Origin of the sequence: Streptacidiphilus sp. MAP5-3 (assembly GCF_041262505.1) — a bacterium.
GTDB lineage: Bacteria > Actinomycetota > Actinomycetes > Streptomycetales > Streptomycetaceae > Streptacidiphilus.
In genome coordinates this window covers 1-57,671 of the sequence record NZ_JBGCCL010000023.1, presented here as the reverse complement: position 1 = coordinate 57,671, position 57,671 = coordinate 1, and the positions used below count along the sequence as shown (strand labels likewise).

The following is a 57,671-nucleotide window of genomic DNA, read 5'->3' as shown; positions in this document are numbered from 1 at the left end:
CCACCGCCGCCTCGACGACCTTGGCCTCGACCTCGGGCGAGGTCGTGTACGCCGCGGCGGTCATCGCGCCCTGGGTGCGGACGGTCTCGCGCAGCAGCTCCACGCCGGCGTCGGCGGAGTCCACCGCGATGGCGAAGGCCACCGGCCCGAAGCACTCGCTGGGCAGGGCGTCCTTGGCCGCGTCCAGCGTGACCAGGGCGGGGGTGCGAATCACCGCGTCCGGGAACTCCGGGCTGACCACCGCGCGCGGCGCCAGCGCCAGCTCGCCGTACTCGCCCTTCTCGGCCCGCTCGATCCGCTGCCGGACGCCCGGGTTGACGATGGCCCCGAGCAGCTGCGCGGCCTTCGCGTCGTCGCCCAGCAGCTTGCCCAGCGCGTCGGCCAGGTCGGCGACGACCTCGGCGAAGGACTTGCTGCCCTGGTCGGTCTGGATCCCGCCGCGCGGGATCAGCAGGTTCTGCGGCGTGGTGCACATCTGGCCGCTGTAGAGGGAGAGGCTGAACGCCAGGTTGCCCAGCGCGTTGGCGTAGTCGTCGGTCGACTCGATCAGGACGGTGTTGACGCCGGCCTTCTCGGTGTAGACGAGCGCCTGGCGGGCGTTCTCCTCCAGCCAGTCGCCGAAGGCGGTCGAGCCCGTGTAGTCGATGATCGCGACCTCGGGCCGGGTCGCCAGCGTCTTGGCGAGACCCTCACCGGGCTGCTCCGGCGCGAGCTGGACCAGGTCCGCGTCGAATCCGGCCTCGGCGAGCACGTCCCGGGCGATCTCCACGGTCAGCGCCAGCGGCAGCACGGCACGGGGGTGCGGCTTGACGACGACGGGGTTGCCGGTCGCCAGGGACGCGAAGAAGCCCGGGAAGCCGTTCCAGGTCGGGAAGGTGTTGCAGCCGATGAGCAGGGCGACGCCGCGCGGGCGGACGAGGAACTCCTTCTCCATCGTCAGCGGGTCGCGCTTGCCCTGCGGCTTGGTCCAGTTGGCCTTGGCCGGGATCCGGGTCTGCTCCGCGTAGGCGCAGGCGACCGCCTCAAGACCGCGGTCCTGCGCGTGCGGCCCACCGGCCTGGAAGGCCATGCCGAAGGCCTGCCCGGTGGTGTGCTGGACGGCGAAGCCGAACTCGACCGAGCGCGCGTTGATCCGCGCCAGGATCTCCAGACAGACGGCGGCGCGCAGCAGCGGGGTCGCCTGCGCCCACGCCGGCTGGGCGGCGGTGGCGGCGGCGATCAGCGCGTCGGCGCTGCGGTAGCCGTAGGCGATGTTCAGCGCCTCCCCGAACGGTGAGGTCTCGCCTCCGGCGTCGGCGTCCGGGCCGACCAGTTCGCCTCCCGCGGCGGCCAGGCGGGTGGTGCCCTTCAGCGCGGCGAAGGCGGCTCCACCGACGGCGAGGGCGTCCTCACCGTACGCCTTCGGGAACTCCGGGTAGGGCGTCCAGTAGTCCCGCTCGGCGAGGGCGCTCACCGCGCGCTCCAGGGTCTCCTGATGACGGTCGATCAGCGGGTGGTCCGTGGTTGCGGACATGGCAACGCACTCCTCGTGGGTCCGGGCGACTCTGCCAGCACCTACGGTAACCGAATGATCGGTCGGGAGGAACGGTCACTTTTGAGCGGTGGGGAGGTGGCAACCTCCAGGGGCGCGAGGCTCTGCTGATATGCGGCTCCGCCGCGCGGGCGCGACGCGTCACCAACACTCCCGCAGGTGGTTGCACTACCCAGGGGCGCGAGGAACGGCGCGAGAAACCACTGACGCGCGGGTGGCCCTGCTCGTTCGGTGCTCTACCTACGTGGGTGGCTTGTCGCGCCGTTCCCCGCGCCCCCAGCGTGCTGCAACTTCCCGCCGCGCGCGCCGCTCAGCTGGGCAACTTCCCCAGGATGCGATCCAGAGCATCGAGCTCTTCCGGCGGCAACGCCGCAAGCTCGCGCGGCGGGGTCTCGAGTATCTCCGTCGCCTGCCGCGCGGCCACCCGCCCGCTCGCGGTCAGCTCCACCACCCGGCAGCGCCGATCCGCGGGATCAGCACTGCGGGCGACCAGCCCGCGCCGCTCCAGGTCGTCGACGACCACCGTGGTGAACGGCTTGTCCGTCAGCAGTACGCCCGCCAGCGCGCTCATCCGCATCGGGCCGCCCGCCAGGGCACGCAGCGCCTTGGCCCGGCTGAAGCTCATGCCCAGCGCGTCAGCGACCCGCTGTCGCCGGTCGTCCGACTCCAGGACCAGCCGCCGCATCACCGCGTAGACCCGTTCCGCGCTCACTTCACACTCACCGTGCCCCCAACGCGCTCCGTCCTCGCCGGGGCGAAGACCCGTTCCGCCGTTCCGCGTGCCCACTTGCCCGTCGTGGCCAGGCCCAGGACCAGGACCGCGACGGCGCAGCCCAGGATGATCCACCAACCGATGTGACTGGCCTCGGCGAAGCCGGTCTTGAACGGCTGGACGACCGCCGAGGTCACCGCGGAGCCGATCACCGCGACGCCCAGCGCCGAGCCCACCTGTCGGCTCGTCGAGGCTACCGCCGCCGCGACGCCCGCCTGGGTACGCGGCATACCGGAGACCGCCGTGTTGGTGATCGGCGCGTTCAGCATCCCGAAGCCGATCCCGAAGAGCAGGTAGGACAGCAGCAGCACCCACAGCGGCGTGCTCGCGTGCAGGTCGAGCAGCAGCAGCGCGCTCGCGGCCATGGCGACGCCCGCGACGATCAGCGGCAGCCGGGGCCCGCGCGAGCCGACCACGCGACCGCTGACCGGCGCGAAGACGACCGTGGCGGCGGCCATCGGCAGCGTGCAGAGGCCCGCGACCAGCGCGCTGTAGCCGCGAACGTCCTGCAGGAACAGGGTGTTGAGGAAGAGGAAGCCGCCGAGCGCCGCGAAGCCGCAGACGGCGATGACCGTCGCGCCCGCGAACGGCGCGCTGCGGAAGAAGCGCAGCTCGATCAGCGGTTCCTCACGGTGCGTCTCGACGACCAGCAGCGCCACCAGCGCTGCCGCCGCCAGGACGAAGCAGGCGAGCGACTGTGCCGAGCCCCAGCCCGCCTTGGGGCCCTCGATGATGCCGTAGGTCAGCGAGCCCAGCAGCACGATGACGGCCAACTGCCCCCACGGGTCCACCCGGCGCGCCCGCGGCGCCTTGGACTCGGGGATGAAGACTCCGGCCAGGACCATCGCCGCCAGGCCGACCGGGATGTTGATCCAGAAGATCGACTGCCACCCCACCGTGCCGACCAGCAGACCGCCGACGACCGGGCCGAGCGCCATGCTGAAGCCGACCGTCGCGCCCCAGACGCCTATCGCGCGGGCGCGCTCCTTGGCGTCGATGAAGGTGTTGGTGATGATCGACATCGCCACCGGGTTGAGCATCGAGCCGCCGACCGCCTGCAGCATGCGCGCGGCGATCAGCCAGCTCAGGCTGGGCGCGAGGCTGCACGCCAGCGATCCCAGGGTGAACAGGACCAGCCCCGTCTGGAAGACCCGTCGCCGACCGAGCCGGTCGCCCGTGGAGCCGGCCAGCATCAACAGGCTCGCCAGCACGACCACATAGGCGTCCACGACCCACTGCAGACCGGACACGTCGGAGTTCAGGTCCCGCGCGATGGACGGCAGTGCGACGTTCACGATCGTGCTGTCGAGCCCGACGATGAACAGGCTCATGCAACAAATGGCCAGGACCAGGAGTCGTCGTCTCGACGAGAGTTCCACTGTGTCCATCCCTCGCCCCCGGAAGTGGTAGCTGAAGCAGTATCAGAAGTAGTTGTACGTCTATAACAGTTATAGCACCACAATCATCCGGCGGCCCTACCCTGGTTCCGTGATCGCCATCTCCCCGATGCGGGCCGAGCACGCGGACGCGGTGCTCGCCGCCTACCGCCAGGGCATCGAGACCGGGAACGCCACCTTCGAGACCGAGGTGCCGACCTGGGAGGCCTTCGACCGCGGCCGGCTCCCCGCCCACCGCCTGGTCGCTCTCGACGACGGTGGCCCGGAGGCCGCCGCGACCGTCCTCGGCTGGGCCGCGACCAGCGCAGTCTCCTCCCGCCCCGCCTACGCCGGCGTGCTGGAAGTCGGCATCTACGTCGGTGCCGACGCGCGCGGACGCGGTGTCGGCCGGGCACTGCTGGACGCGCTGATCGCGTCCACCGAGGCGGCCGGTGTCTGGACGCTGCAGGCCGGGATCTTCCCGGAGAACACCGCCAGTCTGGCGCTCCACACCACCGCGGGCTTCCGCGTGGTCGGCACCCGCGAGCGGATCGGCCGCACCCCGCAGGGCCGCTGGCGTGATGTGACCATGCTGGAGCGACGGAGCAAGCAGGTGATGTGATACTCGACCCCATGGTCGAGACCTCCCGCCCCACGCGCCGAGACAGCTACACGGTCGACACGTTGCTCGCCGTCACCGTCGGCGTCTTCAACGAGCGTGGCTACGACGGCACGTCGATGGAGGACCTGTCGCGGGCGGCCGGGATCTCCAAGTCCTCGATCTACCACCACGTCAAGGGCAAGGAGGAGCTGCTCCGGCTGGCCGTGGGCCGCGCCCTGGACGGCCTCTTCGCCATCCTCGACGAGCCCGAGGCCCGGAGCGGCACGGCGATCTCGCGCCTGGAGCACGTGGTGCACCGCACCACCGAGGTGCTGCTGGCCGAACTCCCGTACGTCACACTGCTGCTGCGGGTGCGCGGCAACACCGCCGCCGAGCAGTGGGCACTGCAGCGCCGCCGCGAGTTCGACCACCGGGTGGCCGAGTTGGTGGCCGAGGCGGTCGCCGAGGGCCAACTGCGCGCGGACGTGGAGCCGAGGCTGGCCACCCGCCTGCTCTTCGGCATGATCAACTCGCTGGTCGAGTGGTACCGCCCGGACGCGGACGACCGTGCCGCCGCCCGCGTGGTGGACGCCGTCACCGAGCTCGCCTTCCACGGCCTGCGCGCGCCCTGAGGCCGAACGTCCAGCCGGCCTGCGGCTCTCGGGCTACTTGTCCAGCTCAGGCATGACCGGTATCCGGTCCGTCTCCTCGAAGACCAGCAGCGTCTGGGTGCCCAGCACGCCCGGGATCGACTGGATCCGATTGAGCACCAGCTCGCGCAGCGCCCGGTTGTCGACCGTGTGCACCAGCATCAGCACGTCGAACTCCCCGCCCACCAGCGCGATGTGCTCCACCCCCGGCAGCTCAAGCAGCGCACTGCGCACGCTCCGCCAGGAGTTCTGCACCACCTTCAGCGTGACGTAGGCGGACGCGCCCTGACCTGCGCGTTCGTGGTCGACCCTGGCGGTGAAACCGCGGATCACCCCGTCCTGCACCATCCGCGCGATCCGCGCGTACGCGTTGGCCCGGGAGACGTGCACCCGCTCGGCGACCGAGCGGATCGAGGCACGCCCGTCCTGCTGCAACAGCCGCAGGATCGCCTTGTCGATCCGGTCCAGCGGACGCTGCTCCGCCCCCGTGGCCATCTGTTCAGCGGTCATGGCCCCCTGCCCTCCCATGGTGGACGACCTGATTCCAATGAAGCGCCGATGGAACCGTTTGTCCATCTCTGCGGCGCAAGAGTAGTCAGTTCGATCTCTCGACCGAACAATCGGTAGGGAGAGACGCCCTCTCCGCGGTCCTCCCGGTACCCCGAGTGGACCTCTGCTGCCCGCACCACCCCACCCTCACCGGGCCAACCCAGCGTCACCCCCAACCCCACCCCCTGGAGGTGCCGAGATGACCCTTCTCGACCAACCCTCGGGCGCGCCGCTCGGCTCTGTCTGGCCGCCCGACGCCCACGGCCCGCGCCGCGACCCGGCGCCACTGCTGCCCGATCCCGAGCCGTTCCGCATCCTCGGCACCGAGGCCGCGGCCAAGCTGGACCCGGAGCTGCTCCGGGACCTCTACCGCCGCCTGGTCGCGGGCCGCCGCTACAACCAGCAGGCCACCACCCTGACCAAGCAGGGCCGCCTCGCCGTCTACCCCGCCTCCACCGGCCAGGAGGCCTGCCAGATCGCCGCCGCGACCACGCTGCGCCCCACCGACTGGCTCTTCCCCAGCTACCGCGACACGCTCGCGGTCGTCTCGCGCGGCGTCCGCCCGCTCGATGCGCTGACCCTGCTGCGCGGCAACGCCCACAGCGGCTACGACCCGTACGAGCACAAGGTCGCCCCGCTCTCCACCCCGCTGGCCACCCAGGCACCGCACGCGGTCGGGCTCGCCCATGGGGCCCAGTTGCGCGGCGACGACGTGGTCGCGCTGACCATGGTCGGCGACGGCGGCACCAGCGAGGGAGACTTCCACGAGGCGCTCAACTTCGCGGGCGTGCTGAACGCGCCGGTGGTCTTCCTGGTGCAGAACAACGGCTATGCGATCTCCGTCCCGCTGGCCAAGCAGTCCGCCGCGCCGACGCTGGCGCACAAGGCCGTCGGCTACGGCATCAGCGGCCGTCTGGTCGACGGCAACGACGCGGCCGCGATGCACACCGTCCTCCGCGAAGCCGTCGAGCACGCCCGCTCCGGCCGCGGCCCGGTGCTGGTCGAGGCGGTCACCTACCGCCTGGAGGCGCACACCAACGCCGACGACGCGACCCGCTACCGCACCCCGGACGAGGTCTCCGCCTGGCAGGCCCGCGACCCGCTGGCGATGCTGGAGCAGCACCTGCGCGACCACGGCCTGATCGACGACGCGGGCGTCGCGGAGGCGACCGAGGCGGCCGAGGCCCTGGCCGCCGAGATGCGCGCCGAGTTCCACGCCGACCCGGAGCTGGACCCGATGTCCCTCTTCGCCCACGTCTACGCCGAACCCACCCCCCAACTGCGCGAACAGGCGGCCCTCCTGGCAGCGGAACTCGCCGCGGAGGCCGAAGCAGAATGACGACAGCCACGCTTGCCCAGGCGCTCAACACCGCGCTGCGCGACTCGCTGCGCGAGGACCCCGACGTGCACGTCCTCGGTGAGGACGTCGGCACGCTCGGCGGGGTCTTCCGGATCACCGACGGCCTGGCCGCCGAGTTCGGCGCACAGCGCTGCCTGGACACCCCGCTGGCCGAGGCCGGCATTCTCGGCACCGCCGTCGGCATGGCCATGTACGGCCTGCGGCCGGTCGTGGAGATGCAGTTCGACGCCTTCGCCTACCCGGCGTTCGAGCAACTCGTCTCGCACGTCGCCAAGATGCGCAACCGCACCGCCGGGAGGATGCCGCTGCCGATCACCATCCGGGTCCCCTACGGCGGCGGCATCGGCGGCGTCGAGCACCACAGCGACTCCAGCGAGGCGTACTACGCGCACACCCCCGGCCTGCACGTGGTCACCCCGGCGACGGTCGGCGACGCGTACGGGCTGCTGCGGGCGTCCATCGCCTCCGACGACCCGGTCGTCTTCCTGGAGCCGAAGCGGCTCTACTGGTCCAAGGACGAGTTCACCCCGCAGCCGGCCCCGCCGATCGGCCGCGCGATCGTCCGTCGCCAGGGCACCTCGGCGACGCTGCTGACCTACGGCCCGTCCGTGCCCATCTGCTTGGAGGCCGCCGAGGCGGCCAAGGCCGAGGGCTGGGACCTGTCCGTGGTCGACCTGCGCTCACTGGTCCCCTTCGACGACGAGACCGTCTGCGCGGCGGTCCGGGCGACCGGACGCGCGGTGGTCGTGCACGAGGCCTCCGGCTTCGGCGGCATGGGCGCGGAGATCGCGGCGCGCGTCATGGAGCGCTGCTTCCACCACCTGGCCGCGCCGGTGCTACGGGTCACGGGCTTCGACATCCCCTACCCGCCGCCGATGCTGGAACGGCACCACCTCCCCGGCGTCGACCGCATCCTCGACGCCGTGGCCCGACTCCAGTGGGAGCAGTGACGGCCATGGCCTCGGTACGCGAATTCGCCCTGCCCGACCTCGGCGAGGGCCTCACCTCCGGCGAGATCGTCCGCTGGCTGGTCGCGGTCGGCGACGTCATCGCCGTCGACCAGCCGATCGCGGAGGTGGAGACGGCCAAGGCGGTCGTTGAGGTGCCCTGCCCGTACGGCGGCGTGGTCACCACGCTGGCCGGGCCGGAGGGCACCGAAGTCCCGGTCGGCGCACCGCTGATCACCGTCGCGGTGAGCGAGTCGGCGACGGCCGGCGTGGCGTCCGGCACGTCCTCCGGCTCGCAGGACTCCGGCTCCGGCAACGTGCTGGTCGGCTACGGAACCAGCCACGCGACCGGTCCGCGCCGCAGGCGGGTTGCGCACCCCGGAGCAACAACCGCAGCGACAACCGCAGCGGCAACCGCCCCGGCGCAGCCGGTCGTTGTCGCAACGCCGGCCCCAACTCGTGAGGCCGGTGCGGTCGCCGTCATCTCCCCGCTCGTGCGTCGCTTCGCGCGGGAGAGCGGGGTGGACCTGGCCACCGTCGTTGGCACCGGCCGGGACGGGCTGATCATGCGCGGAGACGTCGAGAAAGCTGTGCAGGCGGCGAGTAGCGGTCCGCTCCAACCCTCCACCGCCGAGGGCGAGTTCGTCGCCTTCCGGGCCGCCACGCGGGTCGCGGCCGAACGCTTCACCCGCAGCCGGAGCGAGATCCCGGACGCCACCTGCTGGGTGGACGCGGATGCGACCGCGCTGCTGGAGGCCAAGGCCGCCGTCGGCGTCGGCGTGCTGCCGCTCTTCGCCCGGATCTGCGTGGCGGCGCTCGCCCAGTACCCGGCGCTGAACGCGAGCGTCGAGCTAGGCCCGGACGGCAGGCCCACCGGCGCGCGACGGCACGGCGCGGTCCACCTCGGCTTCGCCGCCTCGACCGATCGCGGCCTCGTCGTCCCGGTCGTCCGCGACGCGCAGCTGCGCTCCACGGCGGGCCTGGCCGAGGAGATGGCGCGGCTGACCGAGTCCGCGCGAGCCGGGACGCTCACACCCGCCGAGCTGACCGGCGGGACGTTCACCCTCAACAACTACGGCGTCTTCGGCGTGGACGGCTCGACGCCGATCATCAACCACCCCGAGGCGGCGATGCTCGGGGTGGGCCGGATCGCACGCAAGCCGTGGGTGGTCGGCGACGACGAGCTCGTGGTGCGCAGCGTGGTGCAGCTGTCGTTCACCTTCGACCACCGGGTCTGCGACGGCGCGACGGCGGGCGGCTTCCTCCGCTTCGTGGCCGACGCGGTCGAGTCCCCGGCCCGGCTGCTGCGCTTCGTCTGAGCGGACGGTACGACACATACGGCGGGCGGGCGGCAGGGAAGTTGTCCCAGCCGCCCGCCTGCGTCACCCACCAGTGCGCGTCAGCGACGCGGATGCACGAAGCGGAACAGGTCGCCGTCCGCGCCGTCGCGGGCGAAGCCGACGCGGGTCAGCACGGCCTGGGAGGCGGCGTTGGCGGGGTCGGTGTGGGCGACGACCAGGTCCACGCCGTCGTGGGCCAGCGCGTACGCGGTGACCAGGCGTGCGGCGGCACTGGCGAAGCCCTGGCCGCGCGCGGACGCCGCGAGGTCGTAGCCGATCTCCACCACACCGTCGAGCGGCGCACCGTGGAAGCCGCAGCCACCGATCGCCAAGCCGTCGGCGCGGCGGATCACCGCCCAGGCACCCCAGGCCTGCTGGTAGACGCCCGCGGCGTCCGCCTTGAGCAGCGCACCGCAGGCGTCCAGGGTTCCCCCGAACGGGCCGTCGTGGACCCAGGCGAAGCCGCCCTTGCCGCCGGACCGCAGGTCCGCCGCCGCAGGGATGGTGATCGGACGCAGCTCGACGCGGTCGTCGCGGAGCTGATGGGCCTGCTGGGCTTGGGTCTCGGCGGTGCTGTCGGTCATGTGAGCCTCTCCAACGATCCGGCCGTCGGGGCGGGATTCACCCGTCCGGGCTCATCATTGCCGATCAGCCCTGCTCGGGCACCTGATTTGGCCCGACGGAGTTTCCTGCGACGAGGATCTGGGCGTCGCGGTTCTGGGCTACCCGGTTCTGGGCTACCCGGTTCTGGGCGACGCGGTTTCGCATGACGACGTCCGCGCGTCCGTGCTCGGCGAAGAGCGCGGCCACCTTCTCCCGGTCGGACGGCTCGAACCGGCGGTAGGCGAGGGCGGCGTCGGCGTCCCAGTGCTCGAAGGGCCGCCAGAGCACCAGATCCGGGCCGACCGCGTCCCAACGCTCGTCGCGCAGGCCGGTCTTGGCGGTCTTGTGGGTCGCCGTCACCGGCATCCGGGACACGAAGCGGACGAAGCGCGGCGGCATCTTGGTCCCGAGGTCGGGCTGCGCGGCGAGGAACCGGGCGAACGCGGCGGCCAGCTGCTCCGGCCGCTGCTCCGGATCGACGGCGGCGCGCCCGGCCGCGTCCGGGCGCAGCTCGACGGCGGCCATCACCTGGTCCCCCGCCACCGGGTCCGGCACCGCGTAGACGGCGACGGCCGCGGCCGAGTCCCAGCGGGCCAGGATGTTCTCGATGTCGGCGACGGCCAGGTTCTCGCTGTCGACCCGCAGCCAGTCGGCGCTGCGGCCCGCGAAGTGGAGCCAACCGTCGGCGTCCCGGTGGAACAGGTCCCCGGTCCAGTACCAGCCGTTGCGGAGCCGGGCCGAGCCCGCCTCCTCGTTGCGCCAGTAACCCTCGAAGCCCGCACGGGCGTTGCGGTTGACCAGCTCGCCGATCGCCTCGTCGCCGTTGAGCAGCCGACCGGCCGCGTCGCGGCGGGACGGCGGGCACTCCGCGCCGGTCTCGGGGTCGACGACGGCGAGGTCGTCGTTCGGGCCTGAGCCCTTCCTGCCGACCGCTCCGGGCGGCGCGGCTGGATCCTGCTGCAGGTTGCAGCCGCCCTCGGAGGAGCCGTACCCCTCCACCAGGCGGCAGCCGAAGCGCTGCTCGAACCGCCGCGCGTCGACCGCGCCCGCCTCGGTGCCGAAGCCCAGCCGCAGCGGGTTCTCCCCGTCGTCGGCGCGCTCGTCGGTGGCCAGCACATAGGAGACCGCGCGACCCACATAGGTGAAGTAGCCCGCTCCGAACTCCCTTACGTCGTCCAGGAAGTGGGAGGCGGAGAAGCGGCGGCGCAGCGCGATCGCGCCGCCCGCCGTCAGCAGCGGCGCCCACAGGCCCATCAGCGCGTTGCCGTGGAAGAGCGGCATGCAGGCGTATCCGGTGTCGGCGTCGGTGAGCCCGTACTGCGCGCGCAGCTTGTCGCCCGCGCGGGCGATCCGGCCCTGGCTGCACATGACCGCCTTGGGCGCACCGGTCGAGCCGGAGGTGAAGGTCAGCAGCAGCCGGGTGTCGGGCGCGGGCAGCGAGCGCGGCGGCTCGGCGTCGGCGTAGGGGAGCAGCGTCGCCGCGAAGTCCGGACCGTCGACGACGAGGACGGGCGGGGCGGCACCGCCGCTGCCACCGGTGACGTGGCCGCCGTCAGTGCCGTGGCTCCCGCCAGTGACGTGGCCGCCGTCGGTGCCGTGGCTGCCGCCGAGGTCCAGCCCGGCCAGCAGCGGCAGCAGCCGCTGCTCGGTGACCAGCAGCGCGCAGTCGGTGTGCCGGATGTCGCGCAGCAGGTCCGGTCCGCGCCGGGTCGGGTTGATCCCGACCACGGTCGCCCCGGCCAGCGCGGCGGCCTGCAGCCAGCAGACGTACTCGGGGGTGTTCTCCAGCAGCAGCCCGACGTGCGGGTACTCCGCCCTCGCCAGCCGCTCGCCGAGCAGCGCGGCGCGGGCACAGGCCATCCGCAGCACGGCGTCCCGCGAGTGCCGGAACCCCTCCCCGACCAGCGCGGGCCGCTCCCCGCCGCGCTGCGCCAGCACCGCGTCCACGAGTGCGCTCATCCGGCAGCCTCCATCCGTTTCTGACGCTTCGTTTCTGACGCATCGTCAGCTGATGTGCCACAGCGTTGATACCCCGGCTGCCGTCCCAGGACAAGGGCGCCGCCAGGGCCGGAGCACGGCTGGCATGTTCCGTCCCGGACGGTTTGTGCCAGGCCCACGGGCCCCGCACGGCTGCCCGCGCCGACCAGACTGACGACCATGAGCCAGACCGCCCTCGCCCCGACCCCGTCCCCGACCTCCTCGTCCACCCCGTCCACCCAGTCCACCCCGGGCGCGCGACCGCGACTGCGGCGGCAGATCCGGCCGCTGGTCCAGCTCAACATCGGCCTGGTCCTCTACGGCGCGAGCACCGCGCTGCTGCTCCGCGCGGGCTTCGGGGTCGACCCGTGGACCGTGCTGCACCAGGGCCTGCACCAGGTCACCGGCCTCTCCGTCGGCACCGCCGCGGTGCTCACCAGCCTGCTGGTGCTCGCCCTCTGGCTGCCGCTGCGCCAGCGGCCCGGCCTCGGCACGATCCTCGACGGCCTGCTCGTCGGCCCCTTCACCGACGCGACGCTGGCCCTCTGCCCGACTCCGCACGCGCTGCCGGTCCGGGTGGCGCTGCTGGTCGGGTCGATCCTGCTCAACGGCGTGGCCACCGCCTGCTACATCGGCGCGGGCCTGGGCGCGGGTCCGCGGGACGGCCTGATGACCGGGCTCGCCGCCCGCGGTCTCTCGCTGCGCGGCACCCGCACCCTGATCGAGCTCGGCGCGCTCGGCGGCGGCTGGCTGCTCGGCGGCCCGGTCGGCATCGGCACCGTCGCCTACGCGGTCTCGATCGGCCCGCTGGCCCAACGCCTGCTGCCGCTGTTCACCCTGCGGACCACGACGACCTGCGGTTCCCGTCCGTTGGCAGACTGACCACCGAACGTAGCGCGCACTGGACGAAGGGGGACGTCATGCCGACCGCGCCGGGTCTCGCCGCGCTGGGTCTGGAACCCGAGCAGGAGCGGCTCTACCGCCTGCTGCTCACCCGCCCGGACACCCGCCTCGACGCGCTCCCCACCGCCCTCCGCCTCCCGCGTCCGCAGGTCGACGCGATCGTGGAGCGGCTGGTGGAGCTGTCCCTGCTCTCCTGGTCCGGCGGGTCGGGCCGGGCCGGCGGGGAGCTGCGCCCGGTCAGCCCCGGTCCCGCCCTGCACGCGCTGCTCGCCGAGCGGCAGGCACAGGCGGCCCGCGACCAGCGCGACCTGGCCCAGGCCCGGGACTCCATCGAGGAGTTGGTCGCCGACGTCTCGGCCGCCGCCGCGGAGCGCGGCCCGGCCGCACCGGCCGAGTACGTGCTCGGCGCGGACTCCGTCCGGGTCCGGGTCGAGCAACTGGCCGCCCAGGCGCGGCGGGAGGTGCTGACCCTGGCGCCGCGCGTCCGGCTGGGCCCGACGGTCGACGGTCTGCTGCGGCGCGGAGTCACGGTCCGCACCGTCTACCTGGACAGCGTCGTCAACGACCCGGCGAAGCGCGCCCACGCCGAGCACCTGGTCTCCCTCGGCGCGCAAGTCCGCACGGCGCCGGTGCTGCCGCTGCGGCTGCAACTGCTGGACGGCGAGGTCGCCGTCGTCCCCGCGGACCCGGCCGAGCCGGGCCGTGGCGCGGCCCTGGTCCGCGAGCCTGGCGCGGTCGCCGGACTCCGGGAGCTGTTCCAGACCGTCTGGCGCGCGGCGCTCCCCTTCGGCGCGGACGTGCCGGTGCGGAACGACGACCTGGTCACGCCGGAGGAGCGGGCCCTGCTTGACCTGCTCGCGCAGGGCCTCACCGACGAGGCGGCGGCCCGCCGTCTCGGCGTCTCGCTCCGCACCGAACGCCGCCTGATCACCGAGCTGATGCGCCGCCTGGAGGTAAGCAGCCGCTTCCAACTCGGCCTGCGCGCAGCGCGGCTCGACCCTTCCGGGTCGGCTGGCTAGGGTGCGGGCGCGGCACTACAGAACGAACGCGTCACCCTGCTCGCTGACGATCCCGCGCCCGGCGGCGTCCCACGCCAGCATCCCGCCGTCGACGTTGACGGCCTTCCGGCCCTGCTGGACCAGGTACTGCACGACCTGCGCGGACCGCCCGCCGACCCGGCACACGACGTAGAGCGGCTCGGCCTCCGGCAGCTCACCGATCCGCGCGACGAACTCACTCATCGGGACGTGCAGCGCGCTCTCCGCGTGGCCCGCGTCCCACTCGTCCTGCTCCCGCACGTCCAACAGCACGGCGTCCGCCGGGACGGAGGCGATGTCGACGGTGGGGACGGACTGCTGGAACATGCGGATCTCCTGAGGCTCTCCTGAGTGGGCCCATCCATTGTGACGCACACATTCGGTGCGCAGGGGGCCATGCACCATCCAGGGGCGCGGGGAACGGCGCGAGAAGCCACTGATGAGCGGATGGCCCTGCGCATTCGGTGCTCTACCTGCGTGAGGTGGGGGTCCCCCCGCCGAAGGCAGGGGTGGGGGTCCCCCCGCCGAAGGCAGGGGTGGGGGTCCCCCCGCCGAAGGCAGGGGTGGGGGTCCCCCCGCCGAAGGCAGGGGGATTGTCGCGCCCACGCGGCGGAGCCGCACATGAGCAGAGCCCCGCGCCCCTGAGGTACGTGCAACTTCCCCGCTGCCCCGGCTACTGGAGCAGAGAGTCCAGCTCCGCCTGCCGCTCGGCCACCGACGCCAGCAACTGTTCCGCGAGAACTTCGAGAAGCGCGTCCGGGTCGTCCGGCAGCAGCATCAGCAGTTGGCCCATCGGGCCGTCCGCGAGCTCCGCGCGCAGCTGCTCCAGCCTGCGCAGTCGGCTCTCCAGCCAGTCCAGCCGCTGGCGCAGCCACCCCGCACGCTCCGGCGTCCCGGACGCCGGGACGCCGGACGGGTCGCCCTCGGCCCACTCGCGGGCCAGCGCCTCCAGCGTCAGCACGTCGCCGGCCGCGTAGGCCTCGTTGACGCGGGCGATGAACTCGCCGCGACGGGTGACCTCCTCCGGGTCCTGGGCCAGGTCGGGGTGCGCGCGGCGGGCCAGGTCGCGGAAGAGGCGCTGGGCCTCGCGGTCCGGGCGGATGCGATCCGGGGCCTGCGGCATGGCGACGGCCGGCTGCTCCCCATCCTGCGAGCCTTCCGCACCCTCCGACCCCGTGCCGTTGAAGAAGGCCTCCAGATCCGGCATCGGGTCCAGCACGCTGCGGGCCTCGTACGCGCGGCGCAGGTCCTCCGCGTCACCGCTGCGGGCGGCGCGCACCTCCGCGATCAGCGCGTCCAGCTCGTCGAGGCGGACGTACATCGGGCCCAGCCGCTGGTGGTGCACCAGCGCGAAGTTGTCGAGCTCGATCCGGAGAGTCTCGACCGCGACCTCCGCGTCGACCCACTCGGCCTCGGCGCGGACGACGCGCGCCTCCAGTTCGGCCTCCTCCGGGTCGGTCCAGGGCACGGGGGCCTGGGACGTCGGCTCGCCGACACGGTCGGTAGTCATCAGGAACCTCACTGGTCGTTCTTTGACGCGGGCATCCGTCGCGTCACCCTACTGTCCCCGTCTCCGGCACGAAGGGCGCACACTAGGGCGTGCGCGCCAGCGCGCACAACCGGACACGGCAAATGTTCTCCAATATCGGGTTAGCTCCGCAGGAATCGTGCTTGCCTGGGGTACCCGAACCCATGGAGCCTTCGGAGCCGCAGAGAGAGGGTGAGATGACGGAGGAGACCTTCGCAGCGGCGTCGCAGCAGGCGACGGGCGCCGAGGAGGGTGTGCCCGGGGTGGTCGTGCTGGCCCGACTCGCCGCACTGACGGTCGACTCCGACGGTCGGCTCACCCACTGGAACCTCGGCGCGGAGGAGCTCTTCGGGCACCGCCGCAACGACGTGCTGGACCGCACCACCACAGGTCTTCTCCCCCTCTCCGGCCCGTCGGCGGGCGACGCGCTCGACCGTCTCGACGACCTGGTCAGCGTGGCCAGGCCCTGGGCGGGCGAGTTGGCGGTGACGGACCGTGACGGACGGCTGGTGAAGATCCACTGCTGGGCCTGGCGCACCGTCGAGCCGAGCGGACGCGGCATGCTCGTCCTCGCCGCCGACGCGCGGCAGTTGCGCGGCCCGGGGCTGCGGATCGCCGTCGGGGAGCAGTTGCTGCCGTTCACCGCGGCGATGCCCGGCGGACCGGGCGGCGGCGCCCTGAGCGCGGAGCCGGTCCACATGCCGTGCGGGAGCAAGGATGCGTGCGAACGCACGGTCCGACGCCTGCTGCCGCTGCTGCCCCGCGCCGCAGACGAGCGCCGCCGGGCGCTGCTGGCACAACTGGTCGAGGCGGGCGCACCGGCGCTGCGGCTGGACGGCCTGACGCTGCCGTTGAGCCCTGTGCCCGACCACGAGCCTCCCGTCCCCGCGAGGGCGCGGAGCACGGCGAAGACGAACGCCAACGCCACCGTCAACACCAACGCCAAGGGCGCGAGCAAGACGACGCCCGCCCCGCTCCGCCCCGAGCGCGCGGACCTGGTCGAGGACGACGGTCTTCTCGCAGACGCCCTCACCGAACAGACCGAGCACACCGGCGAGCTGCGCAGCCACGTGGCCGTCCCGGCCCAGGCACGCCCCCGCGCCGAACCCACCGAACCCGCGGAGCTCGCAGAACCCCCGGAGTTCGGCGAACGCGCCGAGGACGACGGCCCGTTCACCGGACCGCCCTCCCGGCCCAGCGTCAGCCTGACCGGAAGCGAAACCCCGGAGCCGGACGACGGCGAACAGCCCGTCAACCCCCAGCTGCGCCTGCTCAGTGACGTCGGCGCGCGCATCGGCACCACGCTCGACCTGGACCGGACGGTCCACGAGCTCTGCGACGTCGTGGTCCCCGGCATCGCCGACTTCGCCTCGGTGGAGCTGAGCGACCGGCTGATCAGCGACAGCGAGTCCCCGCGCGACCGGGCGGACGACGCCGCCCCGCTGCGCCGGGTCGCCTGCGCCTTCGGGCCCACCACGCTGCCGTGGAAGCACCTGGTCGTCGAGGGGAGCCTGGTCAGCCTGGCCGAGGACACCCCGTCCGGCTACGCGTTGGACCACGGCCAGCCGGTGCTGGTGCCGCGGGTCGACCCGGCCACCGCCCGGGCCTGCGCGGCGGGTCGGGGCGGGCCCGCGCTGGACGCGCTCTTCGAGGGCCGGTCCATGCTGACGCTGCCGCTGGCCGCGCGCGGCACGGTGCTCGGCGTGCTGGTGCTGCTGCGGGACGCCCACCGTCCCGCCTTCGACGAGGCGGACGCCTCCTACCTGCGCGAACTGGCAGCCCGCGCCGCGCTCTCGATCGACAACGCGCGGCTGCACCGGATGGAGGCGCGCACCGCCCTCACCCTCCAGCGCAGCATGCTGCCGACCCGACCGCCGCGGATCCCCGGCGTCCAGGTGGCGCACCGCTACCTGCCCGGCGACCGCCGTGCCGAGGTCGGCGGAGACTGGTTCGACGCGGTGCAACTGCCCGGCAGCCGGGTCGCGTTGGTGGTCGGCGACGTGATGGGCCACGGTCTCCACTCCGCCGTCGCGATGGGCCGGTTCCGCACCGCGCTGCAGACGCTGGCCGCGCTCGACCTGCCGCCGGGTCAGATCCTGCGCCACCTCGACAACCTGTCGCAGCGTCTGGGCGACGACCATCTCGCCACCTGCCTCTACGCGGTCTACGACCCGATCGCCCGGACCTGCACGCTGGCCAGCGCGGGGCACGTGCCGCCGGTGCTGGTCCATCCGGACGGGCGCGGTGAACTGCTGGAGATCCCGTCCGGCGCGCCGATCGGCGTCGGCGGAGTGCCGTTCGCCTCGCGCGAGGTCAAGGTCACCGACGGCTCGATGCTGGTGCTCTGCACCGACGGCCTGGTGGAGATGCGCGGCGGCGACATAGGGGACGGCCTGGCCGCACTCTGCGGCGACATCGTCGACCCGCGGCGCAGCCCGGAAGAGGTCTGCGACACCGTGCTTGAGCGGCTGCACACGGAGGACCGCAGCGACGACTTGGCGCTGCTGATCGCCCGGTTCGACGGCATTCCGCCGCAGGACGTGATCTCCTGGTCGCTGCGCCTGGACACCAGCGAGGTGCGCCGCTCCCGGAGCCTGGTCCAGGACCAGCTGACCCGCTGGGGGCTCACGGAGCTGTCGGAGGTGACCCAACTGCTGGTCAGCGAGCTGGTGACAAACGCCCTGCGGGTCGCCAAGGGCAGCGTCGAGCTCCAACTGATGCGGGTGGGCAAACTGTTGGTGGAGGTCAGCGACGACGACCACAACCTGCCGTCGCTGGAGCCCTCCGAGCCGCTGGACGAGGAGGGACGCGGGTTGAGCCTGGTCAGTCAGCTGTCGGCGCGCTGGGGGACCAGCCGCAAGGCGGTCGGCAAGGTGGTCTGGTTCGAGTTGCCTCTGCCGGTCCGGGCCTGAAGACCGGTGTGCGGAGCGCGAGTCTTGGTTGTATAGTGCAACCATGAGTACCCCGCTTCAGTCGCGCTCCCGTACCGAGGGCATCGACAGCATCCAGCGCGAACTGACGGCCTTCTCCCGACGCGCCCGGGCGATGGCCTCGCAGATCCACCCCGGGCTGACCCTGGTCAGCTACGCCATCCTGGACCACCTGCGCGAGTGCGGCGGCTGCCGCGGCACCGACTTGGCCACGCACTTCCTGCTGGACAAGTCCACCGTCAGCCGCCAGATCGCCACTCTGGAGAAGCTCGGCCTGGTCGAGCGCAGCCCCGACCCCGAAGACCAGCGCGGCCAGATCATCCGGCCCTCCGACCACGGCGCGGAACTGCTGCGCGCCGCCGGCGAACAGCGCCGTCAGGCCTTCCTCAGCCGCCTCGCCGACTGGTCCGACGACGACGTCGAGCACTTCGCGGTGCTGCTGGAGCGCTACAACGCCGAGCGCTGATCCACCGCGCCGAAACGATCTCGCGGACCTATCGTGGTCCGATGACGAAGAAGGGCAAGACCGGGAAGCGTCGCGACGCCGGCGGCAGACTGCCGAAGAAGCTCTACGACGACGAGCTGTTCCGCCTCCAGGCCGAGTTGGTGACGCTCCAGGAGTGGGTCAGGGCCACCGGCGCCCGAGTGGTCGTCATCTTCGAGGGCCGCGACGCCGCCGGGAAGGGCGGCGCGATCAAGCGCGTCACCCAGTACCTCAACCCCCGCATCGCCCAGATCGTCGCCCTGCCCGCGCCGACCGAGCGCGAGCGCGGCCAGTGGTACTTCCAGCGCTACGTCGAGCACCTGCCCGCAGCGGGCAAGATCGTCCTCTTCGACCGCAGCTGGTACAACCGCGCCGGGGTGGAGCGGGTCATGGGCTTCTGCACCCAGGACGAGTACCACCGGTTCCTGCACCAGTGCCCGATCTTCGAGCGGATGCTGGTCGAGGACGGGATCATCCTGCTCAAGTACTGGTTCTCCGTCAGCGACCGCGAGCAGGAACGCCGCTTCCGGGCCCGCCGGGACGACCCGATGCGGCGCTGGAAGCTCTCGCCGATGGACCTGGAGTCGATCACCCGCTGGGAGGACTACTCCCGGGCCAAGGACGAGATGCTCGTCCACACCGACATCCCCGAGGCCCGCTGGCACGTGGTCGAGAGCGAGGACAAGAAGCGCGCACGGCTGAACATGATCGCCCACCTGCTCTCGGCCGTCCCCTACGCCGAGCAGCCCGCGCGCACCATCGCGTTCCCCGACCGCCCGGGGCCCACCGGCTACGTCCGCCCGCCGCGTGACGAGCAGCACTATGTGCCGGACCACGCGGCAGAGCTGCTGCGGAACGGCAGAACCGACGAGGCGGAGTAGTCCCGAATCAGCCCGGATCAGCCCCCGATCAGCCTCGGAATTACAGAACAGGGAAAAGGAAAATGGGCCTTGATTGTGACTTCCGTCACGATCAAGGCCCACTCTCATGGTGCGCGAGGGGGGAGTTGAACCCCCACGCCCTTTCGGGCACTGGAACCTGAATCCAGCGCGTCTGCCTATTCCGCCACCCGCGCATCTGGGTGATGTCTTCGACTCTACCGAAGGTCTCCCGGAGCTTCCAAACCGGCTTTTCCCGGTTGTTTCCGCTCCGCGTTTTCTGCGGTGTCGCCTTCCGACGAGAAGAACAGTAGCACGTCGGAGGGGGTCCGCTCACACTCGCTTCACCCGCCCGCCACCTGGCCGGAGACCGCAACCAGGCCCGGCCGAACGAGTGAGACGCGGATGCCCCCTACCGGCGAGGGGTACCAGTCCACTGGCATCCTGCTGTGGGCCGGAAGAGCGAGGAACCACACGTGCGCCCCGGGCGTAGATACGATCAGTAAGGCAGACAAGCAGCAGCCGCCCGCACGCCGCCGCAGTGAAGCGACACGGTGGGCGGGACGACGACACCCGAGGGAAGGGGGTGCCCCGTGGGAGCCCTGAAGAAGTTCGAGCAGCGACTCGAGGGCTTCGTCAACGGCGCCTTCGCCAAGGTGTTCAAGTCCGAGGTGCAGCCCGTCGAGATCGCAGGAGCGCTCCAGCGCGAGTGCGACAACAACGCCAGCATCTGGAACCGGGACCGCACCGTGGTGCCCAACGACTTCATCGTCGAGCTGAGCCCGCACGACCACGAGCGTCTGAGCCCGTACTCCGGGCAGCTCGGGAGCGAGCTCGCCGGCATGGTCCGCGAGTACGCACAGGCGCAGCGCTACTCCTTCATGGGCCCGCTCCAGGTCCAGTTGGAGCGGGCCGAGGACCTGGACACCGGCCTCTACCGCGTGCGCAGCCGGATCGAGGCCTCTCCCGACGCCACCCAGGGGCACCAGGCGCAGTCGGGCTACCGCCCGGCTCCGCCCGCGCCCTACGGCGGCCAGCAGGCCCAGAGCTGGCAGCCACCGCAGCCGCAGCGTCCCGCGCAGCCGCCGCAGCGCAGCGAGGAACCGCCGCTGCCGCCGACCGCGCCCGCCTTCCCCGCCATCAACCCGCTGGCCGGTCCTCCCGGTGCCGGTGGTCCCGGCGGCCGAAGTGATTTCGGCAACTCCGGCGGCTCGGGCGGCCAGGACGACGCCCGCTACCCCGGCCCGCCGCCGGCGCACCCGCCGACGGTCGGCATGGGCGGCCCCGGCGCGCCCGGCTCCGGTGCCACGCCGCGCCGCTGGCTGGAGATGAACGGCCAGCGCCACCAGCTCGACCGCCCCGTCGTGGTGCTCGGCCGCAGCACCGAGGCCGACCTCCGCGTCGACGACCCGGGCGTCTCCCGCAAGCACGCGGAAATCCGCATCGGAAACCCGTCGATGGTGCTCGACCTCGGCTCGACCAACGGCATCGTGGTCGACGGCCAGCACACCACCCGCGCTACGCTCCGGGACGGCTCACGGATCGTCGTGGGCAGTACCACCATCGTCTACCGGCAAGCCGAAGGGTGACGCGGGACACATGTCAGAGCTGACCCTCACGGTCATGCGGCTCGGTTTCCTGGCCGTCCTGTGGCTGTTCGTCATCGTCGCGGTCCAGGTGATCCGCTCGGACCTGTTCGGGACCAAGGTCACGCAGCGCGCCGCCACGGCCCGCCGCGGCGGCGGTCCGAGCACGGGCCGCCAACAGGCTGCGACGCCTGCGCCGCCGCAGCGCCAGCAGTCGCAGCAGCAGAGCGGGGGCCGGCAGCGCCGTGGCATGCCGACCCACCTGGTGATCACCCAGGGCTCGTTGTCCGGCACCACCGTCGCGCTGCAGGGGCAGACCATCTCGCTGGGCCGGGCCCACGACTCCACGATCGTGCTGGACGACGACTACGCGTCCTCCCGCCACGCGCGGATCTACCCGGACCAGGCGACCGGTTCCTGGTTCGTCGAAGACCTGGGCTCGACCAACGGGACCTTCCTCGACCAGATGCGGCTGACCAGCCCGATGCCGCTCCAGCCCGGGTCGGCCGTCCGCATCGGCCGCACCGTGATCGAGCTCCGGAAGTGACCGACGCAGTGACCGACGCGACGACGCCGCCCCGTCCGCCCGGGGGGAACGGGCCCGCCCCGGTTCCGCCGCTCCGGCCCGGTGGGCCGTACGATGCAGCAACGCACGCTGCACCGGGGCATCGCGCAGGGGACCGAGGGAAGGGGGCGGACAGGGCATGAGCCTCGTGCTGCGATTCGCCGCCGGTTCGCACAAGGGCATGATCCGCGAGGGCAACGAGGACTCCGGCTACGCCGGTCCCCGCCTGCTCGCGGTCGCGGACGGCATGGGCGGCCAGGCCGCCGGCGAGGTGGCCTCGTCCGAGGTGCTCTCCAGCATCGTCGACCTGGACGAGGACGTCCCCGGTACCGACCCGATGACGGCCCTGCGCGACGCCGCCGAGCGCGCCAACGAGCGACTGCGCGTCCTCGTCGAGGCGGACGCGAGCCTCGAAGGCATGGGCACCACGCTGACCGCCCTGCTGTGGACCGGTCAGAGCGCCGCCATGATCCACATCGGCGACTCCCGCGCCTACCTGCTGCGCGACGGTTCGCTGACGCAGATCACTACCGACCACACCTGGGTGCAGCGCCTGGTCGACGAGGGCCGGATCACCGAGGAGGAGGCCTCCACCCACCCGCAGCGTTCGCTGATCATGCGCGCGCTGATGGGCACCGGTGAGGTCGAGTCCGACCTGTCGATCCGCGACGTCCGGGCTGGCGACCGCTACCTGCTCTGCTCCGACGGCCTCTCCGGCGTGGTCAGCCACCAGACCATCGAGGAGACCCTCGGGAGCTACTACTCGCCCGAGGACACCATCGCCGAGCTGATCCAGCTCGCGCTGCGCGGCGGCGGGCCCGACAACATCACCTGCGTCGTCGCCGACGTGCTCGAGGTCGACGACGCGGACCCGGCCGCGACCCACTTCGACCACGCGCCGATGGTGGTCGGCGCGGTCGCCGACGGCCCGCCCACCGTGGCCCACCCCACCGTCGCCAACACCCCCGCCTCGCGCGCCGCCTCACTGGGCCGCAAGCCCGAGCAGGGCGAGCAGCCCGAGCAGGGCGACGGCGCAGCCGCTGACGGCGCCGACGGCGAACACGGCTACCAGGAGTACGACGAGTTCGAGGGCGGCTTCGACGACGACTACGAGCCGGAGACCCGTCGCGGCCGCCGCCGCGCCAAGGAGCGCAAGCGACGCGGCTGGGTGCTGCCGACCGCGCTGGCAGCCGCCCTGGTGGTACTGCTCGGCGGCGGCGCGTACTTCGGCTACCAGTGGACGCAGACCCAGTACTACGTCGGCGCCAACGGCGACCACGTGGCGATCTACAAGGGCGTCTCGCAGAACCTGGCCGGGCTCAAGCTGTCCTCGGTCTACGCCGACCAGCCGCAGGTGGCGCTCAAGTACCTGCCGCCGTACGAGCAGACCAACCTCAAGGACTCCATCTCGGCGAGCAGTCTGACGGACGCTCAGGACCGGGTGAGCCAGCTGGCCCACCAGGCGCAGGTCTGCCAGATCGTGGCCCAGCAGAAGACCAAGCCCGTCACGTCGCCCAGCCCCACGCAGACGGCGAAGTCAGGGGCGAAGGCGGACAGCACCCCCAAGGCCACGCCGCACCCGAGCACCTCGCCCAGCGCGACCCCGTCGGCGAGCCCCTCGCCGTCGCTGAGCGCGGCCGACCAGACCCTGGCGCAGCAGTGCGTGACCTCCTGAGGCCGCTCGCTGAGCTGAGCCTTCCGGGCGCGCGCCGCCCGGTCGGGCCGACCCGGAACGCTCCCGGGAGGCCCTGACGGTGAGCGGCACGGGGAGCTTGACCGCCACGTTCGCCCCGCAAGGGGCGCCCAACCGTCGCAACACCGAGCTCTCCCTGCTCGCCTTCGCCGTGCTCGTCCCGGTCCTCGCCTACGCGGAGACCGGGATCGCCATGGACGGCCGACTGCCCGCCGGCATGCTCGGCTACACGCTGGGCCTGGGCTTCTTCGTCCTGCTGGCCCACCTCTCGGTGCGGCGTTTCGCCCCGCACGCCGACCCGCTGCTGCTGCCGCTGGCGGCCCTGCTCAACGGCCTCGGCCTGGTCTTCATCTGGCGGCTCGACAAGTCCGTGCAGCTGCACCCCAACTTCCCCGCCGCGCAGCTGCAGCTGCTCTGGTCCGGGCTCGGCATCGCGCTCTTCATCGCGGTGATAGGGCTGCTGAAGGACCATCGGATGCTGCAGCGCTACACCTACCTGTCCGGCTTCGCCGCGCTGGTGCTGCTGGCGCTGCCGGCCTTCTTCCCGACGCGGGCCGCCGACTTCGGCGCGAAGATCTGGATCCACTTCGGCAGCTTCTCGATCCAGCCGGGGGAGTTCGTCAAGATCCTGCTGCCGGTCTTCTTCTCCGGCTTCCTGATGGTCAAGCGGGACGCCCTGGCGCTGGCCAGCCGCCGGCTGCTGGGCCTCTACCTGCCACGCGGACGCGATCTCGGGCCGATCGTGGTGGTCTGGGCGCTGAGCGTGCTGATCCTGGTCTTCGAGACCGACCTCGGCACCTCGGTGCTCTTCTTCGGCATGTTCGTGGTGATGCTCTACGTCGCCACCGAGCGGACCAGCTGGATCCTCTTCGGGCTGCTGATGGCCGGGCTGGGCTTCTGGACGGTGGCGCGTGCCGAAGGTCACGTCCAGGCCCGGATCCAGGAGTGGCTGCACCCGCTGCTGACCCAGGGCGGCAACGGAGTCGGCCAGATCGGCCAGGCGCTGTTCGCGCTCGGCGCGGGCGGCACCATCGGCACCGGCCTGGGGGAGGGCCACTCCTGGCTGATCGGCTTCGCCGCCAAGAGCGACTTCATCCTCGGCACCATCGGCGAGGAGATCGGCCTGGCCGGGGTGATGGCGGTGCTGGTGCTCTACGCGCTGATCGCCGAACGCGGGCTGCGCACCGCCCTGGCCGCCCGCGACCCCTTCGGCAAGCTGCTGGCCGTCGGCCTCTCGGCGGCCTTCGCGCTCCAGGTCTTCATCGTCGCCGGAGGCGTCACCGGTACCATCCCCCTGACCGGCATGACGCTGCCCTTCGTCGCCCAGGGCGGATCCTCCGTGATCACCAACTGGGCGCTGGTGGCGATCCTGCTGAAGGTCAGCGACGTCGCCCGCCGTCCGGCACCCGACGCGGTACCCGTCACACCGGGTCGGCAAACGGAACCGGAAAAGGCCGCTTAGCCGTCGTTGTATCGTGCCGTAATTGTCGACGACCGGAGTGAGCGCACCGTGAACAAGCCGATCCGCAGGGTCTCCGTGTTCTGCCTGCTCCTGGTGCTGGCACTGATGATCCGGGCCAACTGGGTCCAGGGGCTGGACGCGAGCGCGCTGAACGCCAACGCCCACAACAAGCGGACGATCATCGAGGAGTACAGCTACCCGCGCGGCGACATCATCGTCGGCGGCCAGCCGGTCACCAAGAACCTGCTGGTCAACGGCAACTACTACAAGTACCGCCGGGCCTACGTGAACGGCCCGATGTACGCGCCGGTCACCGGCTTCGACTCACAGGCGTACGGCAGCAACCTGCTGGAGAACGTCGAGAACCCGATCCTTTCCGGCACGGACTCGCGCCTCTTCTTCGGCAACACGCTGGACATGCTGACCGGCAAGCAGAAGCAGGGCGGCGACGTGGTCACCACGATCGACCCCAAGGTGCAGCAGGCGGCCTGGAACGGCCTCCAGGGCAAGACGGGCGCCGCGGTCGCCCTCGACCCGACCACCGGCGCGATCCTCGGCCTGGTCAGCGTCCCGTCCTACGACCCGACCAGCATCGCCGGGGTCACCAGCGACTTCTCCAAGAACTGGACGAACCTGAACGCCGACCCGAACCAGCCGATGCTGAACCGGGCGCTGCGCCAGACCTACCCGCCGGGCTCGACCTTCAAGCTGGTCACCGCCGCGGCGGCGCTGGAGACCGGCCAGATCACCGACATCAACGCGGCCACCGACTCGCCGAACCCCTACATGCTGCCGGGCACCAACACCCCGCTGCCCAACGAGGCCGGGGACACGGGCTGCACCAACGCCTCGCTCAACACGGCGCTGGCCCTGTCCTGCAACACCGTCTTCGGCAAGCTGGGCGCGGAGATCGGCCCCTCGCGGATGCTCCAGGAAGCGAACAAGTTCGGCTTCAACAACTCCAACCTGACCATCCCGGTCGGTGTGACCGCGAGCAACTTCGACAGCAACATGAACCTGGCCCAGACCGCACAGTCGTCCATCGGCCAGTACGACACCCGGGCCACGCCGCTGCAGATGGCCGAGATCTCCGCGGCGATCGCCAACAACGGCTCGCTGATGCAGCCGTTCCTGGTCTCCGAGGAGCGCGCCGCCAACAACTCGGTGGTCTCGCAGTGGCAGCCGAAGCAGCTGTCGCAGGCGACGACGCCGGACGTGGCCCAGCAGATCCAGACCATGATGGTCAACGTGGTCCAGAACGGCACCGGAACCACCGCGCAGATCCCGGGCGTCCAGGTCGGCGGCAAGACCGGTACCGCCCAGCACGGCATGAACAACTCGGACAACCCCTACGCCTGGTTCGTCTCCTGGGCCAAGGGAACGAACGGCAAGGAGATCGCCGTCGCGGTCGTCGTCGAGAACAGCGACACGCAGCGCGGCGACATCTCCGGCATGATGCTCGCCGCGCCGATCGCCAAGGCGATGATGCAGGCATACGTCCAGTAGCACACCCCGGGTGGGTATCCTCCGACCGGTTGGGACGAAACGGGTGACCGACAACACGTTTGCCACATTCGTCCAGCGCAGACGTATTCCAGTCTTGTATCAGGTCGCTCGGTGGGCCCGCTTTGACTTCCGGGCCCGGTAGCGTATCCGCCAGCAGCGGTCTGTCCGCCTGCGACCGATACGAAGCCGGGCTGGGCAGACTGGAGAGGGAGAGGGCTCGAACCATGGAAGAACCGCGTCGCCTCGGCGGCCGGTACGAGCTGGGCGGCGTTCTCGGACGCGGCGGCATGGCCGAGGTCTACATCGGCCACGACATCCGGCTCGGACGCGCCGTCGCTGTGAAGACGCTGCGGACCGACATGGCCCGCGACCCGTCGTTCCAGGCCCGTTTCCGCCGCGAGGCGCAGTCTGCTGCCTCGTTGAACCACCCTTCGATCGTGGCGGTCTACGACACGGGCGAGGACTACATCGACGGCATCTCCATCCCGTACATCGTGATGGAGTACGTCGACGGTTCCACGCTGCGCGAGCTGCTCCACAGCGGCCGCCGGCTGCTGCCGGAGCGCGCCATGGAGATGTGCATCGGCATCCTCCAGGCGCTGGAGTACTCGCACCGCAACGGCATCGTCCACCGCGACATCAAGCCCGCGAACGTCATGCTGACGCGCCAGGGCCAGGTCAAGGTGATGGACTTCGGCATCGCCCGCGCCATGGGCGACGCCGGGATGACCATGACCCAGACCGCAGCGGTGATCGGAACCGCCCAGTACCTCTCCCCGGAGCAGGCCAAGGGCGAGCAGGTGGACGCGCGGACGGACCTGTACTCGACCGGGTGTCTGCTCTACGAGCTGCTGGCGCTGCGCCCGCCGTTCATCGGCGACTCGCCGGTCGCGGTGGCGTACCAGCACGTGCGTGAGGAGGCTCAGCCGCCCTCGGTCTTCGACCCGGAGCTCCGGCCCGAGTACGACGCCATCGTGATGAAGGCGCTCGCCAAGGACCGCGACGTCCGCTACCAGTCGGCCGACGAGATGCGTGCGGACATCGAGCGCGCCCTCGACGGCCTGCCGGTGGCGGCTGCCTCGGCGCCCACGATGGCGCTCGGTATGGGCGGCTACGGCCAGGGCGGCGCGGACGGCCGGACCATGGCCATGCCGGCCCAGCCGGGCGGCTCCGGCCAGGCGGGTGCGACCAGCATCCTGCCCGGCGTGGGCGGCGGTTACGACGCGGGTGGCGACGGCTACGAGCCGGGCGCCGGCGGGTACGACGACGACGGGTACAGCAGCCGTTCGGACCGCAGGCGGGCCGGGAACGGCGGCGGCAGGAGCCGCAACACCTCGGTGATCATGCTGGTCGTCGCGGCGGTGCTGGTGCTACTCGGCTCGTTCTTCGTGGCGAAGTCGATGTTCGGCAGCAACGCCAACAACACCACCACCGGCGTGCCCTCGCTGGTCGGCGAGGACTACACGACCGCCCAGGGCCAGATCACCAACCTCGGCAACAACATCAAGCTGGTCAAGGGCCCGGCCATCGCCTGCGACTCGGGCACCGCCCAAACGGGCAAGATCTGCAAGCAGAACCCGGCGGCCGGCCAGAACGTCCAGTCCGGCGGGACCATCACGGTCCAGCTGAGCAGCGGCCCGATCACCGACGGTGTCCCGAACATCGCGAACATGACCGTTCAGCAGGCGACCAGCACGCTGCAGAACGCCGGGTTCCAGGTCGGCCAGCAGTCCACTGCGGCGAGCGCGACGGTTCCGAGCGGCGACGTCGTCTCCTACTCGCCGACCGGAGCTCAGCCGAAGGGCGCCACCATCAACCTGGTGGTCTCCTCCGGTCAGCCCCAGGCGCAGGTCCCGAGCCTGCTCGGGCTCTCCCCGGCCGACGCGCAGACGGCGCTCACCAAGCTGGGCCTGGTCCCGGCCCCGCAGGGCGACGACCCGCAGGCGACGCAGTACGCGCCGGGCACGGTCTCGCGCCAGTCCGTCGCGGCGGGCACCTCGGTGGCTCCGGGCACCCAGGTGCAGTACTGGACCGCGCCGCAGTCGCAGAGCCCCTCGGGGTCGCCGTCGCCAAACCCTACCGACACCGGAAACCCCACGGGGGGACCGGGTAACAACGGAAACGGCAACGGGAACACCGGCAACCCCTTCGGCGGGTGGCCGGGCGGCTGAGGCCGTACGTAGCAGCGCCGAAGGAGCGCCCAGGGACCTCGGGTCCCTGGGCGCTCCTTTTGTGCCCCGCCCGTCCCCGACTTGTCCCGCCTTACTGCCGCCTTGCTGCCGCCTTGTCACCGTCTTTACGGGTCACCAGACTTGGCGCCGTGAGCGGGAACATGAACGTGAGCACGACGACCACTGCGGCGGAGCTGATCCGGACCCACACCCGGCTGTCCGCCAACCCCTTCGTCCCCGAGGTGCGCCTGCACCTCGCCGACCAGGTCTTCGACCTGTGGTCGGAGACCGAGTCCGCCGGCGGGACCAGCAATCCCCCACCGCCCTTCTGGGCCCAGGCCTGGGCCGGCGGTCTGGCGCTGGCCCGCCACGTCCTGGACCACCCCGACACCGTCGCGGGCCGCCGGGTGCTCGACCTCGCCTCCGGCTCCGGCCTCGTCGCCATCGCCGCCCTCCGCGCGGGCGCGGCGAGCGTGGCGGTCAGCGAGATCGACCCCCTGGCCCTTGCGGCCCTGGCCCTCAACGCGGCAGCCAACGACGTGTCCGTCGGCGCGACCCTCGGCGACGTCCTCGACACCGATCCGGCAGCGCTGGGCGAGGTGGACCTCGTCCTCGTGGGCGACGCCTTCTACGAACGCGCCATGGCCACCCGGGTGTTGGCCTTCCTCCAGCGTGCCCGCGCCCTCGGCACGACCGCGCTCGTCGGCGACCCGGGCCGCGCCTATCTCCCCCGCACCGAGTTCGAGGCCCTCGCCGACTACCCGGTCCCGGTCCAACGCGAGCTGGAGGACGCGCAGATCAAGCACACCACGGTGTGGCGGCTCTGCCCCGCCTGAGCCTGGTCGCTCAACCGCCGTTCAGCGCGGCGGGCTTGATGCCTTCGCTCTTCGGCAGGTCCTGGATCATCCGTCCCCAGACCGCCATCCGGTAGGTGGAGGTGAACTCCGGTGTGCAGGTCGTCAGCGTGATGTAGCGGCCGGGCCCGGTGAAGCCGCTCTGCGGCGGGACCGGGGCGATGACGCTGACGTTGTCCGGCGAGGTCTGCGGCAGTTGGCTGGTGACCTCGTAGGTGTACCAGTCGTACGCCGTCTCGACCACGATCTTGTCGCCCGGGACCAGCTTGGGGATGTAGCGGAACGGCTCGCCGTGCGTGTTGCGGTGACCGGCCAGGGCGAAGTTGCCGGTGGCGTCCCACGGGAACGCCGTCTCCTGGGCGCCGGTGTAGTGGCCGACCATGCCGTTGTCGAGGATGGACTCCTTGTCAGTGCCCTCCGCGACCGGCGTCTCCACGTCCAGCTTGGGGATGTAGATGATCGCGAACCTGGTCCCGAACGGGAACGACGACGGATACGCCGGATGCGTGGCCGACCCGGAGGTGCCGCCCCACTGCTGCTGCAGCGTCGAGGCCTGCGCGTGGGCGTAGTCGTCCGCCCGGACGTTGGTCCACCACAGCTGGTAGACCACGAAGAGGATCATCACCGCGCCGAACGTGATCATCATCTCACCGAAGACGCGGACCGCGATGATGCCCGGTCCTTCCTTGCGTCGCTTCGCCGCCCGCCGCCGGGCCGCTCGCCCCCCGGAGCGCGACCCGGTCGGCGCCCCGGTGGCGGCGGCAGTCGTCGTTCCCGGCGGGACGCGCAGCTGCATGGTCGACTCGTCGAGCGCCCAGCTCTCCACGTCCGCCGGGTCGTACGCGGGTACGGCGGGGCCCTCACCGGGCTCGTCGCCGTACTCGTTCTGCGCCCCGAACTCCGGGCGCAGCGCGGTCACGCGACCGCCGCCCGGCCGATCACCGGGGCCAGCCCGGTCGATCGGGCCACCGCCTCCGCGTCGCCGCAGGCGGCCAGCCAGTTGGCGAGCATCCGGTGGCCGCCCTCGGTCAGGACCGACTCCGGGTGGAACTGGACGCCCTCGACCGGGAGTTCACGGTGCTTCAGGCCCATGATGACGCCGCTGTCGGTCCACGCGGTGACGTGCAGCTCCGCCGGGACGGTGTCCCGCTCGACGGCCAGGGAGTGGTAGCGGGTCGCCGTCAGCGGCGAGGCGAGCCCGGCGAAGACGCCGCCGTCCTCGTGGCTGACCGGCGAGGTCTTGCCGTGCAGCAGCTCCGGCGCCCGGTCGACCACCGCGCCGTAGGCGACCGCGATCGACTGCAGACCGAGGCAGACACCGAACACCGGCAGGCCGATCCCGGCGCAGTGATGCACCATCTCGACGCAGACCCCGGCCTCCTCCGGCGTGCCGGGACCGGGGGAGAGCAGCACCCCGTCGTACGCCTCGCGGGTCACCGAGGCGACGTCGACCTCGTCGTTGCGCAGCACCTCGCACTCCGCGCCGAGCTGGTACAGGTACTGGACCAGGTTGAAGACGAAGCTGTCGTAGTTGTCGACGACCAGGATCCGGGCGGGACGGTCGAGCGGGGAGATCCGGGCGGCGGTCATCAGGCTGCGACTCCGTACGTCTGGTGCTGGTTCAGGGCCGGGCCCACGACCGGGATGCGGGGCGCGCCGTTGAGTGTGGACGCGGACGGGCCGGGGGAGGGCGGGGCGGTACTGCTCGTGCCCGTCCCGGATCCGGTGCCGTTGACCGTCACGTCACCGAAGGGGAGCAGCGGCTCCAGCTTCGGGAAGGCGAACTGGAACAGCACGAAGACGACCGCGAGGAAGATCAGCAGGCACTGCAGTGCGCGCAGGGGTGTGCCGCCGGGCAGCTTGCGCCACAGAAAGCCGTACATCGACCGACCTCACTCCCGTCCGCTCTGCCTGTCCGTCACTGTTCGCTCTGTCCGCACCAGATTATCCGGCGGCCTTCCCGCTCCCGGCCGGATCGCTCCAAGCTTCGGACGATTCACAGCCGAGGTGGTAGAGCGGCCCCGCTCATACGCAGTGCACTCTGACACTTGTGCGAGCGATCCGTTCACGCGTTGACCCCGTTCACGCAGAGACCCCCGTTCACGCGTTCACCCCGGGCGGCGGGCCCTGCGAGACCGGCGTGGTGGAGACCAGGTGCCCCCACTCGATCAGCCGGTGGCTGTGTCCCCACGCGGGGTCGCAGGTGGTGAGCGTCAGGTAGGAGCCCGGCGTGGTGTATCCGGACTCCGGCGGGACCGGGTCCAGCACGTGGATGTCGGTCGGCAGGGTCCGGAACGGCTCCCGGTCCAGGACGTAGACGTACCAGTAGTGGCCGTCGTCGATGAAGATCTTGTCCCCCGGCCGCAGCAGCGGGAAGTCGTTGAACGGGTTGCCCCACGTCCGCCGGTGCCCGGCGAGCGCGAAGTTGCCCGGTTGGCCCGGCTCCGCGGTGCCGGTGTAGTGGCCGATGCCCTTCTGCAGGTCGGTCTCGGCGACGCCCTCGATGATCGGCTTCTTCCAGTCCGGGCCCAACCGCGGGATGTAGAGCACCGCGAAGGCCTGGCCCGGCGGATAGGCCAGCAGTGACGGCGAGGGCGCGGGGCTCGGCGTCGTCCCGGACGTCGCCACCGTCGGCTGGTCCGTCGGCCCGACCGCCCCCTGCCCCGACGACGCGGCCTGCGCCGAGCTCCACTGCTGCTGCAGCCGGCTGAGCTCACCGGCCATGGCGTTGTTCGCGGAGATGTCGGTCCAGAACAGCAGATAGCAGGTGAGCAGCACGATCAGCGCGCCCACGGTGATGCACAGCTCGACCAGCGTCCGGCCGATGACGCGTCCCACGTCCAGGCCCTCCCCTACGGCACCCCTTCGGCCGCAGCGGGCACGGGGCCCTGTCGGACGGACCTACTTCCCCGCCGTGGCGTTTTGGAGGTCCACTGTGCCCGAGTAGGCGGGAAGAGTCATCGCCTTCGACTGATCGACTTTCCAGCCCAGCCCGTACGCGGCCACGTACTGCAGGTACGTCTGGATGTAGGTGTCGCCGTTTAGCGCGGTGAGCAGCGCCTGCGGCGATCCCACCGCCTTGATCACGTACGGCGGGGAGTAGACCCGGCCCTGCAGGATCAGCTGGTTGCCGACGCAGCGCACCGCGCTGGTGGAGATCAGCCGCTGGTCCTGGACCTGGATCCCGGTCGCGCCGCCGCGCCACAGCGCGTTGACCACGGCCTGCAGGTCCTGCTGGTGGATGACGAGGTCGTCGGGCTGCGGCTGCGGGACCCCCGGGATGCGCGCGGTGGCGTCCGGCGGGGCGTCGTTGAGCGTGACGGTGAGGCCTGCGCCGGTGAGCGGGTCGAGGCCCGCTTCCCTCTCCAACGCGGCCAGCTTCGCGGCGTCGGCGGGGTTCTGGGCGTGCTGCTGGGCGAGCTGGTCGATCTGGGCGCGCAGCGCCGTGAGCGAGACGTCCGCCTGCGCGTTCTGCTGGCTGCGCTGCTCTATCAGGTCGGACAGACGCAGGAGGGTGTTGTCGTTGCGGAGGTCGGTGCCGTGCGAGGCGAGGGCCCCGGCGTAGCAGAGGAAGCCGGCAAGGCCGAAGACCAGACAGCTCAGGGCACGCCCGACATATCGCTTCCGCCGGGGCTTCGGGGCGGCTACCGCCTCGGTTCCCTCTTCGGAAGGATTTTGCGGTGGTGGCGGAACTTCTCGGGAATCAGACACGTACCCTTATCTCCTTCTGACTCCTGGAGCCACTACGCTAACGGACGCTGGCGTAGTGTGCGGTGCCCGGTCCAGCCCGATCCGGCCGGGTACCTGCTCGAAGCTGCCGCACCTGCTGTTGGCCCACAGTCTCCGGGAGCCCTTCTCGTGCCGAAGTCACGCATCCGCAAGAAGTCGGACTACACCCCGCCGACCCAGACCGCGACAGCGGTGAAGCTGAAGTCCGGTCGCGGCTTCATCGCACCGCTGATGCTGGCGTTGTTCCTGGTCGGGCTGGTGTGGATCGTCCTCTACTACGTGACCAGTGCCGCGTATCCGATCAGTGCGCTGGGCAACTGGAACATCGTCGTCGGCTTCGGCTTCATCGCCGGCGGCTTCGCCGTCTCGACCCAGTGGAAGTAGCACCGGAGCAGTAGTCTCCGCGGCATTATCCACAAGGCTGTCCACACTGGGGAAAAACCCTGACTATCTGTGGATAACTTGATCCGGCACACCGCTCCCCCACTCGGCGGTTGCGGGACGGTCCGCAGGTGGACACGCGTAGCGAAGGTCACACGAAAGAGGCCCGCACACCTGTGCGGGCCTCTTCGCTTTGCCTGTGGAAAACCCGGTGCAACGGGGCCGCTCCGGTCGGTGACCTGCCTCGGCCGACGCCCCGCTTTAGCTGGTGCCCTGCGTCAGCTGGTGATCTGTGCGACCGCGTACAGGCTGACGCCGACCACCAGCAGTGCCGCGGCCACCACCACGGCGGCCTGCACCGCGTTCCGGCGCGCCGCCGGGGCGTAGGCGTAGCCCGCGGCGATGAGCCCGCCGACGGCCAGGCCGCCGATGTGCGCCTGCCAGGCGATGCCGCTCAACGTGAACGTCGCGACCAGGTTGACCAGCAGCACAGCCATGATCGGCCCGAGCTGGTAGCCCCGGTGCCGGTGGATCACGATCACCGCCCCGAACAGGCCGAAGATCGCCCCGGACGCCCCCAGCACCGGCTCGGCCGGCACCAGCAGCATCACCAGCGCCGAGCCGCCGATCCCTGCCAGCAGGTAGAGCGTGAGGTACCGCAGCCGCCCCAGCGCCTGCTCCACATACGGCCCGAGCACCCACAGCGACCACATGTTCAGGGCGATGTGGAGGATCTGCTGGTGCAGGAAGATCGAGGTGATCATCCGGTACCACTCGCCGCTGCTGGCCACGGCGTCGCCCTGCATGATCCACCGGTAGACGAAGTCGTTGCCGCCGGTGAAGGCGAGCAGCCAGACCACCACGTTGACCGCGATGAGCAGCTTGGTGACCAGCGCGCCGTCCCGGGCGACCCGGCCGCCGTACTGGGTGCGCGGCGCGGTGGTCCGCACCGAGGCGCGGGACTGCTGCGCGCAGTCGAGGCAGTGGAAGCCGACCGCCGCGTCCACCCGGCACTCGGGGCAGACCGGCTTCTCGCAGCGCGTGCAGTGCACACCGGTCTCGCGCCCGGGATGCCGATAGCAGTCCGGCAGCATGACCGTCGACTCTCCTCCGGGATAAGCGCTCACGACTCTGGTCCTCGCTGGGAATGGGCCACTCACGGGGCCGTTTGCTGGGGCAACGAACGCGACATGGCCCAGTCTCCCTCACCGGGGGACTGGGCCATGAGAGCCGATCCTGTGAATCCCGTTAATCCGGAAGCCGGACCCGGGCGGACGTCGGCAGGGCCGGCGTCACCGGAGGGCGGGCTTCAGCGGCGGGTGATCTCCACCGACTCGATGACGACGTCCTCGGCCGGGCGGTCGTTGCGGCCGGTCGGCAGGGCCGCGACGGCGTCCACGACCTTCTTGGAGGCCTCGTCCGCGACCTCGCCGAAGATGGTGTGCTTGCGGTTCAGCCAGGTGGTCGGGGCCACCGTGACGAAGAACTGGGAGCCGTTGGTGCCCGGACCGGCGTTGGCCATGGCCAGCAGGTAGGCACGGTCGAAGCTCAGCTCGGGGTGGATCTCGTCACCGAACTCGTAGCCGGGGCCGCCCACGCCGATGCCCAGCGGGTCACCGCCCTGGATCATGAACCCGGAGATCACCCGGTGGAAGATCGTCCCGTCGTAGAGCTTGTCCGTGGTCTTGGCGCCGGTGCCCGGGTGGGTCCACTCACGGCTGCCCTCGGCCAGCTCGACGAAGTTCGCCACCGTCTTCGGGGCGTGGAACGGGAAGAGCTTGACCACGATGTCCCCGTGGTTGGTGTGGAGGGTGGCGAACAGTTCCTCGGCCACGATGCGCCTTCCGTGCTTCTGACTTCTGACGGAAGGAATCCTCGCACGGGCTGTACATCGCATCCCAAAGGAGCAGGATGCCAAGGAGAGGCCCAGAACGGATTTCACGGCTTTTCTGCCCGTTCAGCGCGCCTGGGCACGATTCAGGCGGCATGCTCTTTGATTGGGTGGATACGCGGATAGATGAGACAAACCTGATGAACGCGATGAACCTGATGAACGCGATCAACGCGATCAACGCGATCAACGCGAGGAACAGGACGCCCCAGGAGGAGGTTCCCGGTGAGCCGGATCGACGCAGCTCGCGAGGCAGCCAGTCGCACCCGTGAGCAGCTCACGCCATACGCCGTGAGCGCCAAGGACACCGCAGCGCAGTACGCCGACGAGGCCCGGCAGAAGCTGGCTCCGGTCGTCGGCTCAGCGGTCGAGCACGCCCGCCTGGCGGCCCAGGGCACCGTGCAGGGACAGGTGGTCCCCCTGTGGGCGCAGGCACGGGCCAACGTTCCCCCGTCCGTCGTGGACGCCGGCGGCGCCGTCGGCAAGGCCGCAGGGCGGGCTCGTGCCGCCGCACGACAGGCCCGGGCCGTCGCCCTGGACCAGGTCCTGCCGGCCGCCCAGACGGCCGTCCACGAGGTCCACGACCGCTCGGCGGCGGTGCTGCCGGTGGTCCGGGGCGAGGTGTCTCTCGCGGAGATCGAGGCGCTGACCGCCGCCCACGCCCGCGCGACCGCGCGCCGGGGACGCTGGCTCCGCCGCGGAATCACCCTCCTGGCCCTGGGCGCCATGGCCGGTGGCGGCCTGGCGGCCTGGAAGTGGTACCAGAAGCAGAGCAACCCGGACTGGCTGGTGGAACCGCCCACCACCCCGATCCCGCTCCGGGAGACCGGCCCGCAGCCCGGCGGCTCCAGCGCCAGCGCGGCGGTCAACGGCTCCGCAGCCCTGGACCCGGAGGTCGCCGCCAAGGAGGCCGAGCAGGGCAAGCAGAGCGAGCAGGGCGACGAGGCGGGCGCGGCGAAGGGCAGCGCCAAGAAGCCGCGCCCGGAGTCCTGAGACCGCGCCCACCAAGATCGCCAAATGTCACGCGCGTGACAGTTCGCGATCTTGGCGTCGGGAACGCGCACACGACGCACCGACGACCCAACGACAATGGCTCCCGCCCGTGTCGCCACGGGCGGGAGCCATTTCGTCGTCTGTGGAGCCTAGGGGAGTCGAACCCCTGACATCCGCCATGCAAAGACGGCGCTCTACCAACTGAGCTAAGGCCCCGCGAACTGCCGCGCACAAGCGTACCCGCTCGGCACGGCAGCACGGACCACCACGATCACTCTCCAACGGGCCGACCGCACGGGCCGACCGGGCTGGATGCTCCGCTCAGCGGGAGCCGGCCGGGATCGGGTCGGTGGCCTCGGTCCACAGGTCCTGCTCGGCGCGGTCCGCCTGCACCTGGCGGTAGACGAAGTACCCGCCCAGAGCGGCCAGAACAACCAGCAGAAGCTTCTTCACCGCGAGACCTCGACTTCCTCGATGACGTCCTTGCCGCGATGCTACACCCCGCCGTACAACGCCAGGCACGACTATGGCCACGTCGGCCGACTGCGGGTCATCTCCCTGCTGCGGCACGGCCGTAGCGGAACACCCGAACAAGCCGAACCACGTCCTGACGAGCGAGCCCGGTGGGCCGCGATCACCGATGCAGCCGCAGGACCTCTCCGGGCCTGATCCGATCGGGGTTGCCGCCGACCGTGTGCCGGTTGAGGTCGAAGAGCGCGGGCCAGCCGCCGACGACGTGGGTCGTCGCCGCGATGCCGGCCAGCGTCTCGCCGGGCCTTACCGTCCAGGCTGCACCCGTCCACGCTCCGCCGTGATCGGCGCCCTGGACTCCGTGCGCGGTGTGATGCGGTCGACCCGCGTGCGCGCCGAGGGTGCCGCAGACGGGCCACGGCTCCAGGCCGCGCCGTCCCGCGAGGTGGTTGGCGATGTTGATCTGCTGGTTCCTGTCGGCAAGGTCAGCACGGGGCGCGTACGCGAGGCCGCCGTTGGCCCGCCAGGTCGCCTGGTTGAACTGCAGTCCGCCGTAATAGCCGTTGCCGCTGTCGGTCGCCCAGTCGCCGCCGCTCTCACATCGCGCGATCCTGTCCCAGTCCACTCCGCTCCTGCTCTCGTGCGCGGCAACCGCCCGCACGGATTCGGCGTGAGCCGACGGCACGAACGCGGTGAGCATGGCGAGCGAGCACAGGATGAGCACGAGCAGTTTCAGGGCCTTGAGCGGCAGAGAAGCAGACGGCAGCACAGGCACTCCAGACCTTCGACAACAGGGACTCGGGCACCGAAGCGCCGCTATCCCAGCGACGCACTCCACCCGCGGAACCGGTGGACGACACGACCACGAGTCACCCGTCCAGCCGCGGCACACCACCCGCTCGCCCCGGTACCGCGTACACGAAGCGTTCCCGAAGGCACCGTCAGAAGGAGGGCCACAGGAGGCTTGTCGGCGCAGGAGGCGCAGGGGCGCGCTCGCCCGGAGGGCACCCGATCCGGGGCCGACGGCCCTACTGGGGCAAGAAACGGGCGCACGGCCCAAATGCAATGCCCCGGATGGAGATCCATCCGGGGCATTTACGCTGGTGGGCCTAACAGGACTTGAACCTGTGGCCTCTTCCTTATCAGGGAAGCGCTCTAACCGTCTGAGCTATAGGCCCGCGCTGCGTTGCGTTAGAAGATTAGCGCACGTGCAGCGGTCTGCCCAAATCAGCTCCGGAGAGCACAACCCCGAGGTCACCGGGCGGGCCCGGTCAGTCCTCCTCGGCGAGGGTCAGCTCCACGCCGCCGGTCATGCCCGCCGCCGTGTTGTAGATGAACGAACCCAGCGTGCACAGGGCCGTCAGCAGCACCACGTCGATCACCGCGACCAGCAGCGTGAACACGAAGACGTTGCCGAACGAGAGGTACGACTGCAGGTTGAAGCCGCTGCTGGCGTCGGCTCCGGTGGTGGCCTGCTGGAGCGTGCCTCCGACCGAGCTGAAGACGCCGGCCGCGTCGAGGACCATCCACAGCAGCGAGACGCCGACGATGGTCACCACGCCGAGCGCCACCGACAGCAGGAAGCTGACCTTCATGACCGTCCACGGGTCCGTGCGGACCACCCGGAGGCGGGCACGGCGGGTACGGCCGGACGGCGGAGCGGCCGGAGCCGGACGGCGCGCGGCGTCGCCGTCGGTACCACCGCCGCCGCCGGGGCGCGGCGCCTTGCCCGGGCGGCCCGGCACCGGGGTGCCGCGCGGCGGGGTGGGCTGCCCCTTGGAGTACGTCGTCGGCGTCGAGTAGCCGCCGGCCGCCGTGGCGTCGCCGGCACCGCCCGAGGCCTCCGCGGCGGCACGCTGTTGCGCCTGCTCGCCGTTGGCGCCGCCCTGACGGCGGCGGGGGGCCTGGGCCGAGCCGTCCGGTCCGACCGGGGGCATCACCGACGTCGAGCCCGCGTCACGGCCGGACGTGCCGCCGCCCGTACCGGCGGCGTCCTGCGCGCGCCCTGCGGCACCGGCCGCTCCCGTGGGTCCACTCACCCTGGTCCTCCCGCAATTCGTGCAAGTTGTTCACATCGCAAGCACTGATCTGGGCAGCATCCTGGCACGGGCCCCGGCGGATCGCACCGGAGCCCGTGCCAGAAAGCAAGATCACTCCGCCCCGGGAGCCGCCTCGTCGCCGGTCGTGCCGTCGGTGTCGGCCGATTCGACCGATTCCTCCGACGCGGCCGTCAGCACGGCGTCCGCGGACTCGTCGACCTCGGCGTCGTCCACCTCGTCCACACCCTCCGCATTGCGGGCGATGCCGACGACGGCGTCCTTCTTCCCCAGGTTGATGAGTTGGACGCCCATCGTGTCACGCCCGGTTTCACGGACCTCGGAGACCCGCGTACGGATCACTCCTCCGCCGAGGGTGATCGCCAGGATCTCGTCCGACTCCTCGACGACCAGCGCGCCCACCAGCGAGCCGCGGTCCTCGACGATCTTCGCCGCCTTGATGCCCAGGCCACCACGCCCCTGGACGCGGTACTCGTCCACCTTGGTGCGCTTGGCGTAGCCACCGTCGGTGGCCGTGAAGACGAACGTACCCGGCCGGATGACGGACATCGACAGAAGTTCGTCGTCCTCGCGGAAACTCATCCCCTTCACACCCGAGGTGGCGCGGCCCATCGGGCGCAGCGACTCGTCGGTGGCGGTGAAGCGGATGGCCTGCGCCTTCTTCGAGATCAGCAGCAGGTCGTCGTCGGCCGAGACCAGCTCCGCGCCGATCAGCTCGTCGTCCGTGCCCTCCTCGTCCTGGCGCAGGTTGATCGCGATCAGCCCGCCCGAACGCGGCGAGTCGTAGTCCTTCAGCGAGGTCTTCTTGACCAGGCCCGAGCGGGTCGCCAGCACCAGGTACGGCGCGGCCTCGTAGGTGCGCACCGCCATGACCTGGGCGATCTGCTCGTCCGGCTGGAACGCCAGCAGGTTGGCCACGTGCTGGCCGCGGGCGTCACGCCCGGCGTCCGGCAGTTCGTAGCCCTTGGCCCGGTAGACCCGGCCCTTGTTGGTGAAGAAGAGGATCCAGTTGTGCGTGGTCGTCACGAAGAAGTGGTCGACGATGTCGTCCTGCTTCAGCTGCGCACCGCGCACGCCCTTGCCGCCGCGCTTCTGCGAGCGGTAGAGGTCGGAACGGGTCCGCTTGACGTAGCCGCCACGGGTGATGGTGACGACGATGTCCTCTTCGGCGATCAGGTCCTCGACGGACATGTCGCCGTCGTAGGCGATCAGCGTCGAGCGCCGGTCGTCGCCGAACTTGTCGACGATCGCGGTCAGCTCCTCGGAGATGATCTCGCGCTGCCGCTCCGGCGAGTCCAGGATCGCGTTGTACTCGCGGATCTTGGCCATCAGCTCGTCGTACTCGGCCGTGATCTTCTGGCGCTCCAGAGCGGCCAGACGGCGCAGCTGCATCTCCAGGATCGCGTTGGCCTGGATCTCGTCGATGGTCAGCAGTGCCATCAGCGCGGTGCGGGCGACGTCGACCGTGTCGCTGCGCCGGATGGTCGCGATGACCTCGTCGATCGCGTCCAGCGCCTTGAGCAGGCCGCGCAGGATGTGGGCGCGCTCCTCGGCCTTGCGCAGCCGGAAGCGGGTCCGACGCACGATCACGTCGATCTGGTGGTTGACCCAGTGACGGATGAAGGCGTCCAGCGAGAGCGTGCGCGGCACGCCGTCGACCAGGGCCAGCATGTTGGCGCCGAAGTTGGTCTGCAGGTCGGTGTGCTTGTACAGGTTGTTCAGCACGACCTTGGCGACCGCGTCGCGCTTGAGCACGACCACCAGGCGGGTGCCGGTACGGGACGAGGACTCGTCGCGGACGTCGGCGATGCCGCCGATCCGGGCGTCCTTGACCAGGTCGGCGATCTTCAGCGCCAGGTTGTCCGGGTTGACCTGGAACGGCAGCTCGCTGACGACCAGGCACTGACGGCCGTGGATCTCCTCGACCTCGACGACCGCGCGCATGGCGATCGAGCCGCGACCGGTCCGGTAGGCGTCCTCGATGCCGCGGCGGCCCACGATCAGCGCCCCGGTCGGGAAGTCGGGGCCCTTGATCCGCTCGATCAGGGCCTCAAGCAGCTCCTCGTTGGAGGCCTCCGGGTTGCGCAGGTACCACAGGGCACCCGAGGCGACCTCGCGCAGGTTGTGCGGCGGGATGTTGGTGGCCATGCCGACCGCGATGCCCGTGGCGCCGTTGACCAGCAGGTTGGGGAAGCGCGCCGGCAGGACCTGCGGCTCCTGGGAGCGGCCGTCGTAGTTCGGCGAGAAGTCGACGGTCTCCTCGTCGATGTCCCGCATCATCTCCATGGCCAGCGGCATCATCCGGCACTCGGTGTACCGCATGGCGGCGGCCGGGTCGTTGCCCGGGGAGCCGAAGTTGCCGTTGCCGTCCACCAGCGGCATCCGCATCGACCACGGCTGGGCGAGACGCACCAGGGTGTCGTAGATCGAGGTGTCGCCGTGCGGGTGGTAGTTGCCCATCACGTCGCCGACGACGCGGGCGCACTTGTAGTAGCCCTTCTCGGGGCGGTAGCCCCCGTCGTACATGGCGTACAGGACGCGGCGGTGGACGGGCTTGAGGCCGTCGCGGACCTCGGGCAGGGCGCGCGAGACGATGACGCTCATCGCGTAGTCGAGGTACGAGCGCTGCATCTCCGTCTCGAGCTCGACCTGCTCGACCCGGGTACCGCTGCCGTTCTCCTCGGCCGGGAGGTCCTCCGGCTGCGCGCCCTCAGGGCTGTTGTCGTCGACCACGGGTGGTCAGTTTCCTTTCGCTGCTGGCTGTCTGCCGGGCTGCTGCTTCGCTGCTGCCGGAGGACTTACACGTCGAGGAAGCGGACGTCCTTGGCGTTGCGCTGGATGAAGGACCGGCGCGCCTCGACGTCCTCGCCCATGAGGATCGAGAAGAGGTCGTCGGCGCGGGCCGCGTCCTCCAGGGTGACCTGGGAGAGCAGACGCAGATCGAGGTCCATGGTGGTGACCCGCAGCTCCTCGGCGTTCATCTCGCCGAGGCCCTTGAAGCGCTGGATCGCGTCGTCCTTGGGGAGCTTGCGCCCGCCCTGACGCCCCGCCTCGAGGGAGGCGTCGCGCTCACGGTCGGAGTAGACGTACTCGATGTCGTCCCGACCCCACTTGATCTTGTACAGCGGCGGACGGGCCAGGTAGACGTGGCCGCCCTCGATCAGCGGGCGCATGAAGCGGAACAGCAGGGTCAGCAGCAGCGTGGAGATGTGCTGGCCGTCGACGTCGGCGTCCGCCATCAGGATGATCTTGTGATAGCGGAGCTTGGCCAGGTCGAAGTCGTCGTGGACGCCGGTGCCGAAGGCCGAGATCAGCGCCTGGACCTCGGTGTTCTGCAACACCTTGTCGATGCGCGCCTTCTCGACGTTGAGGATCTTGCCTCGGATCGGCAGGATCGCCTGCACCCGCGGGTCACGGCCCTGCTTGGCCGAGCCGCCGGCGGAGTCACCCTCGACGATGAAGATCTCGCACTCGGTCGGGTCCTTGGACTGGCAGTCCGACAGCTTGCCCGGCAGCGAGGCCGACTCCAGCAGGCCCTTGCGGCGCGTCAGGTCACGGACCTTGCGGGCGGCGACACGGGCGGTGGCCGCCGTGATCGCCTTGCGGATGATGTCCGCGCCCTCGTTCGGGTTCCGGTCCAGCCAGTCGTTGAAGTACTCGTGGACGACCTTCTGCACGAAGGTCTTGGCCTCGGTGTTGCCCAGCTTGGTCTTGGTCTGGCCCTCGAACTGCGGCTCGCCGAGCTTGACCGAGATGATCGCGGTGAGACCCTCGCGGATGTCCTCACCGGTGAGGTTGTCGTCCTTCTCGCGCAGCAGCTTCTTGTCGCGCGCGTACCGGTTGACCAGACCCGTGAGCGCGGCCCGGAAGCCCTCCTCGTGGGTACCGCCCTCGTGGGTGTGGATGGTGTTCGCGAAGGAGTAGACGCCCTCGTTGTACGAGGTGTTCCACTGCATCGCGATCTCCACGGAGATCTTCTTCTCCTTGTCCTCCGCCTCGAAGTCGATGACGGTGGGGTGGACCACCTCGCCCTTGCGGGAGTTGAGGTAGGTCACGAAGTCGGAGATGCCGCCCTCGTAGTGGTACCGCACCGAGTTGGGCTTGCCCTCGTCGTCGGTGTGGTCCGGGCGCTCGTCGGTGAGGGAGATCGCCAGGCCCTTGTTGAGGAAGGCCATCTCCTGGAACCGGCGGGAGAGGGTGTCGAAGGAGTAGTCGGTGGTCTCGAAGATCTCCGGGTCGGCCCAGAAGGTGACCGTGGTCCCCGTCTCCGGGGTCTCCTCGTGACGGGCCAGCTCGGCCACCGGCACGCCGCTCTTGTACTCCTGCGTCCAGCGGTAGCCGTCGGTCCGCACCTCGACCGCGAGGCGGTTCGACAGCGCGTTGACGACGGAGACGCCGACGCCGTGCAGACCGCCGGAGACGGCGTAGCCGCCGCCGCCGAACTTGCCGCCCGCGTGCAGGACGGTGAGGACCACCTCGACGGCGGGCTTGCCGGTGGTCTTCTCCACACCGACGGGGATGCCACGGCCGTTGTCGATGACGCGGACCGCGCCGTCCGGAAGGATCGTCACCTCGATGCTGTCGGCGTGGCCGGCCATGGCCTCGTCGACGGAGTTGTCCACGATCTCCTGCACCAAGTGGTGCAGGCCACGCTCGCCGGTCGAACCGATGTACATGCCGGGGCGCTTGCGTACGGCTTCGAGCCCCTCCAGCACCTGGATGGCGCTGGCGTCGTACGACTTCTCGAGCTCGTCGTTCTCGTCAGGTGACTGGTTGGGGTTGCCGGACTCGGCCACGAAACGCCCTCTCTGGCACAGCGCGGGCCGCTCCCTCGCCCTGCGGGCAGGCTGGAGGCGGCCACGGCGTTCGACTCAGTACCGCTTCATACCGCAAGCGGCAGTGTTTGGGTTTCAGTCTACCCGTACGACTGACAGAGATGGGGCTTTGCCGCCCTCTGAACGGCCCGTGCCGGACGTCAACCACCGTCCGACATGTCCCCACACCGGACCAGGGGGCCTACGGCGCTCTGACGGCCGTTTCTCGGATCCATCGCCTACGGCGGGTCACCACCCCTGCCGTGAGCGTCAGCCAGGGGTTCTACCTGGGGTTCAGCCAGGGGTTCAGCCCCAGGTGTCCCCGGGCCCCTTGCTGCCCGGCGCGCGCAGGCGCCCGCGGTAGCGGGACGGGCCCGCGGCGGGGCCGTTGACCTTGATGAAGCGGACCGTTCCGTCGCCCAGGGAGACGTTCAAGGTACGCATCAACTGCGGTGCCATCAGTCGGAGTTGGGTGGCCCAAGCGGTCGAGCTGCAGCGCACGGAGAGGACCCGTCCGTCCTCGTCGAAGTGCTCCGGCTCGCAGTGCGCGGCGATGTCCTTCCCCACGATCTCCGGCCACCGCCCCATCACTCCACCGACGGCCGCAGGCGCCTCCCACCCGCGCTCCGCGAGGAGGCGAGTGATCGCCTTGCCGAGTGGCTGCGGATCCCGGCCGTCCGCGCGAGCGCCCGACCGCAGGCCGGTCCGGCGGGCCTGCCGCTTCTGCGAGGCGGCTTCGCCGCGAGCACGCGCCTGGTCCTTCGCGGCACGGAGCGCGACCCGGGCGAGGTCGACGCCGCTGAGCTCAGGGGTCTCCTCCGACACGTCGCGCCTCGCTTTCCCCAGGATGTGGACAAGCGTCCAGAGTACGCGGGAAGCAAACCGGGGACGGACACCGTGCAACACCTCAAGGGCGCGAGGCTCTGCTGATGCGCCGTTCCGCCGCGCGGGCGCGAAAAGGCGCTCCTTTCGGCTCCCGCGCCCCTGGGCAGTGCGCCTGCTCCACGTGCCCACACGCAGGTCAGAGTCGGGTGACTTCGCCGTCCATGACCGCGTAGCGCGTTCCTTTGAGCGCCTCCGGGACGTCTTCGGGGACCGCCGCCGTCACAAGCACCTGCTCGCCGATCGCCACCCGCTCCGCGAGCCTCTCGCGCCGCCGCGCGTCCAGCTCGGCGAAGACGTCGTCCAGGACCAGGACCGGTTCGCCGCCGTCCGCGCGGAGCAGGTCATAGGAGGCCAGGCGCAGCGCCAGCGCGTACGACCAGCACTCGCCATGCGACGCGTACCCCTTGGCCGGCAGCTCGCCGAGCCGCAGGCCCAGCTCGTCGCGGTGCGGGCCCACCAGGGTCAGGCCGCGCTCGATCTCCTGCTTGCGGGCCGCGCCCAACGCGGCCAGCAGCGCCGCGTACAGCGCCTCGCGGCCGCCGCCCAGCGGGACGCCCTCGCCCATCGACGAGCGGTACTCCAACACCGTCCCGCCGCCGCCCGGCGCCAGCTCCTCGTACGCCCGGGCCACCAGCGGCTGCAGCGCGGCGACCAGATCCAGCCGCTGCGCCAGCAACTCCGCACCCGCACGGGCCAGATGGTCGTCCCACACGTCCAGCGTCGACAACTCCACCCGGCCCGACGAACGCCGGGCCGTCGCCGCCGACTTCAGCAGCGCGTTGCGCTGCTTGAGCACCCGCTCATAGTCCTGCCGGACACCCGCCAGCCGCGGCGCACGCAGCGTCAGCAGCTCGTCCAGGAAGCGGCGGCGCTCACCCGGGTCGCCCTTCACCAGGGCCAGGTCCTCGGGCGCGAACAGGACCGTCCGCAGCAACCCCAGCACGTCGCGCGGGCGGACGTTGTCGCTGCGGTTGATCCGCGCCCGGTTCGCCCGGCCGGGGTTGAGCTCCAGCTCGATCAGCGTCTGGCGCTCGTCCCTGACCACCATTCCGCGCACGATCGCCCGCTGCGCGCCCTGCCGGACCAGCGGGGCGTCGCCCGAGACCCGGTGGCTGCCGAGCGTGGCCAGATAGCCGACCGCCTCGACCAGGTTGGTCTTCCCCTGGCCGTTGGGCCCGGTGAACGCCGTTACGCCCGGGTCGAGCGGAACCTCGACCCGGGCGTAACTGCGGAAGTCTGCCAGCGACAGATGCGCGACGTGCACAGCTTCCTTCGCAGGTTGTGGATGAACTACCGGCTCGCTACTTGCTCTCGACCGCGTGGCCGCCGAACTCGTTGCGCAGCGCGGCGATCATCTTCATCTGCGGCGAGTCGTCCTGACGGGAGGCGAAGCGGGCGAAGAGCGAGGCCGTGATCGCCGGCAGCGGCACGGCGTGGTCGATGGCGGCCTCGACCGTCCAGCGGCCCTCACCGGAGTCGGCGGCGTAGCCCTTGAGCTTGTCGAGGTGCTCGTCCTTGTCGAGGGCGTCCACGGCCAGGTCCAGCAGCCAGGAGCGGATGACCGTGCCCTCCTTCCAGGAGCGGAAGATCTCGCGGACGTCGGTGACGCTGTCCACGGCCTCCAGCAGCTCCCAGCCCTCGGCGTAGGCCTGCATGATCGCGTACTCGATGCCGTTGTGGACCATCTTGGCGAAGTGGCCCGCACCGACCTTGCCGGCGTGCACGGAGCCGTACTCGCCCTCCGGCTTCAGGGCGTCGAAGATCGGCTGCACCTTGGCGATGTCGGCGTCGGAGCCGCCGTACATCAGGGCGTAGCCGTTCTGCAGGCCCCAGACACCGCCGGAGACACCGCAGTCGACGAAGCCGATGCCCTTCTCGGCCAGGTCCGCGGCGTGCTTCTCGTCGTCGGTCCAGCGGGAGTTGCCGCCGTCGACGACGACGTCGCCCGGCTCCAGCAGCTCGGCCAGCTCGTCGACGGTGGACTGGGTCGGCCCACCGGCCGGGACCATGACCCACACCACGCGCGGCGCGGCGAGGGAGCCGACCAGCTCCTTCAGGCTCGCCACGTCGGACAGGCCGGGGTCGCGGTCGTAACCGATGACGGTGTGGCCCGCGCGGCGGATGCGCTCACGCATGTTGCCGCCCATCTTGCCGAGACCGATGAGTCCGAGCTGCATGATCAGTCCTTTGCTGTGTACTGACTGTCCGCGGCCCCGTTGCCGCCCGAAGTTGAGCCTATCCCCGTTCTCCGGTTGCACTACCTGGGGGCGCGGGGAACTGCGCGACAAGCCACCCTGCGTGGTCTGTCCCCGAACGAACAGGGCCATCGGCACGCAGTGGCTGGTCCCGCAGTTCCCCGCGCCCCTGAGGTCAGGGCAACCGGGCGTCAGCCGGAGAGCCGCACCGGCATGATCAGGTACTTGTACGCCTCGTCGGCCTCGCTCTCCTGCGAGGCCTTGCCGCTGAGCAGCGCCGGCTTCGTCGCCGTGGTGAAGCTGAGCTGGGCGATCGGGGAGTCGATGGCCGACAGGCCGTCCAGCAGGTAGGCCGGGTTGAAGGCGATCGAGATGTCGTCGCCCTCCAGGTCCGCGTCCAGCCGCTCCGTGGCCTGCGCGTCGTCGCCGGAGCCGGCCTCCAGGGTCAGCACGCCCTGCTCGAAGTTGAGCCGCACCGGGGTGTTCCGCTCGGCGACCAGGGAGACGCGCTTGACGGCGTCCACAAAAGCCTGGGTGCCCACCGTGCCGACCGCGGAGAACTCCGTCGGGAAGAGCGAGCGGAACTTCGGGAACTCGCCCTCCAGCAGCCGCGTGGTGGTCCGGCGGCCGGCGCCCTCGAAGCCGATCAGGCCCTCGCCCTTGCCGCTGCCGGCCAGTGCGATGGAGACGCTGTCGCCCGCACTGAGCGACTTCGCGGTGTCCAGCAGGGTCTTGGCGGGGACCAGGGCCACAGCCGAGAGACCGGGCTGCTCCGGCTTCCACAGCAGGTCGCGGACGGCGAAGCGGTAGCGGTCCGTCGCGGCCAGGGTCACCCGGTCGTCCTCGATCTCGACGCGCACACCCGTCAGCACCGGCAGCGTGTCGTCGCGACCGGCGGCGACAGCGACCTGGGCCACGGCGGCGGCGAAGACGTCACCGGGAACCACGCCGGAGACGGTCGGCATCTGCGGCAGAGCCGGGTACTCCTCCACAGGCAGGGTGGGGAGTGTGAATCGCGAGCTGCCGCAGACGACCAGCACGCGCACGCCGTCGGTGGAGATCTCCACAGGCCTGTTGGGAAGCGAGCGGGAGATGTCCGCGAGCAGGCGACCGGAGACCAGGACCGTGCCGGCCTCCTCCACATCCGCCTCGGTCTCGACGCGGGCGGAGACCTCGTAGTCGAAGCCGGACAGGCTCAGTGTGCCCGTGCCGCCCTCGCTCTCGGCCGTCAGCAGCAGCCCGGCGAGCACCGGCACCGGGGGCCGGGCCGGGAGGCTGCGCGCGGCCCAGGCCACGGCCTCCGCGAGGACGTCACGCTCGACCCGGAACTTCACCGGTAACCGCCTCCTGAGGTGGATGTCGCTCTGCGCGTCGGTGCGCGCACGCGCTCTCTCTGTTCATCTGCACTGCATCTACGCGGCATCTGGACGGGCGGTTGAGGGCCCGCGACGGAGGGGATGCTCCTGGCGTCCGCTCCTGTTGCCGAGGAACAGTCTGACGCATACCACGGACAGCTGAGGCAGATGGTCCGAAGTCGGTCTCGAACGCGTGGGCAGTCCGCGTTCTCCACAGATCCACCGCCCACCTTCTTTTGGATCAAGACCGAGCTATCTCTAGTGGGTAGTAGTAGTAGGCCTTGTGGAAACCGTGGATAACCCCCTCCTGCGCAGGTCGAGGCCGCTTTTTCATCCACATTCCCTGGGGACGCAGGAGTGGAAAAACTAGGGGCCCCTGTGGACGTAACCCCCGCTGTGCACAGGGGTCCTGGGTTGTGCACAGGTTGTCCACCGCATCGTCCCCAGCTTTTCCCCCGGTTACCCACAGCCCCTGTGGCAACATCACGTGCCTTATTTCGCTCGACCCAGTGAAATGGCCCTTGATGTTGCCGCTCTGTGGACATTCTTGTGGAGAAACAGGCCGCTGCTGGGGATAACCGGGCCCAGCCTGGGGACAGCGCGTGGATAACCTCGGCACCGGGTTGACGGCCGATCAGTTCTCCACAGGCTGTGGACGACCGGTTCCCACAGACCCACAGGCGGGTGACCTGGGACGATACTTCCAGAGCCGGACAGCCTGTGGAGAGATTCTGGATAACTCGCTTCTCCCCAGGGTGTGGACGGGCAAAGGTACCCATGACTGTGGGGAAACGACAGGAGGGGCGCCTACAGGGCGCCCCTCCATGGTGCTCGGGTGTGTGCCGAGGCTCCTCGGCCGTCGGCGTCAGCTCTTGATGCGGTTGGTGAGCTCGGTGACCTGGTTGTAGATGGCCCGCCGCTCGGCCATCATCGTGCGGATCTTGCGGTCCGCGTGCATGACCGTCGTGTGGTCGCGGCCGCCGAAGGCCGCACCGATCTTCGGCAGCGACAGGTCGGTCAGCTCCCGGCACAGGTACATGGCGATCTGGCGGGCCGTCACCAGCACCCGGCTGCGCGAGGAACCGCACAGGTCGTCCACCGACAGCCCGAAGTACGCGGCGGTCTGCTGCATGATCACGCCGGCCGTGATCTCCGGCCCGTCGTCCTCGCCGCCCGGGACCAGGTCCTTGAGCACGATCTCCGCCAACTGCAGGTCCACCGGCGCCCGGTTGAGGCTGGCGAAGGCGGTGACGCGGATCAGCGCGCCCTCCAGCTCGCGGATGTTGCGCGAGATCCGCGAGGCGATGAACTCCAACACCTCGGCAGGGGCGTTGAGTTGCTCCTGGAGCGCCTTCTTGCGCAGGATCGCGATCCGGGTCTCCAGCTCGGGGGGCTGGACGTCGGTGGTCAGGCCCCACTCGAAGCGGTTGCGCAGCCGGTCCTCCAGCGTGACCAGCTGCTTGGGCGGCCGGTCGGAGGAGATCACGATCTGCTTGTTGGCGTTGTGCAGGGTGTTGAAGGTGTGGAAGAACTCCTCCTGGGTCGACTCCTTGTTCTGCAGGAACTGGATGTCGTCGACCAGCAGGATGTCCATGTCCCGGTAGCGCTGCCGGAAGCCGTCGCCCTTGTCGTCGCGGATCGAGTTGATGAACTCGTTGGTGAACTCCTCGGAGCTCACGTACCGGACCCGGGTGCCCGGGTAGAGGCTGCGGGCGTAGTGGCCGATGGCGTGCAGCAGGTGCGTCTTGCCGAGGCCGGACTCGCCGTAGATGAAGAGCGGGTTGTAGGCCTTGGCCGGGCTCTCGGCGACGGCGACCGCAGCCGCGTGGGCGAAGCGGTTGCTCGCCCCGATGACGAAGGTGTCGAAGAGGTACTTGGGGTTCAGCCGCGCTGCGGGCTCGTCCTTGCCGCCTGCGGGCAGCGAGGAACTGCCGCTGGATCCGGTGCCGGGCCGCGGCATCGGCGAGACGGCCGGGACCGCCGGGCGCTGGCTCGCGGCAGGCAGCGCGGGCGCGTTGGACGCCGGCGGCTCGGGCTCCGGCCGGGGAGCAAGCTCGGTGGAGGACGACTCGGGAACCGCGGGCGGCTGAGTGCGCGACTGCCGGTCCTCCCCGGAGGGCGAGCCGTGCTGGGCAGGCTGGACGGGCCGGGGCGGAAGCTGCACCGGCAGCTGCGGCACGCTCCACTCGTCGCGGTACGCCTGCGGCTCCGCGGGCTGCTGGTAGGGCGCGGGCTCCGGGTACTGCCGCGGCTGGGGCTGGTGCTGGGCCTGGGGCTGCTCTGCGTGCTGCTGGTACCCGTGGGATTCCTGGTACCCGTGGGACTGCGGGGAATCCGGGTACGGCCGGGGATTCTCCCCAGGCTGGGGATAGCCGTAGCCGGTCTGCCACGACGTGGGCTGCGACTGGTGGCCCTGTTGGCTCTGGTGCCCCTGGTGCTGCGGCTGCTGGGGTTGCGGCTGGTGGGCCTGCGGGGCGGGGGCCGACGGCTGGGGCAGGGCGCCCGCGTTGGCGTCGACGACGACGGCGATCAGGATCGACCGCTGGAACTCCGAGCCAAGCAGCTCGGTGATCTGCCCGATCAGGCGGCCCTCCAGCACGCCCTTGGCGTACTCGTTGGGGGCGGCCAGCAGCGCGGTGTTGTGCATCATCCCCATGGGGTGGGTGCGCTGCAGCCACTTCTTGTCCATGGACTCGACGCTCGGGTCACTGGCCAGTCGCTCGACGACCCGCGCCCATGCGGAAGCGAGATCGTTTGTCGGTTCAGCCACTGGTGCACGCCTTCACTGTGGGCAGGGAGATCCATGGAAAGTCTGTCAACGGTAGGCGGCTGGCATGCCCCGATTCAAGTTGTTGTCCACAGGGTGTGGGTAGCGTGTCGCCGCTGGTCCGTGGCCGAAACCGCCCGGGTCTCTCCGGTGGCGTCCGCCGAGGTCAGGTCGGTTGGTTTGACCCATGGACGTCGTTCCACGTACCGTAACGAGGTCGAGTTGTCGATGGCCGCTGCCGCCTGCCCGCGGAGTCTCCTCAGTCGAGGCGCGCAGCTATCTGGCGTCGTGGATCACCGTACAGAACGGGTTATGGCGATCACGCGGACGCACGGTGACGGCCAAGCGATGCCCCGCCGCCCCTTCGATTGACCTGGAGTTACCCCCGTGAGCAAGCGCACCTTCCAGCCGAACAACCGTCGTCGCGCCAAGACCCACGGCTTCCGTCTGCGGATGCGTACGCGCGCCGGTCGTGCGATCCTCGCCGCTCGCCGCGGCAAGGGCCGCACCAGCCTGTCGGCCTGATCGCCTTCCGAATCACCAAGGTCGTCATGTCGTGCTGCCCTCCGATAACCGGCTGAGGCGGCGCGAGGACTTCGCGACCGCGGTACGGCGGGGCCGGCGCGCCGGTCGTCCGCTGCTTGTCGTGCACCTCTTCACCGGGAGTACCGGTGTTTCGCCGGAGACGGCGGAGGTACCGACGACGGAGCCTGCAAACCCGCACGGCGCCGGGGGGAACTTTCTCCCGGCACGTGCGGGTTTTGTTGTCAGCAAGGCTGTCGGGGTCGCCGTGGTCCGGAATCGCGTCAAGCGTCGCCTACGTCACCTCATGGCCGAGCGTATCGGCCGCCTGCCCGCAGGTAGCCTGATAGTGGTACGCGCGCTGCCCTCGGCTGCCGAGGCGGAGTACGCGGACCTGGCACGCGATCTGGACTCCGCGCTGCGCAAACTGAGCGCTTCGTTGCCGACGGGAGCAGGGCAGTGACGTACCTGCTGTGGGTGGGGGTGGCACTTGCCGGGCTGTTCGCCGGCAAGTACGTGCTGCTGGGGCTGATCAAGCTCTATCAGCTCACCGTCAGCCCACTGCTGGGCCCGGTGTGCCGCTACCACCCGTCCTGCTCACGCTACGGCTTCGAAGCGATCAAGGTCCACGGCGCGATCAAGGGCACAGCCCTGACCGCCTGGCGGATTCTACGGTGCAACCCGTGGACGCCCGGCGGCTTCGACTACGTCCCGGAACGAAAGCACCCGGTCTGGTACCGGCGGCTTCGGAAGCCGGTCCACCCGACCACTGCCCAAGGAGTCTGACCCGTGGGGTTCCTCGACTCGATCCTTAAACCCCTGTACTACGCCGTCTCCTGGGTCGTGGTCCAGTTCCATGCCGTCCTCGGGTCCATCTTCGGCCCGAACTCGGGCTGGGCGTGGGGCCTCTCGATCGTCATGCTGACGGTCTGCGTGCGCGCGGCGATGATTCCGCTGTTCGTCAAGCAGATCAAGTCCATGCGGACGATGCAGGCGCTCCAGCCGAAGATGAAGGTCATCCAGGAGCGCTACAAGAACGACCGGCAGAAGCAGTCCGAAGAGATGATGAAGCTCTACAAGGAGGCGGGTACCAACCCGGCTGCGAGCTGTCTTCCTCTTCTGATCCAGTCGCCGTTCTTCATGTCGCTGTACGGCGTGCTGCGTAACGTCGCCGACAAGAAGGCGGTCGGTGTGATCACCGGCTCGCTGCTGGTGAGCGCCTACAGCGCGCACATCTTCGGTGCCCCGATCTCGGCCACCTTCGTCGGCTCCAGCCAGACCAGTGTGAAGGTCGTCACCGCGATCTTCATCCTGACCATGTGCTTCTCGCAGTTCCTCACCACGCGCCAGCTCATGACGAAGAACGTCGACCTCACGGTCAAGACGCCGTACATGCAGCAGCAGAAGATGATGATGTACGTCCTGCCGGTCATCTACATCTTCTTCGGCATCAACATGCCGGTCGGTGTCCTGGTCTACATGGTCACCTCCAACGCCTGGACGCTGGGCCAGCAGCTGGTCGTCATCCGCCGCAACCCGACCCCGGGCTCGATTGCCTGGAAGGAGCGCCAGGCGCGGCTCAAGTCGCAGGGCAAGCTGAACGCCGACGGCACCGAGGTCAAGGCCTCGATCGCCTCCCTGGTGAAGGGCGGCGCCGACGCTCCCGAGGACGTCGAGCCGGAGCCGACCCAGGTGCGGGTGCAGCCGAAGCGCCAGACCAAGTCGCAGCGCACGTCCGGCGGCGGTCAGCAGCAGTCCGGTGGTGCCGCCAAGTCCGGCGGGGCCAAGGCGGGCGGCGGTACCAAGACCGCTCCGGCCCGTGGCCGGGCCACGGCTGGTGGCGGCGGGGGCAACCGCGGCCAGGGCGGCGGTCAGTCGTCCAAGAAGAAGTCCTGAACCCCATCAGCCCCACCTCCACCCCCACCCTCATCCGATCCACCCCCGTTCACCAAAGGAGTCGATCCGTGACGGACGGCACCGTGGCCCCCGCCGAGGGGACTGCGTCCAAGCGCGAGCTGCTGGCCAACCTCGAGCAGGAGGGCGAGATCGCTGCGGACTACCTGGAGGCCCTGCTCGACATCGCCGATCTTGACGGCGACATCGACATGGACGTCGAGGGCGACCGTGCCTCGGTCTCGATCGTCGGTGAGGGACCGGGGGCTGATCGCTCGCTGCGGCGCCTGGTGGGCCAGGACGGTGAGGTGCTGGAGGCCCTGCAGGAGCTGACCCGTCTGGCCGTGCACCGGGAGACCGGGGAGCGCAGCCGGTTGATGCTGGACATTGCCGGGTTCCGTGCCGACAAGCGGACCGAGTTGACGGCGCTGGGCGAGCAGGCGGCCAAGGACGTCAAGGAGTCCGGCGAGCCGGTCCGCCTGCGTCCGATGACGCCGTTCGAGCGCAAGGTGGTGCACGACGCCGTGGCCGCGTCGGGACTGCGCAGCGAGTCGGAGGGCGAGGAGCCCCAGCGACGTGTGGTCGTGCTTCCGGCCTGACCGCCCGGAGCGGCCCGCCCGCACGTCGGGCGTGTACGCGGACGCGTGATGGACGCGTGAGTGGTATCGGACGGTCCGGCCCCGTTGGCGGCGATCATGGTGATTGCTGCCGGCGGGGCCGTCGTGAGTTGTGGCACGTGTGGTCGCGGCACAGGAAGTGCCGCGGTGGACGCGAGATGAGGAGAGGTGCGGCGTGGAGGAGCCCCAGCCCGAGGAGCTCTCGACTGAGCTCGGGGAGACCCCGGCGGTCGCGGCTGAGATCTTCGGCGACCGGCTGGAGCTGGCCGTGCGCTACGCGGAACTGCTGGCGGACGCCGGTGTCACCCGTGGGCTGATCGGGCCCCGTGAGGTGCCGCGGCTCTGGGAGCGGCACATCCTCAACTGTGCGGTGCTGGGCGAGGCGCTTCCGGAGAAGCGGTCGCTGTCGCTGTGCGACGTCGGCTCCGGGGCCGGGCTGCCCGGCATCCCGGTGGCGCTGGCCCGGCCGGATGTCCAGATCACGTTGCTGGAGCCGCTGCTGCGGCGGACGACCTTCCTGGAGGAGGTGGTCCGCGAGCTGCGCCTGGACAACGTGACGGTGCTGCGCGGTCGCGCCGAGGAGATGGTCGGCAAGGTCCAGGTGGACGTGGTGACGGCGCGCGCCGTGGCGCCGCTGGACCGGCTCGCGGGGTGGGGGCTGCCGCTGCTGCGCCCGTACGGGGAGATGCTGGCGCTCAAGGGCGACTCGGCCGAGCAGGAGGTCGCGGAGCACAAGGCCGCCCTGCAGAAGCTGGGCGCGGAGGAGTGGTCGGTCGAGGTGATCGGCGCCGATGTGGTGTCGACTCCGACGCATGTGGTGCGGGTCAAGGTGGGCGAGAGTCCGGGCGGCGTCAAGGCCGCGGCCCGCCGGGCGAAGGCTGCGCGCGCTTCCCGGGGTGGCGTGAGGCGTCGGCGCTGAGGCGGTGACCTCGAGGCCGGGCAGTCCATGATCGCCAACTGTCACACGCGTGACACTTGGCGATCATGGAACAGAGGACCAAGATCATTAACTGTCACACGTGTGACAGTTAATGATCTTGGTCCTTCTTGCATTCCAAAGTGCGGCCGGGAGGCCCGCAAAAAGCGCCGGAGTGTCGAACCGTCAGATTTCGCATAAAACGGGCATCGTGTTGCTCGTGAAACGTCGCTCCTTGCTCAGCGGCATCCTGAGCCGAAGCCGCGAGGCCGCCCAACGCACCCGACCCCCCCGTCCTTCGAGTGAAGATCTGGCACCCAGGGGGCTGGAACGTCCCCAACTGCCCCCCGTGCCCCGGGAGCTGCGCGATGATTCTGGCGACAGCCCGGAAACAGAGGGGGGCGGACCCATGTCAGCCGAACTTCCTGCCGTCGTCGAGCCGGTTCCTGGTCCCAGGACGACATCACCTGTTGTCCATCCCACACCGTCGCATGAAACACTGACGGACATGCAGGACTCCGACACCCCTCCGCTTGCGGACGACACCCCGATCGGTCGCGCGGCCCATGCCGCGGTCACCGCGATGGCCCGCGTGGGCGAGCCGCTGCCGCGTCCTGCGCAGACGCGCGTGATGGTGGTCGCCAACCAGAAGGGCGGCGTCGGGAAGACCACCACCACGGTGAACCTGGCTGCCTCGCTGGCGATGCACGGTGCCCGCGTCCTCGTGATCGACCTGGATCCGCAGGGCAACGCGTCGACCGCGCTCGGCATCGACCACCACGCCGAAGTCCCCTCCATCTACGACGTATTGGTCGAGGGCAAGCCGCTGGCGGATGTCGTCCAGCCGGTGCTGGACGTGGAAGGGCTCTTCTGCTGTCCGGCCACCATCGATCTGGCCGGTGCCGAGATCGAGCTGGTCTCGCTGGTGGCTCGCGAGAGCAGGCTCCAGCGGGCGATCGCGGCCTACGAGCAGCCGCTCGACTACATTCTGATCGACTGCCCGCCCTCACTGGGCCTGCTGACGGTCAATGCGATGGTCGCCGGTCGCGAGGTGCTGATCCCGATCCAGTGCGAGTACTACGCGCTGGAGGGTCTGGGGCAGCTGCTGCGCAACGTGGACCTGGTCCGGGCGCACCTCAACCCGGAGCTGCACGTCTCCACCATCCTGCTGACCATGTACGATGCGCGCACCCGGCTGGCCTCCCAGGTCGCCGATGAGGTGCGCAACCACTTCACCACCGAGGTGCTGCGGACCAGCATCCCGCGTTCGGTGCGCGTCTCCGAGGCGCCCAGCTACGGGCAGACCGTGCTGACCTACGACCCGGGTTCCAGCGGTGCGCTGTCCTACCTGGAGGCCGCCAAGGAGATCGCAGTGCGCGGCGCCCCGGTGGATGCCGCTGCCGCCGAGGCCACCTATGTGGCGGACGGCGCATCGGGCGTCTACGCCCAGCAGGCCCGCACGATCGAAGAGCAGAGCACGATGGAGGGGCAGCGGTGAGTGAGCGTCGTAGGGGTCTTGGCCGTGGGCTGGGGGCGCTGATCCCCGCTGCGGCGTCACCGGTCACCGCGCCGGTTCCGGGGGCGGCCTCGCCGTCGTCCCCGTCCGCCGTGCCGGTGTTGGGTTCGGAGCGGGGGGTGGCCGCGGTCAAGGTGGCCGGGCTGGGCGGTCCGGCCGGCCCGGCATCGATCCCTGTCGGCACGGGGGTAGGTGGCGGAGCAGGCACGCTGGAGCGCGAGCCGGCGCCGGTCGTCACCACGGTCGTCGAGGACGATCCCTCGGAGCTGCGCCCGGTCGACGGTGCCTACTTCGCCGAGGTGCCGATCGACTCGATCACGCCCAACCCGCGGCAGCCGCGTGAGGTTTTCGACGACGAAGCGCTGCAGGAACTGGTCACCTCCATCAAGGAGGTCGGGCTGCTCCAGCCGGTCGTGGTGCGTCAGGTCGGCCCTGAGCGCTATGAGCTGATCATGGGTGAGCGCCGCTGGCGCGCCTCCCGTGAGGCGGGTCTGGATGCGATCCCGGCGATCGTCCGCTCCACCGACGACGAGAAGATGCTTCTCGACGCACTGCTGGAGAACCTGCACCGGGCAGAGCTCAACGCGCTGGAAGAGGCTGCCGCCTACGAGCAGCTGATGTACGACTTCTCCTGCAGCCAGGGGGAGCTGGCCGACCGGATCGGCCGGTCCCGTACCCACGTCAACAACACGCTGCGGCTGCTCAAGCTCTCGCCGTTCATCCAGCGTCGGGTGGCAGCAGGCGAGTTCGCCGCCGGACACGCGCGGGTGCTGTTCCTGGTCGACGACGAGGAGACGCGCGAGAAGCTCGCCGCTCGGATCTCTCCCGAGGGTCTTTCGGTGCGCGGGCTGGAGGAGGTCGTCACGCTGATCAACTCCGAGCAGCCGACCGCGTCCCGCAAGCCGCACGTGCCGCGCGCGGGTCGTCGGGTCTCGCCGGCGTTTGCGAGTCTGGCCAGCCGCCTCTCGGACCGCCTCGACACCCGGGTGAAGGTGGAGCTCGGTCAGAAGCGCGGCAAGATCGTGGTCGAGTTCGCCTCCGTGGAGGACCTGGACCGGATCCTCGGCTCGTTCGCGCCCGGTGAGGGTGCGCTGCTCCGCCAGGGGCTGGAGGGCGACGACGGCCACGCCGAGCCCATCGAGGAGGGGCAGGACTGAGCAAGATCGCTAACTGCCACACGCGTGACAGTTAGCGATCTTGAAATATCTGCTCTGCAGAAGCCCCCGTGTTTCATCCGGAACGCGGGGGCTTCTGCATGTGTTGACGACTCACTAGTGATCTGGTTCTGAGATGCGCGTGCAGTAGCGGCAGATGCGGTCGAGGATCTGGTCGGCGGTCTTGGTCCAGCGGAAGGGCTGAGCGGACT

Annotated in this window: 52 protein-coding genes and 3 tRNA genes (1 of these 55 running past the window's edge); 27 read left to right on the top strand and 28 right to left on the bottom strand. The window is 70.6% G+C overall.

The window, feature by feature from the left end:
- From paaN to ABH928_RS27315, 3 genes are all read right to left on the bottom strand, one after another.
- Window positions 1-1,513 carry the 5' portion of a phenylacetic acid degradation protein PaaN gene (gene paaN, locus ABH928_RS27325; RefSeq protein WP_370071156.1) on the bottom strand. Its footprint begins 173 nt before the window's first position, so 1,513 of the gene's 1,686 nt are visible here — the first part of the coding sequence; its start codon is at window positions 1,511-1,513; the stop codon falls past the left edge of the window.
- A gap of 328 nt (window positions 1,514-1,841) precedes the next feature.
- Window positions 1,842-2,243 carry a MarR family winged helix-turn-helix transcriptional regulator gene (locus ABH928_RS27320; RefSeq protein ID WP_370071154.1) on the bottom strand — a complete coding sequence of 134 codons (402 nt, stop codon included), beginning with the start codon at window positions 2,241-2,243 and terminating at the stop codon, window positions 1,842-1,844.
- A complete protein-coding gene (locus ABH928_RS27315) occupies window positions 2,240-3,691 on the bottom strand; it encodes an MFS transporter (protein WP_370071151.1) in 1,452 nt (483 codons plus the stop codon). The genes ABH928_RS27320 and ABH928_RS27315 overlap by 4 nt, the downstream gene beginning before the upstream one ends.
- Before the next feature lie 118 nt (window positions 3,692-3,809).
- Here ABH928_RS27315 and ABH928_RS27310 point away from each other — a divergent pair, with 118 nt between their 5' ends.
- Together ABH928_RS27310 and ABH928_RS27305 are read left to right on the top strand one after the other, a co-directional pair.
- Entirely contained in the window at window positions 3,810-4,301 is a 492-nt protein-coding gene (locus ABH928_RS27310) for an N-acetyltransferase family protein (protein WP_370071252.1), read from the top strand.
- Window positions 4,302-4,312: 11 nt separating this feature from the next.
- Window positions 4,313-4,912 carry a TetR/AcrR family transcriptional regulator gene (locus ABH928_RS27305; RefSeq protein ID WP_370071149.1) on the top strand — a complete coding sequence of 200 codons (600 nt, stop codon included), beginning with the start codon at window positions 4,313-4,315 and terminating at the stop codon, window positions 4,910-4,912.
- Window positions 4,913-4,945: 33 nt separating this feature from the next.
- Here ABH928_RS27305 and ABH928_RS27300 read toward each other — a convergent pair whose 3' ends face one another.
- Window positions 4,946-5,440, bottom strand: coding sequence for an Lrp/AsnC family transcriptional regulator (locus ABH928_RS27300; RefSeq protein ID WP_370071147.1), 495 nt, complete (start codon window positions 5,438-5,440; stop codon window positions 4,946-4,948).
- Between the two features lie 238 nt (window positions 5,441-5,678).
- On the opposite strand from ABH928_RS27300, the gene pdhA reads away from it, so the two are divergent.
- From pdhA to ABH928_RS27285, 3 genes are read left to right on the top strand one after another with little or no spacing between them, the layout of a single operon-like run.
- A complete protein-coding gene (pdhA, locus tag ABH928_RS27295) occupies window positions 5,679-6,818 on the top strand; it encodes a pyruvate dehydrogenase (acetyl-transferring) E1 component subunit alpha (RefSeq protein WP_370071145.1) in 1,140 nt (379 codons plus the stop codon).
- Window positions 6,815-7,789 carry an alpha-ketoacid dehydrogenase subunit beta gene (locus ABH928_RS27290; protein WP_370071143.1) on the top strand — a complete coding sequence of 325 codons (975 nt, stop codon included), beginning with the start codon at window positions 6,815-6,817 and terminating at the stop codon, window positions 7,787-7,789. The genes pdhA and ABH928_RS27290 overlap by 4 nt, the downstream gene beginning before the upstream one ends.
- A 5-nt stretch (window positions 7,790-7,794) precedes the next feature.
- Entirely contained in the window at window positions 7,795-9,105 is a 1,311-nt protein-coding gene (locus ABH928_RS27285; RefSeq protein WP_370071141.1) for a dihydrolipoamide acetyltransferase family protein, read from the top strand.
- Window positions 9,106-9,185: 80 nt separating this feature from the next.
- On the opposite strand, the gene ABH928_RS27280 is transcribed toward ABH928_RS27285, so the two are convergent.
- Both ABH928_RS27280 and ABH928_RS27275 read right to left on the bottom strand, forming a co-directional pair.
- A complete protein-coding gene (locus tag ABH928_RS27280; RefSeq protein ID WP_370071139.1) occupies window positions 9,186-9,710 on the bottom strand; it encodes a GNAT family N-acetyltransferase in 525 nt (174 codons plus the stop codon).
- Between the two features lie 64 nt (window positions 9,711-9,774).
- Complete coding sequence (locus ABH928_RS27275; RefSeq protein ID WP_370071137.1) at window positions 9,775-11,688, bottom strand: AMP-binding protein; 1,914 nt, start codon at window positions 11,686-11,688, stop codon at window positions 9,775-9,777.
- A 198-nt stretch (window positions 11,689-11,886) separates the two neighbouring features.
- Here ABH928_RS27275 and ABH928_RS27270 point away from each other — a divergent pair, with 198 nt between their 5' ends.
- Together ABH928_RS27270 and ABH928_RS27265 are read left to right on the top strand one after the other, a co-directional pair.
- On the top strand, window positions 11,887-12,588 hold the full coding sequence (locus ABH928_RS27270; protein WP_370071135.1) for a YitT family protein: 702 nt from the start codon (window positions 11,887-11,889) through the stop codon (window positions 12,586-12,588).
- A 38-nt stretch (window positions 12,589-12,626) separates the two neighbouring features.
- Window positions 12,627-13,628, top strand: a complete 1,002-nt coding sequence (locus ABH928_RS27265; protein ID WP_370071133.1) for a LuxR C-terminal-related transcriptional regulator — start codon at window positions 12,627-12,629, stop codon at window positions 13,626-13,628.
- A gap of 15 nt (window positions 13,629-13,643) precedes the next feature.
- Here ABH928_RS27265 and ABH928_RS27260 read toward each other — a convergent pair whose 3' ends face one another.
- Window positions 13,644-13,973, bottom strand: coding sequence for a rhodanese-like domain-containing protein (locus tag ABH928_RS27260; RefSeq protein ID WP_370071131.1), 330 nt, complete (start codon window positions 13,971-13,973; stop codon window positions 13,644-13,646).
- A 346-nt stretch (window positions 13,974-14,319) separates the two neighbouring features.
- Window positions 14,320-15,156: a hypothetical protein gene (locus ABH928_RS27255; protein ID WP_370071129.1), complete on the bottom strand. Its 837-nt coding sequence runs from the start codon at window positions 15,154-15,156 to the stop codon at window positions 14,320-14,322.
- Between the two features lie 215 nt (window positions 15,157-15,371).
- On the opposite strand from ABH928_RS27255, the gene ABH928_RS27250 reads away from it, so the two are divergent.
- From ABH928_RS27250 to ppk2, 3 genes are read left to right on the top strand one after another with little or no spacing between them, the layout of a single operon-like run.
- Entirely contained in the window at window positions 15,372-18,086 is a 2,715-nt protein-coding gene (locus ABH928_RS27250; RefSeq protein ID WP_370071127.1) for a SpoIIE family protein phosphatase, read from the top strand.
- A gap of 43 nt (window positions 18,087-18,129) precedes the next feature.
- On the top strand, window positions 18,130-18,570 hold the full coding sequence (locus ABH928_RS27245) for a MarR family winged helix-turn-helix transcriptional regulator (RefSeq protein ID WP_370071125.1): 441 nt from the start codon (window positions 18,130-18,132) through the stop codon (window positions 18,568-18,570).
- 41 nt (window positions 18,571-18,611) lie between these two features.
- Window positions 18,612-19,469, top strand: coding sequence for a polyphosphate kinase 2 (gene ppk2 / locus ABH928_RS27240; RefSeq protein ID WP_370071123.1), 858 nt, complete (start codon window positions 18,612-18,614; stop codon window positions 19,467-19,469).
- Between the two features lie 107 nt (window positions 19,470-19,576).
- Here ppk2 and ABH928_RS27235 read toward each other — a convergent pair.
- Window positions 19,577-19,663 (bottom strand) — tRNA-Leu (locus ABH928_RS27235).
- Between the two features lie 396 nt (window positions 19,664-20,059).
- Between ABH928_RS27235 and ABH928_RS27230 the strand changes: the two genes are divergently transcribed.
- The 7 genes from ABH928_RS27230 (at window position 20,060) to ABH928_RS27200 (ending at window position 29,285) form a co-directional block, all read left to right on the top strand.
- Window positions 20,060-21,055: an FhaA domain-containing protein gene (locus ABH928_RS27230; protein WP_370071121.1), complete on the top strand. Its 996-nt coding sequence runs from the start codon at window positions 20,060-20,062 to the stop codon at window positions 21,053-21,055.
- A 10-nt stretch (window positions 21,056-21,065) separates the two neighbouring features.
- Window positions 21,066-21,599: an FHA domain-containing protein gene (locus tag ABH928_RS27225; protein WP_370071118.1), complete on the top strand. Its 534-nt coding sequence runs from the start codon at window positions 21,066-21,068 to the stop codon at window positions 21,597-21,599.
- Between the two features lie 157 nt (window positions 21,600-21,756).
- Window positions 21,757-23,292, top strand: coding sequence for a PP2C family serine/threonine-protein phosphatase (locus tag ABH928_RS27220; RefSeq protein WP_370071116.1), 1,536 nt, complete (start codon window positions 21,757-21,759; stop codon window positions 23,290-23,292).
- A gap of 79 nt (window positions 23,293-23,371) precedes the next feature.
- Window positions 23,372-24,772, top strand: a complete 1,401-nt coding sequence (locus tag ABH928_RS27215; protein WP_370071114.1) for an FtsW/RodA/SpoVE family cell cycle protein — start codon at window positions 23,372-23,374, stop codon at window positions 24,770-24,772.
- 48 nt (window positions 24,773-24,820) lie between these two features.
- Window positions 24,821-26,278 (top strand): peptidoglycan D,D-transpeptidase FtsI family protein, encoded by a 1,458-nt coding sequence (locus ABH928_RS27210; RefSeq protein WP_370071112.1) that lies wholly within the window; start codon window positions 24,821-24,823, stop codon window positions 26,276-26,278.
- Window positions 26,279-26,502: 224 nt separating this feature from the next.
- A complete protein-coding gene (pknB, locus tag ABH928_RS27205) occupies window positions 26,503-28,449 on the top strand; it encodes a Stk1 family PASTA domain-containing Ser/Thr kinase (RefSeq protein WP_370071110.1) in 1,947 nt (648 codons plus the stop codon).
- Between the two features lie 149 nt (window positions 28,450-28,598).
- Window positions 28,599-29,285 carry a methyltransferase gene (locus ABH928_RS27200; protein ID WP_370071108.1) on the top strand — a complete coding sequence of 229 codons (687 nt, stop codon included), beginning with the start codon at window positions 28,599-28,601 and terminating at the stop codon, window positions 29,283-29,285.
- Window positions 29,286-29,295: 10 nt separating this feature from the next.
- Here ABH928_RS27200 and ABH928_RS27195 read toward each other — a convergent pair whose 3' ends face one another.
- The 5 genes from ABH928_RS27195 to ABH928_RS27175 all read right to left on the bottom strand — a co-directional run bounded on the left by ABH928_RS27195 (window position 29,296) and on the right by ABH928_RS27175 (window position 32,906).
- Entirely contained in the window at window positions 29,296-30,222 is a 927-nt protein-coding gene (locus ABH928_RS27195; protein WP_370071106.1) for a class E sortase, read from the bottom strand.
- Window positions 30,219-30,893 carry an aminodeoxychorismate/anthranilate synthase component II gene (locus ABH928_RS27190; protein WP_370071104.1) on the bottom strand — a complete coding sequence of 225 codons (675 nt, stop codon included), beginning with the start codon at window positions 30,891-30,893 and terminating at the stop codon, window positions 30,219-30,221. The genes ABH928_RS27195 and ABH928_RS27190 overlap by 4 nt, the downstream gene beginning before the upstream one ends.
- Complete coding sequence (locus ABH928_RS27185) at window positions 30,893-31,186, bottom strand: hypothetical protein (RefSeq protein ID WP_370071258.1); 294 nt, start codon at window positions 31,184-31,186, stop codon at window positions 30,893-30,895. The genes ABH928_RS27190 and ABH928_RS27185 overlap by 1 nt, the downstream gene beginning before the upstream one ends.
- Before the next feature lie 217 nt (window positions 31,187-31,403).
- The gene (locus ABH928_RS27180; protein WP_370071102.1) at window positions 31,404-32,141 is read right to left on the bottom strand and encodes a class E sortase; all 738 of its coding nucleotides are present in this window, start codon (window positions 32,139-32,141) and stop codon (window positions 31,404-31,406) included.
- Between the two features lie 63 nt (window positions 32,142-32,204).
- Window positions 32,205-32,906 carry a DUF881 domain-containing protein gene (locus tag ABH928_RS27175; RefSeq protein WP_370071250.1) on the bottom strand — a complete coding sequence of 234 codons (702 nt, stop codon included), beginning with the start codon at window positions 32,904-32,906 and terminating at the stop codon, window positions 32,205-32,207.
- A gap of 255 nt (window positions 32,907-33,161) precedes the next feature.
- Between ABH928_RS27175 and crgA the strand changes: the two genes are divergently transcribed.
- Entirely contained in the window at window positions 33,162-33,416 is a 255-nt protein-coding gene (gene crgA / locus ABH928_RS27170; RefSeq protein ID WP_370071100.1) for a cell division protein CrgA, read from the top strand.
- 275 nt (window positions 33,417-33,691) lie between these two features.
- Here the strand turns inward: crgA and ABH928_RS27165 are convergent, their stop codons facing one another.
- Together ABH928_RS27165 and ABH928_RS27160 are read right to left on the bottom strand one after the other, a co-directional pair.
- Window positions 33,692-34,540: a rhomboid family intramembrane serine protease gene (locus ABH928_RS27165; RefSeq protein ID WP_370071098.1), complete on the bottom strand. Its 849-nt coding sequence runs from the start codon at window positions 34,538-34,540 to the stop codon at window positions 33,692-33,694.
- Between the two features lie 182 nt (window positions 34,541-34,722).
- Complete coding sequence (locus ABH928_RS27160) at window positions 34,723-35,247, bottom strand: peptidylprolyl isomerase (protein ID WP_370071096.1); 525 nt, start codon at window positions 35,245-35,247, stop codon at window positions 34,723-34,725.
- Between the two features lie 282 nt (window positions 35,248-35,529).
- Between ABH928_RS27160 and ABH928_RS27155 the strand changes: the two genes are divergently transcribed.
- Window positions 35,530-36,297: a DUF5324 family protein gene (locus ABH928_RS27155; protein WP_370071094.1), complete on the top strand. Its 768-nt coding sequence runs from the start codon at window positions 35,530-35,532 to the stop codon at window positions 36,295-36,297.
- A gap of 143 nt (window positions 36,298-36,440) precedes the next feature.
- On the opposite strand, the gene ABH928_RS27150 is transcribed toward ABH928_RS27155, so the two are convergent.
- The 12 genes from ABH928_RS27150 to dnaA form a co-directional block, all read right to left on the bottom strand.
- Window positions 36,441-36,513 (bottom strand) — tRNA-Ala (locus tag ABH928_RS27150).
- 105 nt (window positions 36,514-36,618) lie between these two features.
- Window positions 36,619-36,750, bottom strand: coding sequence for a DLW-39 family protein (locus tag ABH928_RS27145; protein WP_328806283.1), 132 nt, complete (start codon window positions 36,748-36,750; stop codon window positions 36,619-36,621).
- Between the two features lie 181 nt (window positions 36,751-36,931).
- The gene (locus ABH928_RS27140) at window positions 36,932-37,537 is read right to left on the bottom strand and encodes a transglycosylase family protein (RefSeq protein WP_370071092.1); all 606 of its coding nucleotides are present in this window, start codon (window positions 37,535-37,537) and stop codon (window positions 36,932-36,934) included.
- Between the two features lie 332 nt (window positions 37,538-37,869).
- Window positions 37,870-37,946 (bottom strand) — tRNA-Ile (locus tag ABH928_RS27135).
- A gap of 93 nt (window positions 37,947-38,039) precedes the next feature.
- Window positions 38,040-38,807, bottom strand: a complete 768-nt coding sequence (locus tag ABH928_RS27130) for a DUF3566 domain-containing protein (RefSeq protein WP_370071090.1) — start codon at window positions 38,805-38,807, stop codon at window positions 38,040-38,042.
- A gap of 111 nt (window positions 38,808-38,918) precedes the next feature.
- Complete coding sequence (gene gyrA, locus ABH928_RS27125; RefSeq protein ID WP_370071088.1) at window positions 38,919-41,558, bottom strand: DNA gyrase subunit A; 2,640 nt, start codon at window positions 41,556-41,558, stop codon at window positions 38,919-38,921.
- A 65-nt stretch (window positions 41,559-41,623) separates the two neighbouring features.
- Window positions 41,624-43,621, bottom strand: coding sequence for a DNA topoisomerase (ATP-hydrolyzing) subunit B (gene gyrB / locus ABH928_RS27120; protein WP_370071086.1), 1,998 nt, complete (start codon window positions 43,619-43,621; stop codon window positions 41,624-41,626).
- A 324-nt stretch (window positions 43,622-43,945) separates the two neighbouring features.
- Entirely contained in the window at window positions 43,946-44,464 is a 519-nt protein-coding gene (locus ABH928_RS27115; RefSeq protein ID WP_370071084.1) for a DUF721 domain-containing protein, read from the bottom strand.
- A gap of 196 nt (window positions 44,465-44,660) precedes the next feature.
- Complete coding sequence (gene recF / locus ABH928_RS27110) at window positions 44,661-45,788, bottom strand: DNA replication/repair protein RecF (protein ID WP_370071082.1); 1,128 nt, start codon at window positions 45,786-45,788, stop codon at window positions 44,661-44,663.
- A gap of 37 nt (window positions 45,789-45,825) precedes the next feature.
- Window positions 45,826-46,701 carry a phosphogluconate dehydrogenase (NAD(+)-dependent, decarboxylating) gene (gene gnd, locus ABH928_RS27105; protein WP_370071080.1) on the bottom strand — a complete coding sequence of 292 codons (876 nt, stop codon included), beginning with the start codon at window positions 46,699-46,701 and terminating at the stop codon, window positions 45,826-45,828.
- A gap of 209 nt (window positions 46,702-46,910) precedes the next feature.
- The gene (dnaN, locus tag ABH928_RS27100; RefSeq protein WP_370071078.1) at window positions 46,911-48,053 is read right to left on the bottom strand and encodes a DNA polymerase III subunit beta; all 1,143 of its coding nucleotides are present in this window, start codon (window positions 48,051-48,053) and stop codon (window positions 46,911-46,913) included.
- 886 nt (window positions 48,054-48,939) lie between these two features.
- Entirely contained in the window at window positions 48,940-50,844 is a 1,905-nt protein-coding gene (gene dnaA, locus ABH928_RS27095) for a chromosomal replication initiator protein DnaA (protein ID WP_370071076.1), read from the bottom strand.
- Between the two features lie 384 nt (window positions 50,845-51,228).
- Between dnaA and rpmH the strand changes: the two genes are divergently transcribed.
- The 8 genes from rpmH (at window position 51,229) to ABH928_RS27055 (ending at window position 57,462) form a co-directional block, all read left to right on the top strand.
- Window positions 51,229-51,366, top strand: a complete 138-nt coding sequence (gene rpmH, locus ABH928_RS27090; RefSeq protein WP_030392420.1) for a 50S ribosomal protein L34 — start codon at window positions 51,229-51,231, stop codon at window positions 51,364-51,366.
- A gap of 31 nt (window positions 51,367-51,397) precedes the next feature.
- Window positions 51,398-51,826, top strand: a complete 429-nt coding sequence (gene rnpA, locus ABH928_RS27085) for a ribonuclease P protein component (RefSeq protein ID WP_370071073.1) — start codon at window positions 51,398-51,400, stop codon at window positions 51,824-51,826.
- Between the two features lie 35 nt (window positions 51,827-51,861).
- On the top strand, window positions 51,862-52,149 hold the full coding sequence (yidD, locus tag ABH928_RS27080) for a membrane protein insertion efficiency factor YidD (protein WP_370071248.1): 288 nt from the start codon (window positions 51,862-51,864) through the stop codon (window positions 52,147-52,149).
- Window positions 52,150-52,152: 3 nt separating this feature from the next.
- Window positions 52,153-53,259 carry a membrane protein insertase YidC gene (yidC, locus tag ABH928_RS27075; RefSeq protein ID WP_370071071.1) on the top strand — a complete coding sequence of 369 codons (1,107 nt, stop codon included), beginning with the start codon at window positions 52,153-52,155 and terminating at the stop codon, window positions 53,257-53,259.
- A gap of 68 nt (window positions 53,260-53,327) precedes the next feature.
- Complete coding sequence (locus ABH928_RS27070) at window positions 53,328-53,855, top strand: protein jag (RefSeq protein ID WP_370071069.1); 528 nt, start codon at window positions 53,328-53,330, stop codon at window positions 53,853-53,855.
- 193 nt (window positions 53,856-54,048) lie between these two features.
- Window positions 54,049-54,792 (top strand): 16S rRNA (guanine(527)-N(7))-methyltransferase RsmG, encoded by a 744-nt coding sequence (gene rsmG / locus ABH928_RS27065; RefSeq protein WP_370071067.1) that lies wholly within the window; start codon window positions 54,049-54,051, stop codon window positions 54,790-54,792.
- A 505-nt stretch (window positions 54,793-55,297) separates the two neighbouring features.
- Window positions 55,298-56,287, top strand: coding sequence for a ParA family protein (locus ABH928_RS27060; RefSeq protein ID WP_370071065.1), 990 nt, complete (start codon window positions 55,298-55,300; stop codon window positions 56,285-56,287).
- Entirely contained in the window at window positions 56,284-57,462 is a 1,179-nt protein-coding gene (locus ABH928_RS27055; RefSeq protein ID WP_370071063.1) for a ParB/RepB/Spo0J family partition protein, read from the top strand. Before ABH928_RS27060 ends, ABH928_RS27055 begins: the two co-directional genes overlap by 4 nt.
- Window positions 57,463-57,671: the final 209 nt, after the last annotated feature.

Bases quoted from the DNA above. Each gene is read 5' to 3' on its own strand.
- ABH928_RS27315 (WP_370071151.1), bottom strand. From the start codon at position 3,691: ATGGACACAGTGGAACTCTCGTCGAGACGACGACTCCTGGTCCTGGCC.
- ABH928_RS27310 (WP_370071252.1), top strand. From the start codon at position 3,810: ATGCGGGCCGAGCACGCGGACGCGGTGCTCGCCGCCTACCGCCAGGGC.
- ABH928_RS27305 (WP_370071149.1), top strand. From the start codon at position 4,313: ATGGTCGAGACCTCCCGCCCCACGCGCCGAGACAGCTACACGGTCGAC.
- ABH928_RS27300 (WP_370071147.1), bottom strand. From the start codon at position 5,440: ATGACCGCTGAACAGATGGCCACGGGGGCGGAGCAGCGTCCGCTGGAC.
- pdhA (WP_370071145.1), top strand. From the start codon at position 5,679: ATGACCCTTCTCGACCAACCCTCGGGCGCGCCGCTCGGCTCTGTCTGG.
- ABH928_RS27290 (WP_370071143.1), top strand. From the start codon at position 6,815: ATGACGACAGCCACGCTTGCCCAGGCGCTCAACACCGCGCTGCGCGAC.
- ABH928_RS27285 (WP_370071141.1), top strand. From the start codon at position 7,795: ATGGCCTCGGTACGCGAATTCGCCCTGCCCGACCTCGGCGAGGGCCTC.
- ABH928_RS27280 (WP_370071139.1), bottom strand. From the start codon at position 9,710: ATGACCGACAGCACCGCCGAGACCCAAGCCCAGCAGGCCCATCAGCTC.
- ABH928_RS27275 (WP_370071137.1), bottom strand. From the start codon at position 11,688: ATGAGCGCACTCGTGGACGCGGTGCTGGCGCAGCGCGGCGGGGAGCGG.
- ABH928_RS27270 (WP_370071135.1), top strand. From the start codon at position 11,887: ATGAGCCAGACCGCCCTCGCCCCGACCCCGTCCCCGACCTCCTCGTCC.
- ABH928_RS27265 (WP_370071133.1), top strand. From the start codon at position 12,627: ATGCCGACCGCGCCGGGTCTCGCCGCGCTGGGTCTGGAACCCGAGCAG.
- ABH928_RS27260 (WP_370071131.1), bottom strand. From the start codon at position 13,973: ATGTTCCAGCAGTCCGTCCCCACCGTCGACATCGCCTCCGTCCCGGCG.
- ABH928_RS27255 (WP_370071129.1), bottom strand. From the start codon at position 15,156: ATGACTACCGACCGTGTCGGCGAGCCGACGTCCCAGGCCCCCGTGCCC.
- ABH928_RS27250 (WP_370071127.1), top strand. From the start codon at position 15,372: ATGACGGAGGAGACCTTCGCAGCGGCGTCGCAGCAGGCGACGGGCGCC.
- ABH928_RS27245 (WP_370071125.1), top strand. From the start codon at position 18,130: ATGAGTACCCCGCTTCAGTCGCGCTCCCGTACCGAGGGCATCGACAGC.
- ppk2 (WP_370071123.1), top strand. From the start codon at position 18,612: ATGACGAAGAAGGGCAAGACCGGGAAGCGTCGCGACGCCGGCGGCAGA.
- ABH928_RS27225 (WP_370071118.1), top strand. From the start codon at position 21,066: ATGTCAGAGCTGACCCTCACGGTCATGCGGCTCGGTTTCCTGGCCGTC.
- ABH928_RS27220 (WP_370071116.1), top strand. From the start codon at position 21,757: ATGAGCCTCGTGCTGCGATTCGCCGCCGGTTCGCACAAGGGCATGATC.
- pknB (WP_370071110.1), top strand. From the start codon at position 26,503: ATGGAAGAACCGCGTCGCCTCGGCGGCCGGTACGAGCTGGGCGGCGTT.
- ABH928_RS27190 (WP_370071104.1), bottom strand. From the start codon at position 30,893: ATGACCGCCGCCCGGATCTCCCCGCTCGACCGTCCCGCCCGGATCCTG.
- ABH928_RS27185 (WP_370071258.1), bottom strand. From the start codon at position 31,186: ATGTACGGCTTTCTGTGGCGCAAGCTGCCCGGCGGCACACCCCTGCGC.
- gnd (WP_370071080.1), bottom strand. From the start codon at position 46,701: ATGCAGCTCGGACTCATCGGTCTCGGCAAGATGGGCGGCAACATGCGT.
- ABH928_RS27060 (WP_370071065.1), top strand. From the start codon at position 55,298: ATGCAGGACTCCGACACCCCTCCGCTTGCGGACGACACCCCGATCGGT.